The 57,671-nt window shown below is 55.7% G+C and carries 46 protein-coding genes and 4 tRNA genes (1 of these 50 running past the window's edge); 32 read left to right on the forward strand and 18 right to left on the reverse strand.

Features of this window, described 5'->3' with window-relative positions:
- Window positions 1-372: 372 nt before the first annotated feature.
- Window positions 373-1,620 (reverse strand): choice-of-anchor L domain-containing protein, encoded by a 1,248-nt coding sequence (locus PT279_RS06615; RefSeq protein WP_277166631.1) that lies wholly within the window; start codon window positions 1,618-1,620, stop codon window positions 373-375.
- 387 nt (window positions 1,621-2,007) lie between these two features.
- Here PT279_RS06615 and PT279_RS06620 point away from each other — a divergent pair, with 387 nt between their 5' ends.
- Window positions 2,008-2,631: a hypothetical protein gene (locus PT279_RS06620; protein ID WP_277166632.1), complete on the forward strand. Its 624-nt coding sequence runs from the start codon at window positions 2,008-2,010 to the stop codon at window positions 2,629-2,631.
- A 12-nt stretch (window positions 2,632-2,643) separates the two neighbouring features.
- Here PT279_RS06620 and PT279_RS06625 read toward each other — a convergent pair whose 3' ends face one another.
- Window positions 2,644-3,381: a response regulator transcription factor gene (locus PT279_RS06625; protein WP_277166633.1), complete on the reverse strand. Its 738-nt coding sequence runs from the start codon at window positions 3,379-3,381 to the stop codon at window positions 2,644-2,646.
- A gap of 90 nt (window positions 3,382-3,471) precedes the next feature.
- Window positions 3,472-5,073: an ATP-binding protein gene (locus PT279_RS06630; RefSeq protein WP_277166634.1), complete on the reverse strand. Its 1,602-nt coding sequence runs from the start codon at window positions 5,071-5,073 to the stop codon at window positions 3,472-3,474.
- Window positions 5,074-5,185: 112 nt separating this feature from the next.
- Between PT279_RS06630 and PT279_RS06635 the strand changes: the two genes are divergently transcribed.
- Both PT279_RS06635 and PT279_RS06640 read left to right on the forward strand, forming a co-directional pair.
- Entirely contained in the window at window positions 5,186-7,156 is a 1,971-nt protein-coding gene (locus PT279_RS06635; protein ID WP_277166635.1) for a PspC domain-containing protein, read from the forward strand.
- 2 nt (window positions 7,157-7,158) lie between these two features.
- Window positions 7,159-7,902 carry a hypothetical protein gene (locus PT279_RS06640; protein ID WP_277166636.1) on the forward strand — a complete coding sequence of 248 codons (744 nt, stop codon included), beginning with the start codon at window positions 7,159-7,161 and terminating at the stop codon, window positions 7,900-7,902.
- A gap of 172 nt (window positions 7,903-8,074) precedes the next feature.
- Here the strand turns inward: PT279_RS06640 and PT279_RS06645 are convergent, their stop codons facing one another.
- The 3 genes from PT279_RS06645 to PT279_RS06655 form a co-directional block, all read right to left on the reverse strand.
- Complete coding sequence (locus PT279_RS06645; protein ID WP_277166638.1) at window positions 8,075-9,802, reverse strand: acyl-CoA thioester hydrolase/BAAT C-terminal domain-containing protein; 1,728 nt, start codon at window positions 9,800-9,802, stop codon at window positions 8,075-8,077.
- A gap of 327 nt (window positions 9,803-10,129) precedes the next feature.
- Window positions 10,130-10,816: a DUF4125 family protein gene (locus tag PT279_RS06650; RefSeq protein ID WP_277166639.1), complete on the reverse strand. Its 687-nt coding sequence runs from the start codon at window positions 10,814-10,816 to the stop codon at window positions 10,130-10,132.
- 105 nt (window positions 10,817-10,921) lie between these two features.
- The gene (locus PT279_RS06655; RefSeq protein WP_277166640.1) at window positions 10,922-13,144 is read right to left on the reverse strand and encodes a DUF4037 domain-containing protein; all 2,223 of its coding nucleotides are present in this window, start codon (window positions 13,142-13,144) and stop codon (window positions 10,922-10,924) included.
- A gap of 221 nt (window positions 13,145-13,365) precedes the next feature.
- On the opposite strand from PT279_RS06655, the gene PT279_RS06660 reads away from it, so the two are divergent.
- Window positions 13,366-15,375 carry a DUF6020 family protein gene (locus tag PT279_RS06660; protein ID WP_277166641.1) on the forward strand — a complete coding sequence of 670 codons (2,010 nt, stop codon included), beginning with the start codon at window positions 13,366-13,368 and terminating at the stop codon, window positions 15,373-15,375.
- Between the two features lie 110 nt (window positions 15,376-15,485).
- On the opposite strand, the gene PT279_RS06665 is transcribed toward PT279_RS06660, so the two are convergent.
- Window positions 15,486-15,562, reverse strand: a tRNA-Pro gene (locus tag PT279_RS06665).
- A 310-nt stretch (window positions 15,563-15,872) separates the two neighbouring features.
- Here PT279_RS06665 and lysS point away from each other — a divergent pair.
- From lysS to PT279_RS06685, 4 genes are all read left to right on the forward strand, one after another.
- Window positions 15,873-17,537: a lysine--tRNA ligase gene (gene lysS, locus PT279_RS06670; protein ID WP_277166642.1), complete on the forward strand. Its 1,665-nt coding sequence runs from the start codon at window positions 15,873-15,875 to the stop codon at window positions 17,535-17,537.
- 144 nt (window positions 17,538-17,681) lie between these two features.
- Window positions 17,682-18,980 carry an MFS transporter gene (locus tag PT279_RS06675; RefSeq protein ID WP_277166643.1) on the forward strand — a complete coding sequence of 433 codons (1,299 nt, stop codon included), beginning with the start codon at window positions 17,682-17,684 and terminating at the stop codon, window positions 18,978-18,980.
- Window positions 18,981-19,159: 179 nt separating this feature from the next.
- Window positions 19,160-20,197, forward strand: coding sequence for a 1,4-dihydroxy-2-naphthoate octaprenyltransferase (gene menA, locus PT279_RS06680; RefSeq protein WP_277166644.1), 1,038 nt, complete (start codon window positions 19,160-19,162; stop codon window positions 20,195-20,197).
- A gap of 245 nt (window positions 20,198-20,442) precedes the next feature.
- The gene (locus PT279_RS06685) at window positions 20,443-21,189 is read left to right on the forward strand and encodes a phosphoglyceromutase (protein ID WP_277166645.1); all 747 of its coding nucleotides are present in this window, start codon (window positions 20,443-20,445) and stop codon (window positions 21,187-21,189) included.
- A 311-nt stretch (window positions 21,190-21,500) separates the two neighbouring features.
- On the opposite strand, the gene phoU is transcribed toward PT279_RS06685, so the two are convergent.
- Entirely contained in the window at window positions 21,501-22,178 is a 678-nt protein-coding gene (gene phoU, locus PT279_RS06690) for a phosphate signaling complex protein PhoU (RefSeq protein WP_277166646.1), read from the reverse strand.
- Between the two features lie 105 nt (window positions 22,179-22,283).
- Window positions 22,284-22,550: a hypothetical protein gene (locus PT279_RS06695; RefSeq protein WP_277166647.1), complete on the reverse strand. Its 267-nt coding sequence runs from the start codon at window positions 22,548-22,550 to the stop codon at window positions 22,284-22,286.
- Window positions 22,551-22,669: 119 nt separating this feature from the next.
- Between PT279_RS06695 and manA the strand changes: the two genes are divergently transcribed.
- The 4 genes from manA (at window position 22,670) to PT279_RS06715 (ending at window position 27,754) form a co-directional block, all read left to right on the forward strand.
- A complete protein-coding gene (gene manA, locus PT279_RS06700) occupies window positions 22,670-24,355 on the forward strand; it encodes a mannose-6-phosphate isomerase, class I (protein ID WP_277167038.1) in 1,686 nt (561 codons plus the stop codon).
- Between the two features lie 335 nt (window positions 24,356-24,690).
- The gene (locus PT279_RS06705) at window positions 24,691-25,614 is read left to right on the forward strand and encodes a CHAP domain-containing protein (protein WP_277166648.1); all 924 of its coding nucleotides are present in this window, start codon (window positions 24,691-24,693) and stop codon (window positions 25,612-25,614) included.
- Between the two features lie 205 nt (window positions 25,615-25,819).
- On the forward strand, window positions 25,820-26,569 hold the full coding sequence (locus tag PT279_RS06710; protein ID WP_277166649.1) for a C40 family peptidase: 750 nt from the start codon (window positions 25,820-25,822) through the stop codon (window positions 26,567-26,569).
- Window positions 26,570-26,746: 177 nt separating this feature from the next.
- Entirely contained in the window at window positions 26,747-27,754 is a 1,008-nt protein-coding gene (locus tag PT279_RS06715; protein WP_277166650.1) for a universal stress protein, read from the forward strand.
- A gap of 242 nt (window positions 27,755-27,996) precedes the next feature.
- Here the strand turns inward: PT279_RS06715 and PT279_RS06720 are convergent, their stop codons facing one another.
- A complete protein-coding gene (locus tag PT279_RS06720) occupies window positions 27,997-28,413 on the reverse strand; it encodes an OsmC family protein (RefSeq protein WP_277166651.1) in 417 nt (138 codons plus the stop codon).
- A gap of 404 nt (window positions 28,414-28,817) precedes the next feature.
- Between PT279_RS06720 and PT279_RS06725 the strand changes: the two genes are divergently transcribed.
- The 3 genes from PT279_RS06725 to PT279_RS06735 all read left to right on the forward strand — a co-directional run bounded on the left by PT279_RS06725 (window position 28,818) and on the right by PT279_RS06735 (window position 31,303).
- Window positions 28,818-29,687: a thymidylate synthase gene (locus PT279_RS06725; protein WP_277166652.1), complete on the forward strand. Its 870-nt coding sequence runs from the start codon at window positions 28,818-28,820 to the stop codon at window positions 29,685-29,687.
- Between the two features lie 120 nt (window positions 29,688-29,807).
- Window positions 29,808-30,467, forward strand: coding sequence for a dihydrofolate reductase (locus PT279_RS06730; protein WP_277166653.1), 660 nt, complete (start codon window positions 29,808-29,810; stop codon window positions 30,465-30,467).
- Window positions 30,468-30,793: 326 nt separating this feature from the next.
- Window positions 30,794-31,303, forward strand: a complete 510-nt coding sequence (locus tag PT279_RS06735) for a low molecular weight protein-tyrosine-phosphatase (RefSeq protein ID WP_277166654.1) — start codon at window positions 30,794-30,796, stop codon at window positions 31,301-31,303.
- Between the two features lie 274 nt (window positions 31,304-31,577).
- Here the strand turns inward: PT279_RS06735 and PT279_RS06740 are convergent.
- From PT279_RS06740 to PT279_RS06750, 3 genes are all read right to left on the reverse strand, one after another.
- Window positions 31,578-31,653 (reverse strand) — tRNA-Phe (locus PT279_RS06740).
- 45 nt (window positions 31,654-31,698) lie between these two features.
- Window positions 31,699-31,772, reverse strand: a tRNA-Asp gene (locus tag PT279_RS06745).
- Window positions 31,773-31,967: 195 nt separating this feature from the next.
- On the reverse strand, window positions 31,968-32,624 hold the full coding sequence (locus PT279_RS06750) for a DUF4190 domain-containing protein (RefSeq protein ID WP_277166655.1): 657 nt from the start codon (window positions 32,622-32,624) through the stop codon (window positions 31,968-31,970).
- Window positions 32,625-32,678: 54 nt separating this feature from the next.
- On the opposite strand from PT279_RS06750, the gene trmB reads away from it, so the two are divergent.
- From trmB to cydC, 8 genes are all read left to right on the forward strand, one after another.
- Window positions 32,679-33,485, forward strand: coding sequence for a tRNA (guanosine(46)-N7)-methyltransferase TrmB (trmB, locus tag PT279_RS06755; RefSeq protein ID WP_277166656.1), 807 nt, complete (start codon window positions 32,679-32,681; stop codon window positions 33,483-33,485).
- A 206-nt stretch (window positions 33,486-33,691) separates the two neighbouring features.
- Window positions 33,692-33,763 (forward strand) — tRNA-Glu (locus tag PT279_RS06760).
- A gap of 376 nt (window positions 33,764-34,139) precedes the next feature.
- Window positions 34,140-35,315, forward strand: a complete 1,176-nt coding sequence (locus PT279_RS06765; protein WP_277166657.1) for an NAD(P)/FAD-dependent oxidoreductase — start codon at window positions 34,140-34,142, stop codon at window positions 35,313-35,315.
- Between the two features lie 391 nt (window positions 35,316-35,706).
- The gene (locus tag PT279_RS06770; protein WP_277166658.1) at window positions 35,707-36,888 is read left to right on the forward strand and encodes an NAD(P)/FAD-dependent oxidoreductase; all 1,182 of its coding nucleotides are present in this window, start codon (window positions 35,707-35,709) and stop codon (window positions 36,886-36,888) included.
- 46 nt (window positions 36,889-36,934) lie between these two features.
- Window positions 36,935-38,401 (forward strand): cytochrome ubiquinol oxidase subunit I, encoded by a 1,467-nt coding sequence (locus PT279_RS06775; protein WP_277166659.1) that lies wholly within the window; start codon window positions 36,935-36,937, stop codon window positions 38,399-38,401.
- A complete protein-coding gene (gene cydB / locus PT279_RS06780) occupies window positions 38,398-39,468 on the forward strand; it encodes a cytochrome d ubiquinol oxidase subunit II (RefSeq protein ID WP_277166660.1) in 1,071 nt (356 codons plus the stop codon). The genes PT279_RS06775 and cydB overlap by 4 nt, the downstream gene beginning before the upstream one ends.
- 156 nt (window positions 39,469-39,624) lie before the next feature.
- A complete protein-coding gene (locus PT279_RS06785) occupies window positions 39,625-41,610 on the forward strand; it encodes an ABC transporter ATP-binding protein/permease (RefSeq protein WP_277166661.1) in 1,986 nt (661 codons plus the stop codon).
- 58 nt (window positions 41,611-41,668) lie between these two features.
- Window positions 41,669-43,501, forward strand: coding sequence for a thiol reductant ABC exporter subunit CydC (gene cydC / locus PT279_RS06790; RefSeq protein ID WP_277166662.1), 1,833 nt, complete (start codon window positions 41,669-41,671; stop codon window positions 43,499-43,501).
- A gap of 150 nt (window positions 43,502-43,651) precedes the next feature.
- Here cydC and PT279_RS06795 read toward each other — a convergent pair whose 3' ends face one another.
- The 3 genes from PT279_RS06795 to PT279_RS06805 form a co-directional block, all read right to left on the reverse strand.
- Complete coding sequence (locus PT279_RS06795; protein ID WP_277166663.1) at window positions 43,652-44,623, reverse strand: polyprenyl synthetase family protein; 972 nt, start codon at window positions 44,621-44,623, stop codon at window positions 43,652-43,654.
- A 132-nt stretch (window positions 44,624-44,755) separates the two neighbouring features.
- Window positions 44,756-45,469 (reverse strand): MgtC/SapB family protein, encoded by a 714-nt coding sequence (locus PT279_RS06800; protein WP_277166664.1) that lies wholly within the window; start codon window positions 45,467-45,469, stop codon window positions 44,756-44,758.
- Between the two features lie 6 nt (window positions 45,470-45,475).
- Complete coding sequence (locus PT279_RS06805) at window positions 45,476-46,372, reverse strand: glycosyltransferase family A protein (protein ID WP_277166665.1); 897 nt, start codon at window positions 46,370-46,372, stop codon at window positions 45,476-45,478.
- A 56-nt stretch (window positions 46,373-46,428) separates the two neighbouring features.
- On the opposite strand from PT279_RS06805, the gene PT279_RS06810 reads away from it, so the two are divergent.
- The 9 genes from PT279_RS06810 (at window position 46,429) to PT279_RS06850 (ending at window position 56,405) form a co-directional block, all read left to right on the forward strand.
- On the forward strand, window positions 46,429-48,033 hold the full coding sequence (locus PT279_RS06810; protein WP_277166667.1) for an AI-2E family transporter: 1,605 nt from the start codon (window positions 46,429-46,431) through the stop codon (window positions 48,031-48,033).
- Between the two features lies 1 nt (window position 48,034).
- Window positions 48,035-49,258, forward strand: coding sequence for a glycosyltransferase family 2 protein (locus tag PT279_RS06815; RefSeq protein ID WP_277166668.1), 1,224 nt, complete (start codon window positions 48,035-48,037; stop codon window positions 49,256-49,258).
- Window positions 49,259-49,348: 90 nt separating this feature from the next.
- On the forward strand, window positions 49,349-50,776 hold the full coding sequence (locus PT279_RS06820; protein WP_277166669.1) for a D-alanyl-D-alanine carboxypeptidase: 1,428 nt from the start codon (window positions 49,349-49,351) through the stop codon (window positions 50,774-50,776).
- A gap of 9 nt (window positions 50,777-50,785) precedes the next feature.
- Window positions 50,786-51,874, forward strand: a complete 1,089-nt coding sequence (gene tilS / locus PT279_RS06825; RefSeq protein WP_277166670.1) for a tRNA lysidine(34) synthetase TilS — start codon at window positions 50,786-50,788, stop codon at window positions 51,872-51,874.
- A gap of 1 nt (window position 51,875) precedes the next feature.
- The gene (hpt, locus tag PT279_RS06830) at window positions 51,876-52,439 is read left to right on the forward strand and encodes a hypoxanthine phosphoribosyltransferase (RefSeq protein WP_277166671.1); all 564 of its coding nucleotides are present in this window, start codon (window positions 51,876-51,878) and stop codon (window positions 52,437-52,439) included.
- Between the two features lie 26 nt (window positions 52,440-52,465).
- Window positions 52,466-54,589: an ATP-dependent zinc metalloprotease FtsH gene (ftsH, locus tag PT279_RS06835; protein ID WP_277167039.1), complete on the forward strand. Its 2,124-nt coding sequence runs from the start codon at window positions 52,466-52,468 to the stop codon at window positions 54,587-54,589.
- Window positions 54,590-54,634: 45 nt separating this feature from the next.
- On the forward strand, window positions 54,635-55,579 hold the full coding sequence (locus PT279_RS06840) for a hypothetical protein (RefSeq protein WP_277166672.1): 945 nt from the start codon (window positions 54,635-54,637) through the stop codon (window positions 55,577-55,579).
- Window positions 55,576-56,124: a DUF3180 domain-containing protein gene (locus PT279_RS06845; RefSeq protein ID WP_277166673.1), complete on the forward strand. Its 549-nt coding sequence runs from the start codon at window positions 55,576-55,578 to the stop codon at window positions 56,122-56,124. The genes PT279_RS06840 and PT279_RS06845 overlap by 4 nt, the downstream gene beginning before the upstream one ends.
- A gap of 23 nt (window positions 56,125-56,147) precedes the next feature.
- Complete coding sequence (locus PT279_RS06850; protein ID WP_277166674.1) at window positions 56,148-56,405, forward strand: hypothetical protein; 258 nt, start codon at window positions 56,148-56,150, stop codon at window positions 56,403-56,405.
- Between the two features lie 92 nt (window positions 56,406-56,497).
- Here PT279_RS06850 and PT279_RS06855 read toward each other — a convergent pair whose 3' ends face one another.
- Complete coding sequence (locus tag PT279_RS06855; protein ID WP_277166675.1) at window positions 56,498-57,424, reverse strand: acyl-CoA thioesterase domain-containing protein; 927 nt, start codon at window positions 57,422-57,424, stop codon at window positions 56,498-56,500.
- 169 nt (window positions 57,425-57,593) lie between these two features.
- A protein-coding gene (gene ettA, locus PT279_RS06860; RefSeq protein WP_277166676.1) for an energy-dependent translational throttle protein EttA crosses the window boundary here: on the reverse strand, window positions 57,594-57,671 show its 3' portion. 1,599 nt of this gene lie beyond the right edge of the window; the window shows 78 of its 1,677 coding nt (coding positions 1,600-1,677); its start codon lies off the right edge, out of view; it ends in the stop codon at window positions 57,594-57,596.

The following is a 57,671-nucleotide window of genomic DNA, read 5'->3' on the forward strand; positions in this document are numbered from 1 at the left end:
TATCACGCGCGTGAGCGGACGCTGCCGCCTCGCTGCTCCTGATCTCACTCATAACACAAAATGATAACACCAATCACGACATGTTCAGCATAGACATGCATCGCATGGCTGCAGGCAATTCATGGAACAAACCGGAAACTGGGCTGGATAGGACATCTTGGCCTGTTGATGGTTTCCCGCCATTATCTCGCATGCTATGGCGGCGATGAGCATAGGGCTGTCGTCAGAGTTGGGCAGTGTGAGCCCGTCCGTGTGATTGCGTTAGTCGGGCACCGGTGCGCTGGCTAGAGTGGCACAGTTCACCGGTGCCCGAGGAAACGAGCTAATTGTCGAGCGTGGAGCCTTTCCGCAACCCGAACTGAATGGAAGGCATTAGCTGTTGTAGCGTTTGCATACTAGCATTCCGCAGGCGGCTGTCAGCAGAAGAAGCATCAGACTCAGCGCTGGAAGTATCACCGTTCCCGTATCCGCAAGCGTATTGGTTTGGTTCGTTTGGCTCTGGCCCACAGGCGTCGGAACGGCTGAATAGACATATGTCACTTCCTGCGTCTGATTGGCAAAGGTCCCGTGTTCATTGCCCTGCAGTTGTTGGAATACATATCCGTTAAAGCTCTTTTTATCAGTCGTATACGGATCGCCTATATTACCGGTAAGGACAACGTCGTCTGACAAATGCTTCCCTGCTTGGTCTACATAATGAACATTCACGGTACCTAGTGATTTCATGCTGTTCTTTTGAATCGCGACAAATGAATTGTATATATTGTCGTTCGCATCAGCAAGCACGATTTTGATGTGGTTTGTTTTGCCTTTGTTCACTGGAGCTGTTACTGGCAGCACTTTGGTAAGTCCGCCGAATTGGGTTCCCGGAAGAGGTTTTATCGTGGAATTGGAATTATCGATAAAATATCCGCTGTTCGTGTTGGCGTTGACGGTATTGATACTCACAGGGTTATTCGATCCGGGGATCAGCGCAACGTTCGCACCATTTACCAGGAAAGCAAAGGTGTCATTGTATTCACTTCCGACAAATGCCGGATATTCCTCTGACCCAAATACATAGTTGAACGACAGTGTGGAGCCTTTGGGTACAAAATCGAATTCCAATGAGATCGCATCATGAGTCTCTGGGGCGCCAAGAATCGTATCCAAGTCGGAGTCGCCGGGAGTGCCTAGCGCCGAATGTCCTCCAGTGATGTCGCCTGTGGAAAAGAGGAGACCATTATCGATTCCCAATGTGGTTTGTCCGTGGGCAAAGGTTCCAGCCGCAAGAGGGGAACCCGTTAATTTCACATTCGAAGCCGCGAGGGAATCGTCGGCAAGCAAAACCTTCAACAATTCATCGGCGTTTGCCTGTGTCACGCTTACGTCAGACGGTGTGCTGTCTTGAGTATTTACTTGTTGTGGTGCTTCTCGCAGCAGCGAATGCTGTGCCGGATCTCGAGCGACTTCCGCGCTTGATGCAGAATCTTTTGTCTCTTGAGGGGCTGACGTTGCCGGTTCAACGGCCTGAGCGCAAGTTGGAACAAGCAGGAGAGTAGCCAGGATGGCCGCACTTGCACTTGTTATGCCTTGTAAAGTCCGTTTCCCAAGCCGTCTTCTGTGCTGTTCGCGTGTCATCGCCAACCTTTTCTCCCTGAGATGTTGCTGCTAGTAAACAATATTTTTAAGTAATAATAAATATCGCTAGCTGAGGTAAGTATAGGTGCTGTCCAATAATTTACGCAAATTAGGTTTTGAAATTAGGTGAGAGACCTGGTCCCGTTTGGTTTCGATCGACGGCATTCGAATTGGCAATAGGAAATTCTTCGCTGATTGAACCGAGTCCCTATTCAAAAATCAGAACCCAATCTGGACAAACTGTAGAATATTGACTGGTTACGGAATCTGAAAGCATCTACCTGTTTTATGGATCCGTCCGCAAGGTCTATTTTATTTAGCCTGGTCGTGTGAATCGTCTATAAGAATAGAGAAGTTAGGATTTCGATTGACGGTTTGTAAAGAGGTATGACAGTTGTGACAACATCAATAACCGACGTGGTGTTTGGGCTTGATGGGGTGCTTGTTGAGTGGGATGGGCGGTTGCCGATTACAGGGCAATATCCTCAAGGCATCGCAGATATGATGTTTGATCCGCAGGACGTTTGGGGGATGGAGTTTTATCTGGCGATGCTCGAAAGCGGGTGGAGCGAGGAACGGGTGCTTGCTTCGTATGAGTCGCACCATGGACCGGCCATTGCGTGGGTACTTAAGATGTACCTCGACCATGAGCAAGACGGGTTCGTTGGCATGATACCGGGAATGCCTGAGTTGCTGGGAGATTTGGACGCTGCCGGAATCCGTTTATGGGGATTGGCGAATACGACGAGAAAACATCTGAAACTAGCTCAGCAACGTTTCCCGGAACTTGGCCTATTGCGAGATTTTGTCGTTTCTTCTGAGGAAAGGCTTCTGCTGCCTGATCCGGTTCCGGTGCGTCACGCCATCGAGTATTTTGGCATTGATTCAGGAACTACTTTGTTTGTCAACAACGATGAGCAGATTGTCAAGAAGATTGGAAAATTTGGCTTCCAATCGGTCAAATTTAGAGATGCAGACAGCCTGCGAAACGTGATTCTAGCAGTTGCCTGAAGCCCTGCGTTCTCACACAATCCTTCGGTCGGCGGCCCAGCGGGTGAGCTCGGTGCGGTTGGAGAGCTGCAGCTTTTTCAACACCGCGCTGACGTGGGTTTCCACGGTCTTGATGGAGATGAACAGTTCAGCGGCGATTTCCTTGTAAGTGTAGCCGCGGGCGATGAGGCGCATGACCTCCTGCTCGCGGTGGGAGAGCTTGTCGAGTTCGTCGTCGTGTTCGGCCTGGCCCGCGCCTTGGAAGGTGGAGAGCACGAATCCGGCCAGTTTCGGCGAGAAGACGGCGTAGCCTTCGTGGACTTGGATGATCGAGGAAATCAGGTCATCGCCGCTGATGGTTTTGGTGACGTAGCCGCGCGCGCCGGCACGAATCACCGCACCGACATCCTTTGGCGAGTCGGAGACTGAAAGGGCGAGAAAAGCGGAATCGGGGGAGAGCGGATGCGATTTGAGCAGTATTTCCGCGCCGCCTCCGCCTTCTCCGCCAGGAACGTGGACATCGAGCAGCACCACGTCCGGCTTGGTGTCAGCAATCATCGCCACTGATCCTTCGACGTCAGGCGCCTGCCCGACGATAGCGAAATACGGGCTCAGCGTGGCAATGACCCCGGCGCGGAACATCTCATGGTCGTCGACCACAGCCACGCGAATGTCGTGATGGCCTGCGTCTGATTCGTTGCCGTGTTGTGCGTTGTCTCCGTCTGTTTGACGAATGTCGTTCGTGGTCTGATTTGAGCTGTCGCCGTTCATGTTCCCTCGTTGTCGATATTTCCATTGTATTGACGCTGTTGCCAATCATGTCAGCTTGTCTTTGTCAAAAACCTTGATAACCATTCATGATTATTTTTCGTATTTTGTATTTCTTTGTTTTCCTGTTTCCGGTTGCCTGTCTTCTGTTGGTATGCCATCAGCGCTGGCGTTTTCTTTGGGAATTGGCATGGTCATATGTATTTCCGTGCCCCAATTCGGGCGGGATACGATATTGACGCTACCGCCGCGCCGTTCGATGCGACCGATGATGGACTGACGGATGCCAAGACGGTCGGGTGGGATGGCGTCCTGGTCGAAGCCATTGCCGTGGTCGCGCACGAAAACTTCGGCCTGTGCGGCCCCGACTTCGCAATAGACCGAAATCGGTTCCGCGCCGTGCTGGGCGGCGTTCAACATTGCCTGTTCGCTGGCGTTCAACAGGGCGTCGGTCTGAGCGCTGGGTTGCGTGTCGCCGACGGTCACCACGTCGATGGCCTCGCCGAATTCATCCTCGATGTGTGCCGTGATGTCCTTGAGTCCGCTGCTCACCGACCGGTCCGATGGTATCCGTTCCTGATAAAGCCATCGGCGCAGCTCGCGTTCTTGCTTACGAGCCAAGGTAAACACGGTCTTGGGCTCGTCGCTGTGCAGCTGGATGAGTGCGAGCGTTTGCAACACGCCGTCGTGCAGATGGGCGGTCATGTCGGCGCGCTCCTCCTCACGTTCTTTCAGAGCGTGTTCGTGGCTCAGTTCGTGGATGAACCGGTTGGCCAGCGGGATGATGGCCAAGGCCACCCCGATAAGCAGCGCAACACCGGCGATTGCCGCGGAAATCGGCAGATGATGGCTGAATGTGTCGGAATCGGCGCAAATAAAATAGCCTATCGCCATCAGCGCCACGCCGATCAGCAGGTAGCGTATCTGCCCGTCCTCGGCGTTGAAGCGAATCCATGCCACGCCGATACCGCATAAGGCCATGAATATGCCGAAGGTAAGGTCGCTTTGCAGAGGGCTCACCTCAAGGATGACCGCCAGCGCAATCAGCGCAATCCCGATCAGCGCGATAATCGAGGGCTTTGAAGCGTTTTTGAGTGCTTGGGCGATGCTTTCGGGCCCGTTGTTGTTCTCGTCGGTCTTGGCTCCGTTCGTCCTCCCGCTGCCGATTGCGGTTGACGGCGATGAAGAAGGTCGGGTTGCTTGTTGTTGGGCATTGAGGGAGTCTGCATTATTGGCAGAATTGCGGGTATTGTCGGATAGGGAATAATCGTTATTTCCGTAGCGCAACCGTTGACTATTGTCAATATTTCCGTATGACAATGGTGCGCTTGCAACCCTTTGCTCGGCTTCACGTCGATCCTGCTCCGCCGTCAACGGGTCTCCTGCAGGAACGAACGCCCACAAGAAGATATAGGCCACGATACCTGCGCCGAAAAGGAACGTTGCAGCCACAAAAGCCAAGCGGATCCAGACCACGGGCACGTTCAAGTGCAGGCTCAAACCCCGGCATACCCCACAGAAGATGCGCTTCTTTTTCGGACGCAGCAACGGCAGGCGTTGTTTCGGCGTCACGGGGAATCCGCTTGCCGGCGCATATTGCTTCCAGCCGTATGTCGGCTGGTTGCGCGGGGCTTGGCGCTGGTTGCGCGGATCCGGGGTTGCCCGGTTGCTCGGCGCGTTCTTCGATGGCTTCATACCTCCATTGTGCATGATTTTGTGGAATTCAGGGTGCGTTCCGGTGAAAATCAGGGTTAAATCAGGGTGTTCCCTGACCCTTTTGAGAGTTTCGGGATGCTGTAATAGAACCATGAGCAACAACACTTACGGCAACGGCTATCAACAGCCGACCAACATGAGCAATCCCGTTCCGCCCCGGCACGACAAGGTCGACCGCTTCTTCGCATGGATTCGCGGCAGCGGCCTGATGCGCGGCAACAACCGTTGGATCGCGGGCGTATGCGACGGCATCGCGGTGCGTTATGGGCTGAGTCCTGTTTTCGTTCGTGCGATTGTCGCCGCCTCCACTCTGATCTGCGGTTTCGGCGCGGCGTTCTACGCGGCGGCATGGGTGCTGCTGCCGGATTGCCGTGACGGTAGGATTTCGGGTGAGGAGCTGGTTTATGGCAAGTGGCAATGGTCATTGCTGGGGCCGATTATCTTCATGATCATCGCGTTCTGCTTTCCCGGTATCGGCGTATTGCTGGCCATTATCGCGGTGGTGGTATTGCTGGTTATGATCAACAGCCTTGCGAACAAGGCGCAGGAGCAGCGTGGGGCCGCTTATTTCAATAACGCGCGGCAAGGGCAGTATCAAGGTCAAGCGCAGCAGCCGCAAGGCCAATATCAGGCCGGACCGATGCCTTATAATTCAAACGGCAACGCAACCCCGACTTTCTATGGGAGCACGAATTGTGCGCCGTATGCCCCGCAATCTTGGCAGCAAACGCAGGGAAATCCGCAAGACGGAGCCTCGGAAGCCCAAGGAAACAACGAGGCGACGTTTCGCGAACAGGGCGATGTAGACCCGAACACTGACTTTGGCGAGTCTGCTGGGCAGAGCGGCTCCGGTGATAACAGCCGGGTATATTCGGATGCCGCGCAAAACGGACAGCCTGATGGGCGTCAGCGCACTTCCGGTTTCAACGGCCGCGAGTCTTCTGGTCAGTCTTGGGCTTCACCGTTTGCTGATAACGTGTCGCCAAATGCTACCGTTCCTCCCACCTATATGGCCGAACCGGCCCAGCCTTACCGGCAGGGCATGTCGCAAGGCGCCACAAGAACGTGGGGCCCGAGGCGCACGCGACGCAAGCCGGCGGGATTCGTGATTGTCCTGCTCGCGCTCGGTGCCATCCTTCTGTCGGGCGCTCTTGTTGCAATACAATGCTTTGGCAACGGCGGTTATATGGGCACGATTCTCCAATACGGAACGTACTGGACTGGCGGGATTCTGATATTCCTCGGCGTCGTTATCGCCGTGCTTGGCTTGGCTGGACATCGTGCAGGAGGGCTGCATCCTTTGGTGTGGATCGCGGCATTTATAGCGGTGGTCTTTGTTATTAGCGATATCGGTTATTCCGTGGTGTTGACTGGTTTGGAACAGGAGGGCACGTCCTACACCCAGGTCAACGTCAGCGGTTTCAAAGCCATCGACGGCAGCGAAGACCGACAGTTCAAAAAACTCGAACAGGGAACTGCGATTAAAGGTCACCGGCTCGATGACGATGCCATCAACATCGATCTGAGTGATTACGCCAAAACGCATGGCACCCATGATGTCACCTTGAAAGACGGCAGCACAATCCAGTCCGGTTGCCCGACAGGAACAATCAAATTGACCGACAGCAAGGCTACGGTTTTCGTCACGTTGCCGGCGGGTTGCTCCTACGGGTTGAGTCATGAATCCAACGACAAAGTCGATGGCAGCACGGTCAGGGTCGAGACAGAAGACGGAGCGGTTATCGTCGACGGAGTGTATGCGGGCAGCGAAGTGGGCACGAGGTCGCTGGGCAGCGGCTATGTGGCCATCGGTCGTGACATGCAGGTTGGTATCGGAGGTATGAGCTATCAGCGCATCGGTTACGGTAGCGGTTACGACAATGATCAGGACTACCAATGGTTCACCGAGACCAAGAAGATGCCGAAAAGGGGACCCGAACTAATTATCGACGCGCCATACATCGTCGAAGGCCGCGTAACGGTGCAATATCCTGTGGAAAGTACCGTGCCCAGTTACGCGCAATTCGCCAAAGGCGAGACAAACGGGGCATGGAGGCGATGAAAATGAGCAACGAATCGAATGAGGAGAACGAAATGACGAATCCGATTTCGGATAACGACATGGCTGAGACTGCCGCTATGCCAGCTCAAAATGGCAACGGCGATACTACCGAGACCATGCCAATTCAGAATATTGATGCCGGCGATACGACGGATATCGAGGCTGTTGCAGTTCAAAACGGTAATAATGACACTACCGAGACCATTTCGGTCCAAAACGCTGATGTCTTTGCCGATGATGCCGAAGACGATGATCTTGCGCAAAACGGTAATGCTGCAGGTGAGTCGTCAGAAGCGGAAGGAAGCCGAACTGAGACCGAAACGGGGTCCGAGAGCGTGAATCAAACCGAAGTTGGAACCGGCAGAACCACATCGGATGCCCCCAATCAGGCCGGATATGTGCCGCCATCGAGCTTTGCCAATGGGCCTGCCCCTTCCGGAGCCTATGTACGTGTGCCCCGTGACCTGCCGCAACCGATGCCGCAACCGCAACCGCCTGCTGGGCCGAGCAAGGCGACCATCGTGCTGAGCCTGTTGCCGTTGTTCCTGGGAGCGGTGATGCTGTTTGTCGGTTCTGTCTTCCCGATGGTTTTTGGTTCTGTTCCGGGAAGTGTCGACGTGCGCTCGCTGATTGCTTTGTTCATCGTTGTGCTGGGAGCGTTGCTGATTGGACTTGCCGTGTTGCTCGGTCTGGCATCGCTGATTCAGAAGGGCACTGCGAAATGGAAGGCTAGAAGACGGCAATAAGCAGTTTGCGGAATAAATGATAATAAATGGTGGTACTTCAACGATGGCTGCGCGATGATTATGACGTTTCGCAGCCATCGTTTGGTTTGACAAACATAGTATTAAGCGAGTATGGAAACAGTGAGACTTACTGTTTCATTGCTTTGGTTCTTCAAGATTTTGCAAGTACCTTTTAGAGACTGAAGAGCCCGAAAAATGCCATCATCGTCAGTGAAATCACCGCTTCGATGACGCACAGCGCTGCGACGATGAAGTGTGCGGGAGTCCAGAAACCTTGGGATTGTTTGCCTGCTGAGCTCCTGCTGCCGCGTGAGCGCCAAAGTTCCATAATCAGCCAGGTCAGCAACGCGACGTTGATGAGCGCGATGACTTGCAAAAGCACCCAGCCCCAGTTGAGCAGTGTGCCGCGTGGAGTCAGCGTCAATGCGGATTTCGCCGCGGTGATGACGTAGATGAAGAATGCCGCGATGCTGAGTACCGCACAGCAGCCGTTTAGAGTCAAAGCTGTTGTGAGGCGATGTGGGAATCGGTTCTGTGCGGCATCCCCCCAAGAGAGTCGAACCCTTGTGGTCTTTGTCGAAGATTGGCTCACGATATTCTTGTCAATCAAACTTGAGGAATCTTGCTTGTTTTGTTTTCTCAGATGTCCAATTGCGATACAAATTCCGACAATCCCTGCCATCAAAGCACAAAGAACAATCGCAGCCAACAGCGCCAATATCGTACTCAACGATCCGATGAGTCCCGGCTTGACGCTGGCAGGAACGGCGAGTCGTTGGTGCGGTTGGTTTCCGGCAATCTGTGGCGTTGCCCAATCACTGGATTTCGTGCCGGCGGCGATGGCGTTCGTCCAATCCTCGAGGTCATGCGTATAGTGCTTGTCAAGTGGCAGACCTGGCACGGAAGTGTGCGCTCCGACGCGCATCTGGTGATTGGCGTGGTAGTAGCGTACGAGCACGTTCTTGTTTCCGGCAGCAGAGGCACCGTCGATGATATCGGTCGCGCCCTGCTCGATTGGCATGGAAAGGTCGTCGGTGCCAAAGCTGATCAACAGTGGCATCGCGAGGTCTTTCAGATACTGTTCGGCGGGAAAATCGGCATATTGCAACCCCAGCGGGGCGAAATCAAGCCCGATGAATTTGTCGACATCGCGGTTGAGGCCGTTGGGCGCACCAACGGCGGAAACGTAGGTGTTGGCGGCCATCGCCATCTGTCGCCGTCCCGAAACCGCAGGTGGCGAGGTCAGCATCATGAAGGGAATTGCGCCGGGATGTTGATGAGCCATCGCCTCGGCAATCCACGTGCCCTCTGATTCCGCATAGATTCCGGCTTTTCCGGGATCTACATCAGGTTGCGCCCGCAGGGTTTTGAGTGAGGTCATATAGTCTTCGGCCATCGCGTAATAGTCGCGGTGGAACGTGGTGTAAGTGTCAAGCCGCTTGTCTGGCACGAGCGTGACGATGCCCGCCGAACTCATGGCTGAAGCGATGTCGCCGTAGACCTCGCTGGCTTTGCCGGTTCCTGCCCCGTGGATGAACAATGTCGCCGGCCGCAAGCCGTGCGCGCCGACAGGGGAGCGCAGGATCGCGTTGATGGTGACGTTCGGGGCGAGCTTGATGTGCAGGTTGGTGGTCTTTACTTGATAGGTGCCTTCTTGGGCGGTTTTGAGCACGTTTTTGGCGTTAGTGCCATTTCCATTTTTCCCGGTTTGAATACCTGTATTTCCTGCAGTTGCCGTGTCGCGGGCTTGGATAGTGGAATAGTCGGAAGTGACTTCAATATGGTGCGTCAGCGGTTCCACGTCCCATCCTGGCATCATCGCCGCGCTCAACGTCGCCAAAATGGCAATAAGGGCGACGAAGACAGCCATAGACGGCAGGAATCGTTTCAGAAATCGCATGCGTGCCACTCTATCTCATTCTCGATATTTTGCGTTCTCGATAGCAGGAAACGGGAATCTCGGGAAAATTGTGTAATAAAGCTGTAAATACGTAGCAGGGAAGGCGAATAGGGTGGCCTTTCATGTTTCCGTGCTGTAAAACCAACATAAACCAATCGAAAGAATGGCTTGTTTGCGCGATAATGTATTTCAGGTTATCCTTCATTCGCAGCACGGAACACAGGATCTTAGATTTACAATGTTCAGTGCTGCGAATGAAGGATTTCGTGTCAATATTCAGTGGTCTTCGTTATAAAAATCACAGAACATACAACGATGCGCGCGGACTCATTGTTGTAATGTCTCGGCCTCGTCGAGTGATTGGAAACCACCGAGCAGTACGGTGTTGCGGATGGTCTCTTCCGTCAGGTTGCGGTTGGCGGCGGCGAGGCTTTCGATGAAGTCGCGATACAGTCCGAATGTCTTGTCGGAATACGTGCCAAGTTCGCCGCGCAGGTAGGTCTCGAACGACGTGTTTTCGTGGGTGTCCTCGGCGGTACGCAGCACGCGCATCTCGCGTCCGAGCTTGGGGTAGTGGCTGCGGAAGTCATCGGCCCACGCCACTTGCTGGGCGATGACCTTCTCCTGCTCGGCAACGCGTTCGGCGGAGCGCACGGGGATATACGGCTCGATGGTGGCGTGATATTCCTCTGGCCAGGTCGAGATCATCATGCGCCCGTACTTTTCGGTGATGAGGTTGCGCCCGACGCCATCCGCCTCGTCAAGGTCATCGGCGTAACTTTTCAGCAGCGGCATGGGCCAGGTCATAAACTGGCTGGCTCGCATCTGGTGGAAGGTTGGCCAGTTGCCTTGGCAAGCCGCGCGCCCGCCTTCATTGTCCGTCTTCTGAAACTGGTCCCATTCGTGCTTTACCACGCGTTCCAGCAGGTCGAGTCGCTCTTGGTCCGCCGAGGAATTTGTGTTCGTGTCGTTGCTCGTCGGTGTCGTTTGCTTCGTTGCGTTTTCAGTCATCATTGCTCTTTTCTTCGGTATGTCTGCGTCGCATATCCTTATCAATTCAATCGTTGGTATCCTGTTACCGACTCTAGTAGCTTCGGCAGGAATTTTTGTTGTACAGGTTTACAGGCTGTGCAGTACCGGATTGTCGCTGCCGATATGCGCCTCGACGTAAGGTCGTTGCCACTCAAGGAATTCCTCGTCGCTGTTGGTCAGGCCTTCGCTCTTGAGCTCCGCGACGATTTCGCCGCAGATGTGCTCGACGGTGGTTTGAATCTGTTCCTGTGCGGGTGCGGAGCCTTTGCCGCCCTCGCCGAATCCGGCGCCGCCGAAGCAGGCTGCCGAAGAAAGCCGCAGAATCGTTTCGAGCTGTTCGCAGACATCCGGCAGGACCGTTGACATCCGTCCGGAAAGCCGTCGCAGTGCCGCGAACTGCCACTTGTAATACGGCATGTATCCGGCGCGGATCGGCTCGTTGATTAGGAAAACGAACGAGCATACGTTGCTGACAAACTCGCGGATGGAAAGCCATGCCGCCGCCCCGTCGCCACGCTTGAGCATTCGTGGCAGGTTGTATTGCCCGGCTTGTGCGATCATCCCCAGTCGGCGTGAAATCAGCGAAAGCCGCACATCGTCCGGCATCATCTTGAAGCCTTGCCGTGTCTTGGAAACGGCACCGAGCGGGTCGGCAAAGATCTCACCGTTGGTAGCTGCGGCGAGCGTCGGTTCGTCGAGCAGCAGCCATTCATGGGGCTTGTTGTCGCCGGGAGCTTGCGGATATCCGGTGATGCCTGCGAAGAAATCGCCGATACGGAAGACTCCGGTGCGCCTTGAACCGCCTTGAGCTCGAGCTGTGGATTCGCGTGGCCCGAAACCCATGAATTCCTGCGGTAAGGCTTCGTAGTCCGTCTGCAGTCTCTCGCCGATTGCCTCGTAATCCTCGTCGGTGAGCCAAAGGCAAAAGCCGGGCCCGAAATCGTGATCCTGCGAATATTGGTCATCAAACCCGTAACATTCTGAGCCGTGTCCGACCAGACCCGCGGCGATGCGACCTTGATATTCCGGGTATTTCTCAGCAATCATCGGCTTGCCGCACTCTTCCCAGTAGGCGCGGGCGAGCTTGAGTCCAGGGATGGCCGGCTTGTTTTCTAAGGTTATATGGTTGGCCGCAGAATGGTCAGAAGTTGGAGAGACGTCATTTTTGCAATGTTCAGGTGGTACTGGAGATATGGCATTATTGTCGGTTTTTTGAGTGTTTCCAATCTGAGTGGGGTTATTATCCGATTCTGATGTCTTGGAATTTCGGGCCGCTTCCTTGGCCGCGCGTGCGGTCTCCTCGACCTGAGCGAGATTGCCGGCGGTAATCCGGTAATAATCGGTGTCGGTGCCGTAGCATTCCTCGATGACTTTGAGCGCCTGCCGATAGGAATCGATGGCCTTGTCGAACAGCCCGGCCGCAAAGCAGGTCTGCGCGTACCCGGCCAAGGCTGAAGCGAAGTGGGCGCTGTGCTCAAGGTGTCCGTTCCTGTAAATTTCCAGTGTTCTGGAAGAGTGATTCATGGCCTGTTCAAGCAGCGAATCGACGGTTTCGGAAGAATCGGAATTTTCGGAATCTTGAGCTTGTCCGTTCTGCCTATTTTTCGCCGCTTCGGTCGCTCGCTGCAGCAGTACCAGCGCGAGGTTGGTGTGCGTGGAAGCCACGTCGATGTCGGTTTCGGGATCGGTGCTTGACGCTTCAAGAATCGAAAGCGCCTTTTCGAGCTCGGCCTGCGCGGCCTTCAATTTCCCGGTTTCACTATAGAGCATCGAAATGTTGTTGTGCAGTGCTGCCATCCGCCGGTCCGTGGGTTCGAGCGTCTTCTGCGCCGATGCCAACGCCTGCTTGTAGAGGTCTTCGGCCTGGTCGTACTGCTTGGCTGCGCGCATGCCGGTCGCCGCGTTGATAAGCGTGGTCGTCCATGCTTCGGTGCCTTCGATGCCCATCTTTAACCCCAGTTCCAGCGCCCGCTGGATAACCCATTGGTTGTCCTTGTGCCGCCCGTGCGAGCGATAGAAGCCCATGGTCTCGTTCAACACGGTCAAAAGCCCCGCGTCGTCACCGGCGTTCTCCGCGTCAACCATCGCCTGTTTGAGGTAGGGTTCGGCCTTGTCTCTGGCCTCGTGCGCGTCGAACAAGGCATCGAGTCCCTTCAGGAATTCGTCGGTGTCGAATGTTGCACCGGGAGACGGGGCAGCGGCATTGTTCGGGTCGCTGGCATCCTCGGGTTGTCCAGAAAGCGAAGAATGTTCCTCGCTGAAGGCCCGCAAAAGCTCTTCCGGCGTTTTGCCTTGCGCGTTGTCGTCCATGACTGCTCCTTTGTCGTTTTCCGCTTCAAGTCTATTGCCGGTTATGATATTCAGAGGTCTCATTTCCATGTGAGCTATGTCACAGGATTTTGGTTTTCCCAATAAACCTTTGTATCCGGGAAGCTTGTGTTATTTCGACGAACCGGCACGCTAGACTAACCGTAGATATAGGAAACAGGTCTTGTTACGGCGATTGCCGGCAATATGGCAGGGGAGCAGTGGTGGAGGATAAGCGAATTGGCCGGTCCGGCGATACGCCGGTGGCTCGGGAAGTGACCGCCGATATTCCGCTCGAATCGAGAGACACCAGCGTGTGGTTCAAGATTCGAAATTTCCTGCAGCCTTCGAAAGTCGGCTTGCTTATTCCCGCCGTGCTTGGCTTTATGGTCGCCTGCTCGAGTCAGGCCGCGCAGTTCGGATGGGTTCCTTTCGACCACGTTTATCTCTATTTGCAGGCGGTCGGCTATGCAATGCTGTTCGCCGTGCTGTATATGGTCGCATACCGCGGTGTGGAATTCATGAGAACCCGCGTATTCGACGGTTCCAAGGCAATCGCGGGCGGGGAAACTACAACTGCCAATTCTGCCGTTTCGCCCCACAAGCGTTTCGCGTCCATCCGCCGTTATTTTCATTTCCGCTATACGGAATGTCCCTCCGCTATCGCCGCCGACGCCTCGATATTGCTGTGTTGCTGGCTGCCGTATATCGTTCTGCTCTTCCCGGGCGTGATTCATTTCGACACTGGCGATCAGATCGCGGAATACTACGGCATGCCGCTTTACGGGATGAATGCCGGCAAGATCTGGGACCACCACCCCTTTCTTGACACTTATCTGTATGGCTGGTTCGCGACACTGGGCAAGGCGCTTTTCGATAATTACAATATCGGCATGTATATATACGCGCTGTTGCAGGCTGTTGGCTTTGCGTTCGGCATCGCATGGCTGCTGGCCTACTTAGGCCAAACCAATCTCAATCGTAGGATGCTGCACGTTTTTGCCGCGTTCTTCTGTTTCTTCCCGGTGGTTCCGATGTGTGTCATGTCGATTGCAAAGGACACGACCAGCGCGATGCTGTTCGTTCCATGGGCGGTGATGTATTGCAAACTGGTCGACAGCAAACTTGAACTGACGCGCAACCCGTGGTTCGTCGCCGCGTTCGCGCTTGACGGGCTGCTCGTGGCTCTGACCAAAAAACTTGGGCTCTATATCGTCGTGCTCTGCCTGCTTGCCTTGCTTATCGGCAAGTTTGCGGCGAAACTGAAGGTCGCTATGGTGACGCTCGCAGTGGTGTTGTTCGTCATTGTAGACATGGCGCTGCCGAAATTCGTTTACCAGCACATCAACGTCGTTCCGGGGACCCCGGAAGCCGCGCTTGCGTTGCCGATTCAGATGATGGCCCGAGCCGCGTACGATCATCCCGACGATATCAGCGATGAAGATCGCAAGGCCGTTGACGATTATCTTGAATATTCGTGGGATGAAATCAGCCAGAACTATGATCCGTGGCTTGCCGTGCCTGCCATCGGCTGGACGGTAAAGGGCAAGGTCCCGGTTTCGCGCTTCGCCAAAGCCTGGCTCGATGTCGGAGCGCGCCATCCCGATTCATACCTGCAGGGCTTCTTCTGCTTGGAGGCCGGATGGATGACCTTCGATGCCTTCAGCGTCAAGGACCAGAAGATTCCCAAGCCGGTTTCGGTGGTGATGCTGCCGATGACCACCTCCGACACCGCCACCTACACCTATGGCATGCTCCAGCCGCACACCCCACCGACCGAAGCCAGTGAGACCGTCAAGCAGCTCTATCGCACCATCGTTGATACGCCTGGTATCAATATCCCCTTCTTCATGGCGTTGTGGACGGCGGTTTTGCCAGGATTCGTGTTGTATTATCTGTGGCGGCGCAGGAAAGAACAACGGAAAAAGATGCTGGCAATGTCCAAAAGCGATAACGCTGCAAGTCGATCAGACCGGGTTGATGCCGATGGTCGTGGTAACCAGCTTGCTGCAAGTATCAAAGCTCAGACCTTGTCCGCCGGCCGAAGTCTGCTGCTCAAATGTCTGCCGTGGCTCTTGACCGCTGCCAGTCTTTACGTTTGTGCAGAAAGCCTGTCGCGTCCAGGACGTCCTTCGCCCACGCGGTTTGTCTTCCAGCTGGTTTTGCTGACGCCTATGGTGATTGGATTCGTGTGCAGCGGCAGGGAACAGAAACCTCATCAGGCCGAGCAATAACGCCCGTATGCCACGACTGCATCAACGCGTCACCGTGCAAGTACAGTCATAGAGCGGTCATGACTGCTCTAGATATGACGAAACCCCTTGCAAAACAAGGGGTTTTTAGTTGGTCGGGCTGGCGAGATTTGAACTCGCGGCCTCTTCGTCCCGAACGAAGCGCGCTACCAAGCTGCGCTACAGCCCGATGAACAACAGCAATCATGATACAACGACCCCGCGGACGAGTCCAGTTTGCGTGTCGAACGCAGATTCTCCTGTTTGCTGTTGCTGGATTGTCGTGGAGTACGCTGCAGGCGGCTACGATGCTGGCCTATTGGTCTGATTTTGCGTCTTTCCCCGCACTAAGTGGGGTACATGTGCGGGGAATGACGTATTTAGCGCGGCAAAATGCGTTGTTTTCCGCATAAATGTGTGTGGAGTGCGGGAAAAGGCGCAAATGAATCCATAGGAAATACATAATCGTGTGTATCGGCTGCTCGGTACACTCGGAAGTTATGAGCGAAACGAATGAAACCGGCGAAAACCGGAATGAAGAAGAGACAGAAAACCCGGTAATGTCCACCGTAGAGCGTGCGGAGCTGCGCTTAAAGCAGGACGAGGCCATCGCCGAAAACATCAACGAAGGCAAGTCCTTCGACGAGGCCATCGACCCGACCAACAAGGAGTTTGGGCCCGAAGGCCAGCCGGAGCAGGTGCAGATGCGTGTAGCCAAGCGTGCCCAGATGCTTAAAGACGGTGTTGCCCCGTATCCGGTTGTGGTCGAGGTCAGCGATACGATTCCGCAGGTTCGTGCCAAGTATGAAGGCAAGCTCAAGGCGGGCGACGAGACCCAGGATGTGGTCTCCATTGCCGGCCGTGTGCTCTTCCTGCGCAACGGCGGCGGCCTGTGCTTTGTGCAGCTCGCTGCGGGCGACGGCACCAAGATTCAGGGCATGATTTCCAAAAAGGAGATTGGCGCAGACTCGTTGAAGGCGTTCAAGCAGTTCGTCGATCTGGGTGACCACCTTTATTTGAAGGGTCGCGTGATCGCTTCCAAGACCGGTGAGCTCTCCGTTTTTGCCAGCGAGTGGAAGATTGCTTCCAAGGCATTGCAGCCGCTGCCGGCGCTTCACAAGGAACTGACGGAAGACACCCGCACCCGCAAGCCGTATATTGCCATGATCGCCGATGAGAAGATTCGCGATATGGTTCGTAAACGTTCCAAGGTCGTCACCTCACTTCGTAATACGTTTGCCAAGGACGATTTCCTCGAGGTCGAGACTCCGATGTTGCAGACGGTGCACGGGGGAGCGGCCGCCCGCCCGTTCATCACGCACATGAACGCCTTCGATATCGACCTCTACTTGCGCATCGCACCGGAACTCTTCCTCAAGCGCTGCCTGGTCGGCGGCATCGAGCGCGTTTTCGAGATCAACCGCGACTTCCGCAACGAGGGCGTCGACGGCACGCACGCCCCCGAATTCACCATGCTCGAGGCGTATCAGGCCTACGGCAACTACGACACCATCGCAGCGCTCACGAAGAAGCTCATCCAGCAGTCGGCCATCGACGCGTTTGGCTCCACCAAGGTCACCCTGCTCGACGGCAGCGAATACGATTTCGGCGGCGAATGGAAGCAGATTTCCATGTACGAGTCCCTTTCCGAGTCCTTGGGCGAGGAGATCACGCCGGAAACGTCCGTGGAACACTTGGGTGCCATCGCCGACAAACTCGGCGTGGAGCGCGACGAGGTTGAGAACCACGGCAAGCTTGTCGAGCACCTTTGGGAGCACTTCTACGAGGCCGGCTTGGGTGCTGAAGTCCCGACTTTCGTGCGCGACTTCCCTGTCGAGACCAGCCCGCTCGTGAAGGCTCACCGTTCCAAGAAGGGTGTCGTGGAGAAGTGGGATCTCTATGTGCGCGGCTTCGAGCTGGCCACCGGCTACTCCGAGCTCAACGACCCGGTGGTGCAGCGTCAGCGCCTGGTCGACCAGGCCAAGGATGCGCTCGCCGGCGATGTCGAGGCAATGGACATCGACGAGGACTTCCTCGAGGCGCTGGGTGTGGGCATGCCGCCGGCCGGAGGCATGGGCATGGGTATCGACCGCCTGTTGATCGCCCTGACGGGTGCTACCATCCGCGAGACCATCACCTTCCCGCTGGTCAAACCGCTCAACTGAGCACTCAGTAGATAGTAGATACAATAGATAGCGACGAATCGTCCATCTCACGCAATGTGGGGTGGACGATTTTTTTAAAAAAACAGTGAGAGCAGGCGGGTGTTTTAAACCCGGCAAAAAAAGAATCTATTTTATAATATTACAGTGAAACGCAGAAAGATTGACGGCTGGCCCGTCAAGTTGGCGGTGCTCTCCATCTCGACGATACTGGTCAGCGCCCCGTCGGTCAATGGTGCGCTGCCGCAGATGCGTGATTCGTTGCATGTCACCCAGGCTCAGGTCGAGGCGCTAAGCACGATGCCGAATCTCACTGCCGTCGTTTTCATATTGCTTTCAAGCTTTGTGGCGGCCAAAATCGGATTGAAGAAAACCGTCACCATAGGTTTGGTGCTGACCTGCCTGGGTGGATGCATGCCTGTGTTCATATCCGATTACCCGCTTCTCGTTGCCAGCCGTCTTGTGCTGGGGGCCGGTCTCGGGCTGTTCAATTCGCTCGCGGTCAGCGTGATCAGTACGTTGTATCACGGCTATACGCGGGCGGGCATGCTTGGAATCCGTAATTCGACGGAAAATATCGGGCAGGCGGTGCTGACGTTTGTGGCTGGGCTCCTGCTCGATATCGGTTGGCATTTCACCTTTTTGATCTATCTGCTCGCAATCCCGCTGATGTTCGTTTTCGATATCATGGTTCCCGATCCGCAAAAGGTCGAAGAGGGGAAACGAAAACCGCCTGCCAGGATCGAAAAGAAAGCCAAAGACTTTGCCAGAATTGAAGAGGAAACGTGGGCTTCTGACAATAACTCCATACAGGCCGGAACGCAAAGCGAAGGCAAGGATCGCCTTCATCCGATCGTCTATTTTCTGTTTGTGCTTTGCATGATTTTGACGATGAATGGCTTTGCCGTGCTGGTGCGTTTTCCCTCCATCGCCGTGGCCATCAAGGGCAAAACCTACAATCCCAGCACGTTGCTTTCGCTGATGCCGATTCTGGGAATCATCGCGGGCTTTCTTTTCGGTATCGTCCACCAATATCTTAAAAGCAATACAATTTATGTCGGCATGATTCTTTACGCGTTGGTCAATCTGCTGCTGGGGTTCTCCAGCGATAATTTCGCCGTCCTGCTTGTCGGACTCTTCCTCTCCGGCGTACCGAATGCATGGTGTTTCCCCTATATCTACAATCTGCTCGGCGAAGTCTGCAAAACCGGCAAGGCGCTGAATTTCGCGACGGCGCTGATGCTGGTGGGTTGCAACGTGGGTGCCTTTCTTGCCCCGTATGCCATGCAGGTCATTCAGGTGCTGAGCGGGGGAGGGAATCTGCAGGTTCCGTTCCCGATTTTCGCCGTGCTTGACCTTATGCTTTTGGCCGCTTTAGCGCTGATCAACCGTCGTATGCTGGGGTCGGCGGCCAAGGAACCGGAGAATGTCGGCGATGACAATTGATGCTTGTTGATATTATCTGTTTAATGCATCGATTGATGTGACTGGTTTCTCGCTTTCCGACAGCTCGGCAATCTTTGCATAAGCGGGAAATGTAGTCAAATCTGCTATGATTTTACTGGTTAAACAAATTGTGCCGTCGCAATAAAACGCCGGTTTGCTTTTAGGAAGTTGGGATTGCGTTGAAGAATCTGGATTTGTGGGTCAACGGGCTGCGCCCGAAAACATTGCCGGCATCCATCGCCCCCGTATTGGTCGGCATCGCGGCAGGTTATCGTATGCTGAAATCTCAGCCGTGGGGTTGCACTACCAGCAAAGAGCAGATTGAGTCTTGCACAGCGGGGCCGAGCCCCTTGAGTGCTTTGGCTGCGGACACGTCCTGGGGGAAGTTCGCCCTACTTGCCGTCCTATGCGTCGTGGTTGCGTTGTTCATCCAGATTGCGGCAAATTTCGCCAATGATTATTCCGATGGCATCCGTGGCACCGACGTTGGTCGGGGCGACGCTGAAGTCAAAACCGCCAAACCACAACGTCTGACGGTTTCCGGACGCGTCAAGCCGGGCCAGGTACTCGCCGCCGCCGGGGTCAACGCCTTCATCGCCTGTGTTGCCGGCTTGGCGATCACCATCGTCACTGGTCATTGGTGGCTTATCGCTCTCGGTCTCCTTTGCCTGCTCGCCGGCTGGTTCTATGTCGGCGGCAAGCACCCATACGGTTACGCCGGTTTCGGTGAGGTCGGCGTCTTCATCTTCTTCGGGTTGGTTGCCGTGCTCGGCACACAATATGTGCTCATAGGCCGGGTCAATGCTGAAGGCGTTCTGGGAGCGGTGCTTTGCGGGCTCTTCTCCTGTGCCATTCTGATGGTCAACAACCTGCGTGACGTCGATGAGGACAAGATCAGCGGCAAGATGACGCTTGGCGTGCGTCTGGGACGCAAGAACGCGCAGACCGTGCTGTTCGTCACCTACCTTGTTCCGCTGGTGATTACGGTGGTCGGCGCTTTGGTCCCGTTGGCTATGCTTTTCCGTCATTTCAGCGTGGCCGGCATCGTTCTGGCTGTTCTCGCCGTCGTCTTCGCGCTGGTGTGCGTCAAAGCGGCAACCGGCTTGGTGCGTAGCATCAACAGCGGCAACTTTGTGAAGGCTCTGCCGATGTGCAGCATGACGGTTCTCCTGTTTGCCATCATCTTCATCATGGTGGAGATTGCGCTGACGCTGTAAACGAAGGCCCGGCACAAGGTCATGGGCGTCGTCAGGCCGATGGATTCCCATACGGTTCTGCCGTTGGTCGGCGTTGACGCGTTGCTCTGTGCACGTTTGTATTCGTCTTCGCAGCCGATGTGTTTGCTGCTTGACGATTAGTCGGTTTATTTAGTGAGGCAATTAACTTTAGTGTTATATTCGGATGATTGTTAGCGTTAACGATTTCTTATTACATTGTCCTTTTCTTCGACTAATATTGAAATATGTCATATAAATTAGTATTGCTCAGGCACGGCCAGAGCGCATGGAATAAAACAAACCAGTTCACCGGTTGGGTGGACGTTCCGCTCACGGAACAGGGTGTCGAGGAAGCCAAGCATGGTGGCCAGCTCCTCAAAGAGAAGAATGTCCTTCCCGACATTGTCTTCACTTCGCTGCTGCGTCGCGCGATCAACACCGCCAACTATGCCCTGGATGAGGCCGATCGCCTCTGGATTCCGGTGAAGCGTAGCTGGAGGCTCAACGAGCGCCACTATGGCGCCCTGCAAGGCAAGAACAAGTCCGAGATCCGCGAGAAGTACGGCGACGAGAAGTTCATGATCTGGCGTCGTTCCTACGGTACTCCGCCGCCAGAGATCGATCCAAGCGATGAGTTCTCGCAGAACAGTGACCCCCGTTATGCAGGCGATCCGGTGCCTGAGACTGAGGCTTTGGCCAACGTCGTCACCCGCGTGACCCCGTATTGGGAGTCCGACATCGTTCCCGAGCTGAAGAGCGGCAAGACCGTTCTGATTGCCGCGCACGGCAATTCCCTGCGTGCCATCGTCAAGATGCTCGACGGTCTTTCGGAAGAGGAAATCTCCAAGGTCAACATTCCGACGGCCATCCCGCTGGTCTACGAGCTTGACGAGAACATGAAGCCGATCAAGCCCCGTGGCGAGTACCTCGATCCTGAAGCTGCTGCCGCCGGCGCTGCTGCCGTGGCTGCACAAGGTCAGGCCAAGAAGTAAGTCGCTGACTTTTTAAAAAAGGACGGTCCATACGACATCGTGTCGTTGGCCGTCCTTTTGCTTTGCTTAAAACGGCGGCAGTACGACCTATATAAATGGCGTCTTGCCAATTGTTCTGTGAGTAACCCTCAATCCTGTGAGTAACCGGCCAGTCCCGCTAGTTTTCGTATGTTTTTGATGTTCAAAACGTACGTTTTCTCGCAGGATTGACGGTTACTCATACAAGCACGTAACGGTCAAAGATAAAGTGCATGCATCTGGATCCCAATCGAGCCGTTCAGCCCTCACCCCAATCGTGGGATTCGTTGTGCTCAGTCTTCATCGAGGTCGCGCGGTTCCTTACTGGGGTCGAAGCCGGAGACGATATAGACCACCTGACGGGCGGTGGAAACGGCGTGGTCGCCAAGACGTTCCATAAACCGCGCAGTCAGCACCACGTCGATGAGCTGCTGTTTCGTGCCCTTCCATGAACCGTCAAGCACCAGTTCGAAGGATTCCTGATGCAGTGCGTCGAGTTTATTGTCATCGGCGATAACCTGTTGCGCCAGCGTCGTGTCGCGGTCAGCGAGCATTTCCGGGAGCCTGTCGGCAGTGACATCGAGCAGTTCGCGCATGCTTTCGAAAATATGAAGGGTTTTCTCGTCGTCCGGCAGAGCAGAAGCGGGGTAGGCCCGGTAGGCCGTTTGCGCAATATGCTGGGCCAAATCACCCATGCGCTCGATGGTAGAAGCCAGTCGCAGCGTGGCGACGACCACACGCAAATCAGTGGCCACGGGACTTTGCTGGGCCAGTAATTTCACGCACTGGTCGAGAATCTGTTTCTCTAGTGCGTCGATGGCCGCGTCACCGTCAATGACGGATTTGGCTGCATCCATATCTTTGTCCATCAGCGCTTTTCCGGCTCCATGAATCGCGGCGCAAACCCCGTTGGCCATGCTCTCCAGATCGTCGGCGACCGCCTTGAGTTCTTCGTTGTAGATGACGCGCATGTGAGCTTCTTTCATTGTGGTTGGATATGCCGGTTATGCGTTGATCGTTGAATTAAGTGGATAGGAAAGCTGAAAGTATGCGAAACGTAAAATAATCAGGAATGATTACTTTGAATCGGCCGCACCGAGACGGCGGTAATCCCAACGGTCGAAATGCTCCCAAACCAGCATCAACACGCCGATGATGACTCCAGCCGAGCACAAGACAATCGCTTCAATGACATGGAATCCGCATGCCATCAATATGGCGCTGACCGCAAGGGCGATAAGCCACCAGCTGGTGATGATCAGAAACGTCTTGCGCAAATCGACCTGGACAGCCTTCGGGGCTGGCTTACAGACATCAGGGTTGATGATCGGGGCAAACTTCATACCTTTGATTTTAGTATCCGGGGCTAACCTTAAGTTGGCTATGCGCTGATTGTGTTGGTGAATCGGTATGAGAGCCATGAGAGCATAGAGAAAGCGTTACGTACAAGGAGCCTTTGCAAGTGTATTCGATCCACCCGGTCACTAAGCGGTATGCCTGGGGTTCCTATACCCATTTGCAGGTGATGTTCGCTTCGCAGCTGACCGCCCGGGACGCGTCTTCGGGCCTTGCTGAAGGAGCAGGGAAGAGCGGCGAAGGGGAGTGGCGATTCTCCTCGGGCGAAATTCAGAAGCCGCAAACCGAAACCTCAACGAATAGGGGTGAGAGCACCTTTGCGGATATGCCGAGTACGCGTGGTCCCGTCGCCAGTGCCGCTGATGATCCCATCGCGGAGATGTGGTTCAGTGGCCATGCCCAATGGCCTTCACAAGTAGATTTGGATTTGCGACAGGCCGGCGAAGAGCTCTCGAAAGATAAACGGCATAAATGGAACAGGTCGTTGGCAAGGTTGCACCATCCGCGTGTTCCTGGCCATGCAGAGTCCGGGAATCTCGATGTTTCGATGGCCCTGACCGACCTTATCCGCGCCGACCCCGAAGACATGCTTGGCGCTCGCTGTTCCGATAAATTCGGTCCGGTCCTGCCATACCTCCTGAAAGTGATTTCCGCGCGTATCCCGCTTTCCCTGCAGGTCCATCCCATCGATTTTCAGGCACGTGCAGGCTTCAACGCCGAAAATGCATACCATATACCGATGGATGCGCCCGAGCGCTCATTCAAGGACGCGGTGGCGAAAAACGAGATGGTGGTCGCATTGGAACCCTTTGAGGCTTCCGTCGGCTTTGCGACGCCTGCTTTCATGCTTTCCAACCTGACCTTGGTGGACCATCCTCTCGCCGGACGCATGGTGGAGGCGCTGACGCCGCAGGCCCATCACGGCATGCACGTTGTCGACGGCATGTACGGGATGTTCAATGTATTGGCGCAGAACCAAGAACCGGCAGACGAGGATTTCGCCGAGGCCGATGCGCTGATGCCGATAGCCTCTGCCGTCTGGCAGCCTTCCCATAAACGGATCTTCCGCGCTTTTTATACAGCAATCGCGGCTGGTCATGTTGAGGGCCTGCGCAAGGCTCTGCAAAAAGCGGCATCCGAGGTTTCCGACGAACGCTCTCAGCTCGCTTTTCACCACGCTCTGGCCGCGGAAAAGGCTTTTCCCGGTGATCCGAGTGTGCTGGCGTTGTTGATGATGAATCCCCTGGCCTTGCAGGAAGGCGAGTCCGTCTTCATTCCCGCAGGTACCCCGCATGCCTATATTCATGGCACCGGCGTTGAGATCATGACCAATTCCGACAACGTCCTGAGAGCCGGTATGACCGTCAAGCACAAGGACATTGCCGACTTTCTGCAAAGTCTCGATTGCAGCTCTTCCTCACCTATCGATCCCAGTGTCAGCTGGATGGCCGATTGGGGTGGCATGTTCGGCAATCGGGTCATCTACAGGCCGAAAATCGATGAGTTCATGTTGAGTTTTGGCAGGGTCGGGACCCAGCAGCGTCCCTGGCCGATGATGGAACGGTTGTCTCGTCGTTACGGGAGACTCATGACCAAAGTTTCCCTGTCCAACCGGCATTTCGGCCCGCGAATCGTGGTGTGCATCGAAGGATCCGTAAAGGTTGTCAGTTCCCGCGAATCCAGGATTTTGCAGCAAGGTGACGCCGTTTTTATCTCTGCTCGTGATGGGCGGGTGCAGCTGGACTCGGACAGCGAAGTCGGCACGTTCATCATGGCCTCCACGCAGGTGTGAGCTTTCAGGATAGGTCTGCCGTTTGAGCGAGGCGTCAAAGACTCGTCGGGGCCTGTGCAGCCCAGTGCGGCACCTTGTCGGGATTTGGCTTTGAGCCGGTAAAATTGACGTATTTATTGTGAAGGAAGTGTGACACGCCGATAGACCGATTGGATTCTGCGGTTTTTAAAAGCAACACCTTGATCGTGCCTTAAAAAAATCAGGGCTTGAAGTATTCTGGTAGCAGAAAACAAGAAGCGGTGGATGCATTTTCCGATGGCTTATTGATACGGTGTTGTACCGGTAAGTTCGTCAAGGTATTTTCCGCAGAAACACTGTCCGCAAGGAGTTGATCTATGGTTCAGGGTGCGCACAAGGCACGGAGAGGCGCAAAACGGTCTAATACCGTCTCCTCCCTCTTCTCTCCTGCAAAGGGGACGCATTCGCTGAAGGCGGTGCGGCAGGCGCAGGCTGTTGCCACCAACGGTGCCATGATTGGCTTGAATCCCGAGGTCGTCGACAAGCTCAACGAGATCGTGCCGGAAACCCGCCGTTCCATTCGCTTGGCCCGGGAGTCCGAGAACCGTCGCCATACCGCAGTCGTTTCAGCTTCGCTGGCTGCATTAGTCGGTGCCACAGCCACCGCCGCGATGGCGGGCAACCCTACTAAGCCGACTTTTAATGCGGCCGGAGAGACCACCACTACTTCAACCTTGAGGCCGGTCAATGCCGCATCGCGCTCGGAGGATCGTGTTCCTCTGCAGTCCAACGGCACGCAAGGTACGTGGAGCCTGGGGGAGTCGAACACTGCTCTGGACGTTTCCGCGATGTCGAAGTCGATTGCCAACAATCCCCAGATCGCGAATCTGATGGATCAGGACTATAAGGTGTTGCCCGCTGGCTTCAACCCGAATCATCCCACAGGCGATTCCGGCAACAATTATGAATTTAGCCAGTGCACATGGTGGGCATACGTGCGTAGGCACCAGCTCGGACTTCCTGCAGGTTCGCAGATGGGTAACGGTGCCCAGTGGGCGGATTCAGCTCGTTCCCTGGGCTATTGGGTTGATCGCACGGCACGTCACGTCGGTGACATCATGGTCTTCGCTCCCGGTCAGGATGGTTCCAACCCGACCTGTGGTCATGTAGCCATCATCGAACAGATCAATCCCGATGGCTCCGTTGTCACTTCGGAGTGTGGTGCCGCCTATCAGGGCAAGACCTTTTCGAAGACCTATACCGCCGATCAGGTCGCAGCTCACCAGATTATTCATTACTGAGTCTGCGTTTTCTTTTCGTCATTTTTGCTTTCACAGAAATTTGTGAAGGTTATATTTGGCGATGAACGTATTTCGGTTATCCATATTTGGCCTGAAATGCAAGGAATCCTGCGTCTGAAAACCAGAACGTGGTCCACTTGAAGTTATCTTTCCGGCACCTCGTCGCCGGCGGATTATGTTGCAGCTCTATGATAGCCTGAATGACATGATGAAAGCTTCGAAGATCTGTGCATCCTTGGCCGCGCTTGCACTGAGCGCCTCAGCCCTCATTGCATTCTCTCCTACCGCCTCTGCTGCCAATGAGGACAACGATCCGGTCACTTCCTCCCGTTCGTTCCGCAAGGTCAGTACCGTACGTAAAGACCTGCTTAAGGAATCCACTTCCACCGACGTTGATGCCAAATCGAATTGGGGAGGCATCGAGTCCCTCGATGTTCCTCAGACCCAGTCACAGGCCGAAAAGGACGCTGCTGCAGCAAAGCAGCGTGCCGATGCCGCTGCTGCCGCAAGTGCGGCCGCTGCTTCTCGTTCCGCTGCAAGGGATTCGTTGAGTTCAGCTTCGCCGCAGCCTCAGAATTTCACCGTCACGCCTCCTAACGGGCAGTCGGTTTCGAGTCTGCTGGCTTTCGCCAACCAGTTCGTCGGCGTGGTTCCTTACAAGTACGGCGGTAACACTCCCGCAGGTTGGGATTGCTCCGGTTTTGTGCAGTATGTGTTCGGTAACTTTGGCATTGCCCTTCCGCATGGTTCTGGCGCCCAGATGAGTGCAGGCAGGCCCGTTGCGGACATTTCCCAGGCGATGCCTGGTGATTTGCTTGCAGGTCCCGGCCATGCCGCCATTTATGTCGGTAATGGTCAGGTGGTCAATGCGCTTAATCCTACCGCCGGTACCACGTATAGCCCTATAGGCTATGCCTTCTCTTCAGGTAATTATGTTATTCGCAGGCTTCTTTGAATTTCAATGGGCAAAGCCAGATAAAAGAAATTCTGTTGCCTAGATAAACGTTGAAACGTGTCTCGAAAACGGGGCACGTTTTCTTATATAACGAAGAATTTAGTGCTTGGCTCTCAAGGCTGGTATTCTTGAAGTAGAGCCGTTATGAGCGGTGTCACGTATGTCAAGGAGGTAGTCATGGTAAACGACAAGGCTGTTCTGGTAGGTGTGGATGGTTCGCAAGCCAGCTACAAGGCAACCTGGTGGGCGGCGAATTACGCCAAGCACGCAGGATTGACGCTGCAGATCGTTTGCGCGTACTCTCTGCCCAGTTATGCAGCGGTTTCATTCGATTCCACATACACTTCCATGGGCGACGACAACGCGGCCCATATCGACGCGCAGGAGATTCTTTCCAAGGCCAAGGCCATTGCCGACGAGCAGGGAGTGGAGGCACAGACGCTGATTGTCACCGGAGATCCTTCTTCGGTCTTCGTCGAGCTATCGCGCAACTACAACCTGATCGTTATCGGCAACCGTGGCAAGGGCGGATTGGCCGAGCGTCTGCTTGGGACCACCAGCTCGTCGCTGCCGGCGTACGCTTACTGCCCGATTATCGTGGTGCCTTATACCGATGACGACGGTAAGACGATGCATCTGAACAATACCATCAAGCGAGTGGCTGTCGGCATTGACGCCAGCGCGTGGGGTTTGAAGGCTCTGCAGATCGCAGCCGACCTTTCCGCCGACCGTGGCGCAGAACTTGACGTCATCGATGCTGTGGCAGGCCTGCAAGGGGTCAGCGACGAGGATGGCGTTTACGATTCCTATATGGAAGATCTCGAAACTCAGATTGCTCCGGTTCGCAAGGCTCATCCGGATCTGAAGATCACCAAGACCATCGTTCCCGAATCCGCAGTCAGCGCTCTGACCAAGGCCAGCTATGACCATGACATCGTGGTTGTCGGCTCCCGCGGCAAGGGAGGATTCACCGGTCTCCTGGTCGGTTCCACCAGCCAGGGGCTTATCCAGCATGCTGCCGGCCCGGTCTATGTGGTGCCGCGCAAGTATGTGGAGGCTGAGAAGTCGCGTTCCGACGGTGCCATCGAAGGCATCGAGGGCGTCGAACAGGTCTCCGTGAAGACAGCCGATAGCTCCGCAGCCGAGGCCATCGAATCCTCCATCGACCCGGAGCACAAGGGCTGATTGCAGGTTTCGCCTTTAGACGCTAAGGGCGGCGCCGATTCCCGTAAAGGATATCGGCACCGCCCTTTTGTTGAGTTGGAATAGATTACCGGCCAGAAAGTCTGTTCGGAATAAGCTTAAAAAAACATTCTTTCGTATAGCGCGAGACCGGAGAGGCTCCAGAACCATTCCGCCGGTCTCGCAATGCCTCAAGGTTGGCCTCCGGCACATTTCCAGCAATTACCCTATTGTGACAGGAACCACTACTTGGTGAGTACCTTGACGTCCATCGTCACTGGCGTGGCGACTTCGTAGGTATGCATCACCGTGCAGGACTTCTCGATGTGCTTTTCGACGCGGTCCTTGAGCTTTTCGACGTCCTCGCCGTGGATGCCGGCGCTTTGGGCGTCAACGACCACCTGTTCGCGAAATGCGGTGTAACCGTCAGCCTCCGGGTCGTAATCACCGTCGACGGTGATCTTCGCACCCTTGCCTTCGCCAAGGCTGTTCTCGATGGTCATCTGGCTGGAAAGCGCGCCGCAGCCCGCCAGAGCCACCTTCATCAGGTCACCGGGGTTGAACAGGCCTTTGCCGTGCCCGAACTTGATGTGTGCGCCATCATCGCTGAACGCGTCCCAGGAACCATCCTTGTTGCGCTCCACCCACAGTTTCTTTGCCATTGCGTACCTCCTCGCGGTTATGCCTCGCTCTTCGCAGAGGCGTTTCTCTACCAATCTAACCCCAAGCCCCGCCGTTATATGTATCTGGCGCAGGAGTTGGTGGACGAACAGGATACATCCAGATATGTCCCTTTTCTGTCAGTGAAATAAAAGCGGCGTGGCCGGTTGCGTAATTCGTCGGTTTATTTGTGCCTTTTTACTTGCTTGCCGGGCATATCTTAAGTAAAAAGACACAAATAGCGGCTCTAAATATTGCTTTTTACTTAATCGGTGTGAGCAAGCATGTAAAAAAGCGCAAATTCCGCTTTCTCGGGCCATTCTCATGGATTCGGTGTCTTACGATAGGCGGATGCTCATCGTTTCGGTATCGACGTGGCCGATGCTGCTTGCTAGAATGGTTAGTTATGTTGACCCAAGAACAGCTTGAAGAAATTCGTCAGAGGATTCCCGCACGTCCAAAAACCGACATTCCCATGCCTTACGAGGATTTGGTACGGGATATCCTTACACAAGGGACGCTCAAGACCGACCGTACCGGCACAGGCACGATTTCCCTGTTCGGCCGCCAGATGCGCTTCGACCTTTCCAAAGGTTTCCCGCTTTTGACCACCAAGACGGTCTATTTCAAGGGCATCGCCTACGAGCTGCTGTGGTTCCTCAAGGGTTCGAGCAACGTGCGCTGGCTGCAGGAAAACAATGTGCACATCTGGGACGAGTGGGCCGATGAGAACGGCGACTTGGGACCGGTTTACGGGGTGCAGTGGCGCAGTTGGCCGGCACCGAGCAAAGATGATCCGAATCGGACCATCGACCAGATTTCCAACGTATTGAATCTCATCAAAACGCATCCCGATTCCCGTCGCATGATCGTGACGGCCTGGAACCCGGCCGAGGTCGAGCAGATGGCGTTGCCGCCTTGCCACGCGCTTTTCCAGTTCTATGTGGCCGATGGCAAGCTTTCCTGCCAGCTTTATCAGCGTTCTTGCGACATGTTCCTGGGGGTTCCGTTCAATATCGCTTCCTACTCGCTGCTCACGTTGATGATGGCGCAGCAGACCGGGCTGAAACCGGGGGAGTTCGTCTGGACCGGCGGTGATTGCCATGTCTACGACAATCACATTGATCAGGTTCTGACCCAGCTGAGGCGCGATCCCTACCCATATCCTCAAATCGAGATCCGTAAGGCCGATTCGATTTTCGATTACCAATACGAAGACTTCAAGATCGTCAATTACCAGCATCATCCCGCCATCAAGGCTCCGGTCGCGGTCTGAGGCAGAGACCATACCGAACCGGACGAAATCACGGGGTCGAAGCAGGTTTTAATCGAAGTGAAATCGCGTCTGAGGTGTTGGTTAGACTAACAATACTGCCTAATTCAAGGAGTACATGAAATGGAGCATGACAGTAGCCGAACTGGCTATCACGAACCCGAGCCCGGGCTTGCCGGGCAAAAAGTCACCGAGGACTGGGGAGACGATGTCGTCAAGACGTTCTCGGTCAATCTCATCTGGGCGTGCGGTGAGGATATGCAAGGCCGTCCCGATGCGATGGGGTTCAAAGGCGGGATGCCTTGGCATCTTGCCGAAGACATGAAGCGTTTCAAAGAATTGACCGTTTCGCACCCGGTGATTATGGGTCGCAAAACATGGGATTCGCTTGATCCGAAATATCGTCCGTTGCCGAACCGCGACAATATCGTGGTCTCTCACGACCCGAACTGGCGCGCTGCTGGGGCCACCACGGCCAATGACATTGATGCGGCTCTTGATTTCGCCCGTCAGGAAGCCATTCCCGATGATGGTTTGGATCGCAGCGAGATCTGGGTGATTGGGGGAGCGCAGCTGTTCCGTTCCGTCATGCCGTTCGCCAACAAGGCGTACGTCACCTATATCCGTGGCCGTTTTGACGCAGACACCTACGCGCCCGATATGGACGAGCTGGTGCGGGCCGGGGCTTGGAACGTGCAGGACGATGGACCGTGGGAGACTCCGCGCAAGCCGGAAGGTGCCGTCGAAGCGTATCGTTTCGTCACGTATCACAAAAATCGGTAAGATTTTTTAATTTTTTCAATATTGACACAGATACGATTGCTTTCGTGGTTGTATCTGCGTCGTTTGTTATTCGCGCCGACGTCGTCAATTGGTTTGATATATTGTGCTAAACCCTCGTAAGGCTGAGTCTGCCTTGCTTACTTTCTGGCGATGTCGGTATTGACTTTGCGAAATTGCTCTCAAGATCTGTCTGTTATATTTGCGGTATGTTTATCCGGATACGTTATCGATACCTGGTCTGTTGCGTGAGAGCCTATTACGGTCGAGTCGTTATGATGGCAGTATCGATGTCATCCGTACTTTGATAACAGAAAGATACTTCTACTATGTCCAATCATCCTTACACCGTCATGACCGTCTGCACCGGAAACATCTGCCGTTCCCCGATGGCCGAAATCATCCTGCGCGCCAACTTCGAAGAGCGCGGGTTGGGGGACAAGGTACGGGTGATGTCCAGCGGCGTCAGCGACGAGGAATATAGCCATCCCATCGACCCACGTGCCGTACGCGTGCTGCGCCAGCGCGGTTATGAGATTCCCAAGCACCATTTCGCGCATCGCATCACCCCCGAGGAAATTGACGAAAGCGACCTTTTCCTGCCGATGACCGCTTCGCACGAGAAGGGGTTGCTGCGCCTCCTGCCGGCCGATAAGAAGCCGGAAGTGCATCTCTACCGCAGCTTCGATCCGAACCTGCCCAAGCCCGCTCCCGGCCACGAAAGCGATATCGACCTGGTCGACCCGTGGTACGGTGGACCGCGCGATTTCGACATCGCCATCGATCAAATCGACGGCGTCGCCCCCTATATCGTCGATTGGGTAGCCAAGCAGCTCTGAGAGAGCAGATATGCCTCGGCCCCGATGTTCGTTTTTGGGCATCGGGGCCGAGGCATGTATTGAAAGTTAGGCTTATTCCTAGTGTTTAGTTACGGCCTCATCAGATAAAGCTTTATTCGCAGGCTAGATTCCATTGAGTCACCTTCACAACAAACATAACCAGTACACCATCCGAATCTGCTGGGTAAATGCTGGGTTTTGACTAGAATCTATGCGATTGCAAGAAATGGAAAAGCCCCGAAACCATTGTGATTGCTTGGTTTCGAGACCTGAGTGGTGGCTCCGAGCGGCATCGATCCGCTGACCTAACGATTTTCAGTCGTTCGCTCTACCAACTGAGCTACAGAGCCATGAATAATCAAAAACCCGGCGAACCGGGCTTAAGACCATTCGAGCGACTCCGGCCAGACTTGAACTGGTGACCTCCGCCGTGACAGGGCGGCGCTCTAACCAACTGAGCTACGGAGCCGTGGCTTGCTTTCATCAAGCAGCCGAGTGTTAATTTTACTCAGATCGGAATCAAATGCAACCCGGGAGCCATTTCAGCGTGTCGCCTATGATGCCAAGGATTAGGAACGCCGCGAATCATTTGTAATTCAAAATAGCTGACGTCCGCTGAACCCAGCGGAGAAAATCATTGTAGGCAGGGCTTTCTGAGTATCGTTCAGGCTGCGGTCGGCAACGTGCTCATATTCGTGACGGTGCTTCCCTGGTTGAAATCATAAAGATAATAGGCATAGTCTGTGTCTTCATTGTCATCGTCGGGATCGTCGCCGTCGTCATCGTAAGGGTCGGAGCTGCAGTCCGAACCATGGCAGCTTTGATCGTCGGTATCCGAATGGTTGATTGCATAGCCGAATGCCGAAACGAACACAATGACGATAATGATGTTCAGGACTGTCCTGACTGCGCCGATGACGATTCCGGCTATGGACATTCCCTTGCTTTTTTCGCCGCTGCGATTGATCTGAACGAGTGCGACCACGGAAAGCACTAAGCCGATAACCGGCATAAGGAAAGAAAGAACGAAGCCGACGATACACAGCGTGTTCCACTTCTGGTTCGGGGCCGGGGCATAGTAAATCTGAGGGCCCACAGGCGGCATTGAACCAGGAGCTGCAGAAGAAGGCACTGGGCCGGGGCCAGAAGGCGGCACCGACCCTGCATACGGCTGGTAGCGGTAGCCCGGTGTCTGCTGCCCCGCACTTGGGTCTTGGAAGGAGGTTTGCCCCGACTGCTGCCCAGGTTGCGAGGCTGGGTCGCCATATTGGTAGGAAGGCTGTCCCTGTGGCGGGGTCGCGTTGAAATCGTTCTCGTTCATAGCCAACAGTGTACGCGCGTACGGTGAAGTTTCCGGGTCCGCCTTCCGTTAAACTTGGGATTCGTGCAGAAAAACGACAAAAGAATCCATCAGGTGCTATCATACGTGCGACGGACGGGACGCCTCGACGACCGGCTCAAACGAGCCTGGCAGCGCTATTCACCGGTTTTTCTGCTCGATATCAGCGCGGGGGAGGGCCTGCTCGATTTGAAGCCGGGCTTCGTGCTCGATCATGGTTTCGTGAGCAAGATTTGGGGCAACGAAAATCCGCTCATCATGGAAATCGGTACGGGACAGGGCGAGAACATCATCGCTGCGGCGCAGGCGCATCCCGACATCAATTTCCTGGCTGTGGAGGTCTATGATCCCGGCGTGGCCCATACGATGCTGCGTGCCGGCAAGCTTGCCCTCGCCAATCTGCGTATCGCCCAGATTAACGCCCCGGAGCTGTTCACGGTGTGCGAGCCGGGTGTGGCCCGCGAAGTGTGGACGTTCTTCCCCGACCCGTGGCCCAAAATGCGCCATCACAAGCGCCGTATCGTCCAGCCGGCGCTTGCTGCGGATATTCGCAAGGCGCTGGAGGAAAGGGGCGTTTGGAGACTTGCCACGGACATCGAGGATTATGCCCTGCACATCCACGAGGTGATGGACGGTCGTACCGATTTCGCCAACAGCGGCACGCTGACCGTTTCTCTGCCCACCGAGCATGTCGGCAAAGGGACGGCGGAAAAGGCAGCGACTCTGCCTCACGCCGATTTCAAGGAATCGGAGCGCTACGGAGGCCGGGTGCTTACCAATTTCGAGAAAAAGGGTCTGGCTGCCGGCCGGGTCATTCACGACCTTACCTATCGAGCCATTTGAGGTTGTGTATAGTCCAATTGAGGCCGGTACGTTGTGCCATATGGCTTTTGCTTGTTTCTCAGTTGTGCGGCGAGATATATCGGCAAGGTGATGGTATTGCGTAATGGCGATGCATGTGTTTGTCAAAGCATTGCGGTCAATCGGCGATGGTCAACACGCCGGACTTGCTCGAGTCGAGCTCGTATTTTAAGATGAGTAGGTTGTTAGCCCCCCTCGTCTAACGGTTAGGACACCAGACTTTCAATCTGACAACAAGAGTTCGACTCTCTTGGGGGGTACTTCTTCCAGAGTTTTTCAAACATTCCTCTTTCAGCTGTTGCAGGATATATGCGATTGATATTTTCCTTCGGGATTGGATTTGTTTCCGATTGCATTCATCTTTCTTGAAAAGTAGCACATTATGTTCGCTGCGATGCAGGGCTGATTGTTTTGCCTGATTGTTGCAAACGTTTTTCTTTGGGTTTGGATTTCGGTATGCATTTGTGAAATGCGTCATATTGGGTAGTCGATTCGTGCAGAAGTGCATCTGATTGTGCAAATTAAATCGTTTTTCTTAATTAAAGAAGATATTTTAAAACTGTAAGCATTAGGTGAGAGCGATACAGAGTTGGATTGGTACCTGCTCTTATACAATTCCCAACGGAGGGGGTCAAGATGGCGAAAATCGTTATTCTCGGTGCGGGTTATGGCGGCATGCGCACCGCCAAGCAGCTGGCCAAGGTCAACAATCTCGATGTCGAAATCGTCCTGGTCAACAAGAATCCGTATCACTATCAGTCCACCGAATTGCACGAGGTCGCGGCCGGCACCAAGGAGCCCGACCAGATCACCTTCGACGTGCGCAAGGCCGTCGATCCGAAAGTCAAGGTCATCATCGACGAGGTCACCAAGGTTGATCAGGACGCCAAAAAGGTCGAGCTGAAGAACGGCGAACCCCTTACCTATGATTATTTGGTCAATGCACTGGGCTTCGAGTCCGAGACCTTCGGCATCAAGGGCGCCGACGAAAACGGCTGGCCGATTCTCGACATCAACACCGCCGTCGCGGCCCGTAAGCATCTCGAAGACACCCTGAAGAACTACAAGACCAGCCATGATGAGAATGATTTGCGTATTGTGGTCTGTGGCGCCGGCTTCACCTCCATCGAGTACTTGGGCGAGCTGGTCTATCGCATGTCCGAGATGGCCAAGGAATTTGACTTCCCGCTTGATAAAGTCAAGATCGACTGCATCGAGGCGACGCCGAAGATTCTGCCGATGTTCGATCCGAAGCTGGCCGATTGGGGAGTGAAGTTCCTCGAGGACCACGGCGTCACCTTCCACGCCGGCACTCCGATCACCGAAGTCAAGCCCAATGCCGTCATGAGCAACGACACCGCATTCCCGGCCAACACCATTATCTGGACCACCGGTGTGCACGGCAGCCATGTCATTGCCGATTCCGGTTATGACCAGAAGCGCAACCGCGTGGTCGTCGAAGACGACCTGTCGGTCAACGGCCATCCCGAGGAGTTCCTCGTCGGGGATGTCTCCGCCGTCCCCAATCCGAGCAACGGCCGTCTTTATCCGACAACCGCCCAGATTTCCATCGCCGAGGCCGACACCGCCGCGGACAACATCGTCGCGCGCATCAACGGCAAGGAGACAAAGAAGTTCGTCTTCAAGTCCTTGGGCACGCTTTGCTCGCTTGGGCCCAAGACCGGCATCGCCGAAGTCGACATGGGTGGCCACTGGAAGCTCAAGGGCGCCAAGGCGTCGGTCGCCAAGAAGCTCGTCGCCGACCGTTCCGTCACCGAGCTGACGGATGTCTCCGGAATCATGAAGGAGTAGCCGGTCGTCTCTGCTTGCCTGTAAAGCGCCAAACAATCATTAAAAGCCGGAGGGTGGTTCGGGAAGTGTCAATCTTCCCGAACCACCCTCTTTTTGTTTTATATTTTAGTTACAATTATCGATTGATGTTTGCAGGTCTTTCAAAACTACTTGCGTGTGGTCCTTTGTCGTAAAAACCTAGTCATACAAAGGCTTTTGTGGCATAAAAGAATGACGTAAACGTGATACGCGCCATAAAAAAATCGTTATTTGAATTTTTGCGGTTTTAGGCCTGATTTTAATCGTTTTTTGTTCAGCTTTTCATATATTGTTGGAGAATGTTGGCAGTGATGGTGCCCGTTTTTTTGATATGCCCATCGTTCGTGATTAAGCTATAAGGAAAGTGATTGGAATGCAGAGAATTGTTGTTCTCGGAGCAGGTTACGCCGGTATGCGAACCGTGAAGAAATTGACCGGTTTGGGTGTGGATGCCCAGATAGTCCTGGTCAACAAGAATCCGTATCATTACCAGACCACCGAGCTGCACGAAGTGGCTGCCGGTACCAAGGAACCCGCGGATATTACCTTTGATGTTGCCCGGACTTTCGCGAACAAGAAAAACGTCCAGGTGCTTATCGACGAGGTCATCCGCATCGATCAGGACGCCAAAAGCGTCGAACTGAAAAACAATGCGCCTCTTCAATACGACTATCTGGTCAATAGCCTGGGCTTTGAGTCCGAGACCTTCGGTATCAAGGGTGCCAACGAGAACGGCTGGCCGATTGTCGACATCGACACCGCGCTTGCCGCCCGCAAACATCTTGAAGATACGTTGAAACGCTACAAGAGCAGCCATGATCCCAATGATCTCAGGATCATCGTGTGCGGCGCGGGTTTCACCAGCATCGAATACATCGGCGAGCTGGTTTATCGCATGCCCAAGCTTGCCAAGCAATACGGCTTCCCGCTCGATGAGGTCAAGATTGAGTGCATTGAGGCAGGGCCGAGGATTCTCGGCATGTTCGACCAGAATCTGTCTCAATGGGGCGTCGAATACCTTGAGAAAAAGGGCGTGAATTTCCATGTCTCCACCCCGATCACCGAGGTCAAGTCGAATGCCGTGATGAGCAACGACCAGGAGTTCACCGCAAACACCATCATTTGGACGACGGGTGTGCGTGGCAGCCACGTGATCGCGGATTCCGGATATGACCAGAAACGTAACCGTGTGGTGGTCGCGGATGACCTGCGCGTCAACGGGCAGCCGGACCAATTCCTTATCGGCGATGTCTCCGGCGTTGCAAACCCGGGCAATGGCCGTCTCTATCCGACCACGGCGCAGATCTCGATCGCCGAGGCCGATTGCGCGGCGCAGAACCTCGCGGCGTTGCTCAAAGGGCAACCGACCAAGAAGTTCGTCTTCAACGCTCTCGGCACGGTTTGCTCGCTGGGACCGAAAGTGGGGATTGCATCGATTGACATGTTCGGGCATTGGAATCTCAAAGGTTGGATTGCCGGCGTTGCAAAGAAGCTCATAGCAGATCGTTCCACTTTGGAGTTGACCAATATTCGTACTATGCTAGGAAACGATTGATTCTGTGCTTTTCTAGGTACGGAATAGTTGGGAAGAAAGGATAAAAATGACTGTTTTAGGGTTGTCGCGATTCCAGTTCGCGATGACGACGGTCTTCCACTTCTTCTTCGTGCCGTTATCCATTGGCTTGGCGTTTACCGTCGCTGTAATGGAAACGATATACGTAGTGAAGAGGAAATATATTTATAAGCGCATGGCGCAGTTCTGGGGGAAGATCTTCCTCTTGAGCTTTGCCGTCGGCGTAGTGACCGGCATCATTCAGGAGTTCCAGTTCGGCATGAACTGGTCGAACTACTCGCGTTTCATGGGCGACATCTTCGGGGCGCCGCTGGCTATCGAGGCCCTTCTGGCGTTCTTCATGGAGTCCACATTCATCGGTGTTTGGATGTTCACTTGGAAGCGCTTCAAGCCGGGTGTCCATGTCATCTTCATCTGGCTGACCTGGTTGGGTTCAACCTGTTCTGCCATTTGGATTCTCGCTGCGAACAGCTTCATGCAGAATCCTGTCGGCTATGGCATCAACAAGAAGACCGGTCACGCCGAAATGACGAATTTCGCTGCGGTTATCGGTAATCCTCAGCTCTGGCGCTCGTTCCCACACGTGGCCACCGGCGCATTGATGCTCGGCGGCATGATTGTGGTCGGCATGAGCGCTTTCGGATTCATGCGCAAGAACGCCGATCGGGCCTTCTTCACCCGTTCGATCCGCGTCGGTGCCATCATCGCGTTGGTCGGTTCCATTCTCGTCATCATCACCGGTGATTTGCAGACCCTCGAGATCATCAAGGATCAGCCGATGAAGTTCGCGGCAACTGAAGGTATTTACGAGGACCTCAAGAGCCCGGCGCCATGGATGGTCGTCGGCTTCATGAACGAAAGCAGCCACAAGGCCGCTGGTTTTGAGATTCCCGGCATGCTTTCCCTGCTTGCGTTCCACAAGCTTTACGGCGGAACCATTCAAGGCATGAACACTTTGAACCAGCAGTTCCTCGGCGAGCGTGGCAAGATCATCAAGAACGGCATCGCCCATCCTGAGATCTCCAACTACTACGTTCCTGCAAACGTGCTGTTCTGGAGCTTCCGCTTCATGGCCGCGGTTGCCTTCGCCGTGTTGATTCTCACCATCTGCACGCTGTGGTTCACCCGCAAGTCCAAGAACACTTTGGCGGACAGCCGCTGGAAGCTTTGGATTCTGGGTATCTGCACCTATCTGCCGTTCGTCGGTACCACCGGTGGCTGGCTCATCACCGAGCTCGGCCGTTATCCGTGGATCGTCTACGGCCTGCAGACCATCGCCGATGCCGTCTCGCCGACGGCTACCGTGGGCAGCCTGCTGTTCACCAATATCGTGTACTTCCTGCTCTTCTGCCTCATGGGCGGCGTGATGATCTTCTACTCTCGTCGCGTGCTCCATCAGGGACCGGAGCCGGATCCGGAAGGCGCTACGCAGCCGGTTACCGTAGGTTCTCATGTCGGTGCCCATGCGGCCAGTAGAAAGGTGGCGTTGGCATGACCGAGTTTCTCGCTAAGCCTTTGATCGATGGCAATAATTTCCTGCAATTGCTGTGGTTCTTTGTGATTGCTTTGGTATTCGCCATCTTCCTCTTCCTTGACGGCATCGATTTCGGTGTCGGCATGGCCACCCGAGTTCTGGCCCACAACGGCGACGAGCGTGCGCTCTACATGCGTGCGGTCGGCCCCCACTGGGACGGCAACGAGGTCTGGCTCATCACCGGTGGCGGCGCCATGTTCGCGTCCTTCCCGCTGTGGTATGCAAGCCTCTTCTCCGGCTACTACCTGCTGCTCTTCATCGTGCTGGTCGGCCTCATCCTGCGTGGCGTCTCCTTCGAGTTCGCTGCCCATGCGATTACCGACCGCGAACGCAGCGTCTGGCAGTGGGCCAACTTCGCCGGCAGCGTCATCGCGCCGTTCGGCCTAGGCATGATGCTTACCAGCGTCATTCAGGGCGTCCCGATGGATGCGCAGGGCAACGTCCACGCCGGATTCTTCGACGTGGTCAACTGGCTCTCCATCGTCGGCGGCGTGGCTGTGGTGTTCTTCAGCTTCCTGCACGGTCTTCACTTCCTGAGCCTGAAGCTCGATGCGAAGACGTCCGAGCGGATGCTCAACACCTCCAAGAAGGTCTACTGGATTGCCTACCCGGCATTGGTGGTCTTCGTAATCCTGGCGTTCATCTTCACTGATTTCTATCAGCGTCGCACCAAGTCCACGCTTCTGATCACTGTGGTCATCCTGGCCGCGACGATCTGTGGCCACCTTTCCGCCTACAAGAAGCGCGGCGGACTCGCCTTCATCTCCTCTGGTGTCACCCTTGCCGGCATCATCGCCTTCATCTTCAACGGGCTTTTCCCGAACGTGATGATCGCGACCGACCCGTCCAAGAGCCTGGCTGTGTCTGCGGCTTCGTCGTCGCAGTACACGCTGGAGATCATGACCATCGTGCTCTGCTGCTTGCTGCCGATTGTCCTGATCTACTTCATCTGGTCGTATTTCATCATGAGGAAGCGTCTGCTCACGGACAATACGCCGGAAGCCATCAAGGCGGCTTTGGCGCAATAACGAACGCAGGTTCGTCTTTGATGATTGAACAATGAAATCAATACCCGATGTTCTTTTTGCAAACCGGTGAATGTGCAATAATGTTCACTGATACAGCGGAGAGCATCGGGTTTTCTTTTGTCTTAAAAAAATATCCGTTAGTAGTTGGGACTGGCCGTGATCGATAAAAGTCTATTCAGGTTCGACGGGGTGCGTCAACGTATGGGGCTTCTCGCCCTGCTTTCGCTGCTTCAGGCGCTGTGCATTGTCGGGCAGGCGCACGGCTTGGCCCGTGGGTTGGTGGAGATCTGGAAACAACATGCGGTTTCCGCTTTGGCCGGCCCGATTGTGGAATTCCTTGTTTTTTATGCAATGCGGCATTTGTGCGATGTTGCCAAGCAAAGAATCTCCAGCAAATACGGCAAATACGTGGCTGGACAGATTCGCCCGCAACTGCAGGAAAAGATTTTCCGCTTGGGCCCCCAGGCGCTGGCCTCGCGCGGCACCGGTTCGACGGTGACGATGCTGATCGACGGCCTCGACCAGGTCAAGAGCTATATCGAAATCCTCCTGCCGAAGATGACCGACATGATGCTGATCTCTTTGGTCATCCTCATTGCCGTATGGTGGCAGGATTGGGTCAGTGGCCTGATTTTGCTGCTGATGTACCCGCTGATCATCTTCTTCATGGTCATTCTGGGGCTTGCGGCCCGCGACCGCTCCAACGCGCAATACGCCCAATTCAATGTTCTCAATACCAAATTCGTCGACAGCATCCTGGGACTGCCGACCCTGAAGATGCTTGGCGTCGACAAGGAATACGAAGGCGAGATCTACAGCGTCAGCGAACGCTTCCGCAAGCGCACCATTGACGTGCTCAAGGTTGCCATGACCTCGACCTTCGCCCTCGACTGGTTCACCACGCTCGGCATTGCCATCATGGCCGTGTTCCTCGGCCTGCGCCTGGTCAACGGCACCATGCCGCTCTTCCCGGCCATGTTTGCGCTGATCATGGCACCCGACTACTTCCTGCCGGTGCGCCAGTTCGGCGACAACTACCACGCCACGCTTGACGGCAAGAACGCGCTGCACGACATCATGAGCTTCATCGACAGCCCGGAGACGCCGGAGGATACCGAGACCGAGTGGGACGGCTGGAAGGCCGACAGCGAGCTCAAGCTCGAAGACGTCGACTTCGCCTATCCCGCCGGCAGCAGACCGGAGGGCGAAGATGAAGGCCAAACTGTGGCGAGCCATAGCGTCGCCATGAACGCTGTGGAACAGCAGCGTGAAGGTAAGGACGACACCAAGCCGGGTTCCGACAGTCTGAAGACCAAGAGCCATCGTGGACACACCAAGAAGGGTTCGGCAAAGGACCAGCAGGCCGGCAACGAAATCGTTGCCGATGCAACTGGCAATGGTGGCAATAAGGCCGGTGCGGTTGAAATACCGACGCAGCCCGATGCCCTGCATCATATATCCATGAGTTTCAAGGGTTACGGCAAGATCGCCGTCATCGGCAAATCCGGTGCCGGCAAATCCACGCTGGTCAACCTGCTTGCCGGATTCAACATCCCGTATGCCGGTTCCATCGAACTTGATGGCAAACCACTGAAGAATTTCAACGTCGAGGCATGGCAGCGTCACATCAGCTATATTCCCCAGACCCCTTATATTTTCAGCGGTTCCATCGCCGACAACATCCGTTTCTATGTAAGCGATGCCAGCGAAGACGACGTCAAGGCCGCCGCCCACGAAGCCGGCCTGGACGAGTGGCTTGCCGAACTTTCCGATGGGCTCGACACCCTGATAGGGGAAGGCAACCGCGGCATCAGCGGCGGTCAGGCCCAGCGCATCGCCCTTGCGCGCGTCCTGCTTGACAAGTCTCGTGAAGTGCTGCTCTTCGATGAACCGACCGCACACCTCGATATCGAAACCGAATACGATCTCAAAAAGACGCTGCTGCCGATCATGGAGAACCATCTGGTCATCCTGGCCACGCATCGCCTCCATTGGCTGGCGAACGTCGACCAGGTGCTGGTGCTCGACGAAGGCAACGTGGTTGAATCGGGCGCACCCAAGGAACTGATTGGGGCAGGCGGCCCGCTTGACCACCTCATCGGCGAGATGGGAGGTAACCAGATTGACCAGTACCTTAACTGATACGCAGACAGCATCAACCATGAATACCCCTCAGACCAACAGCATGAATGGCGACTCGATGAATGATAACGGTGAAACTGCAGCGCCCGTGACTTCGGCGAGTGCGCAAGGCGGCAAGGCCAGACTGCGCGATTATCTCAAAATCTGGCACAGCGACCACTGGTTCTGGCCGTATCTCAAAGAAAACAAGCGCACACTCGCCTTGATTTTCTTCCTGGGATCCATGACCTTCGTCTGCGCCGCGGCCCTCATGTTCACCGCCGGTTACTTGATCAACCGATCGGCGCGCATGCCCTACAACATCCTTATGGTCTACGTGCCCATCGTACTGACCCGTGCCTTCGGCATCGGCCGACCCGTCTTCAAATACGTCGAACAACTCAAAAGCCACGACTGGGTGCTTCACGTCATCTCCAAGCTGCGCGTGCAGCTTTACCGCACCCTCTCCAAAGACGCCGCGTTCCTCAACGAACACGAGCGCACAGGCAGTGTGCTGAGCCTTCTCGCGGATGATCTGGACCATCTCGAGAACTTCTACCTGCGCACCATCTTCCCGACCGTCGTGGCCTATATCCTCTGGATTGTCGTCACCATCGCCATGGGCGTCTTCTCATGGGCTTCCTCGCTGCTGCTCTTCCTGATGCTGGCGCTGGTGCTGATTCTCATCCCGCTTGTCTCGCTGAGCTTCTCGACCGGTCATTTTGCGCTGGAAAAGCAACAGCAGGCCCAGGAATACACCAAGGTCACCGAAAGCTACCTCGGCCTGAGCGACTGGGTCATCACCCACAAGGACAAGGATTTCGTCTCCATCGGGGCTGACGAATACCGTCGCATCCAGGAGAGCAAGGACCAGCAGAAGACCTTCGAGCGCTGGCGCAACTTCGCCATTCAGGTCGTCTTCGGTGTCATCGCCATCGGTCTGATGGTCGGGGCGTGTCTGACCATGACCGGCTCCAAGTCCATTGCCGACTGGTCCGCCTCCATCGTCCTCGCGGTTTTCCCGCTGGTCGACTGCTTCATCAATGTGGCCCAGGCCACCGCCGAGATACCGCTTTACAGCGATTCGCTGGAACACCTGAACGACCTGACCAATCGCGTCGAGAGCCGCCAACAGGCCCCTGTGACGCAGCAAAAGCTCAATGGCCCAATCGAAACGATCGATTTCGACCATGTCACCTTCGCCTATGGCCCGGGCCAGCCGGTGCTGCTCGACGATTTCACCCTGCATATCAAGGCGGGGGAGAAGGTCGCGCTGCTCGGCCCAAGCGGCGAAGGCAAGACCACTATTCTCCAACTTCTGCTTGGCGACCTGGTCCCGCAAAAGGGCAGCATTACCATCAACGGCATCCCTGTGGCGGCCCTGCAGAACGAGCGTGCACGCCTCTTTGGCTACCTCAATCAGCAGGCGTTCCTCTTCAACTCAACCATCGCCGAAAACGTGCGTCTGGGGGCCCCGGACGCCACGGATGACGACGTGTGGGCCGCGCTGAAGGCTGTACAGCTTGACGAGACGGTTGACGCGCTTCCCGACGGTATCGATACATCCGTGGACGAGGCCGGCCAACGCTTCTCCGGTGGCCAGCGTCAGCGCATCGCTTTGGCACGTATCGTTTTGAAGGACACCCCGGTAATCTTGCTTGACGAACCGACCATCGGTCTTGACCCGATCACCGAACGCGAACTGATGTCGATGATCTTCTTTGCAGCCGGAGACCGTACGATGCTTTGGGTCACCCACCATCTGCAGGGCTTGGAGCAGTCGGACAAGGTCATCTTCCTTGACAGCGGCAAAATCGCCATGCAAGGTGCACCTACCGAGCTTTACCGCACCAACGAGCGTTTCCGTGAGCTCTACCGTCTCGATGTCGGCGAGCTGGAAACCGCGGGCTGAGGATAATAAAACCGAATTTCAGTAATATGGATTGACGGGTGGATGGCTCAACTTGAGCATCCACCCGTCAACGATTTCGATATGGCTGAAGCGACAACCAATGCGATGTCGGAATAACCGGTTCGATATCGGCCGTAACGTGCCTAAAAGTCAGAGTGTCCTGATGTATTTGTCGATGATGGCGACCAAGGCCTTGACTGTGCCGGCGTTGATCGACGGGTACTGGGCGTCGGTGATGACGCCTTTGGCAGCTTCAAGATGCTGCAATGCCTCGTCTTTGGCAGCTTTGATGAACTGGGGGTTGGCCTTGAAGTAGTCGAGCACCTTGAGCGGGTCTTCAAGCTTGACGATATCGACGAACGAGGGGTCGGCCTTGATTGCCAGAATGACTGGCAGGGTGTAGATGCCGTCGCGGATGTCTTCGAGTTTCGGCTTGCCGGTGTCGTGCGCGACATTGAAATCCTCCACGTCGTCAAGGATCTGGAACGCGATGCCCAGGTGTTCGCCGAATCTTGACCCCTGCTCAAGCGTTTTGGCAGCGGGGGAGTCGGTGGTCAGCTTGATGCCGGTGATGGCGGCCAGTCGGAAGAGCGCCGCTGTTTTGCCGGTGATGGCGCGTTCGTAATATTCCTTGCTGGTCTCGGTATTGTGCCGGGCGGATTCCTGCAGCAGGTCGCCGGAGACGATTTCGTTGACGGTATGCGCCTGTTCAGCGATGAAATCCGTGCTGGGGGCGATGGTCGCGATGATTTCCATATAGCGCGAAAGAATGAGATCGCCCAGATAGATCGCCGCCTTGTTGCCGCGGACGGTCTGGATGGTGGGCTGGTTGCGGCGTACCGAGGCATTGTCGAGAACATCGTCATGTACCAGGGTCGCCAGATGCAACATCTCTATGGCAGCGGCGCCGGTGATTATTTTATCGCTGACGTGATGAGGTTCATCGTTTTGAACAACATAAGAGAAAAGCAGTACCAGTGAAGCACGAACCATTTTGCCATGGTTGTCGAGCAGGTGGCGGTAATCCTCCCGATAGGGGGTGACATTGTCCTCTTCTGAGTGCATCGTTTGCACCACACGCTTCAAATCATCGCGCAACAGGAGTTCCTGTTGATTTGACATGCCTACCCGACCTCTCGAAAATCTTCAGTACTCAGAAACCGTACCCAATATAGCATGACTGACGATATTAGGTACGCTCACAGGCTTGAAGCCGTCCATTTGGCAGGTAATTTGACCGATATTTGTATTACGTCAATCGTTATTATTGATTCTTGTGACGGAAATCACTCCGTCGATGTCGCTCAAGTCCCCGATAAGCTCCTTGCTGTCGCGCCCGCGTACCTCAAGATCAGCGGAAACGATGTGACCTCGGCTGCCGGGTTCCTCGTCATCGTGATTTTTGGATTTCCTGGTCGAAAAGCCTTCGACGGAAACCCCGTGCTGGGCACAGACCGAAAGGATTGAACGCAGGATGCCATGCCCGTCACGATACTTCAGCCGCAGCATGTCGTCGTTGCTGATGCCGGGAGCGATGAGCTTGGTGATGAACGGAAGCAGCGTGACGGCCAGGAAGTAGAAGACCGTGCAGGCCAACGCCGGTACGAACAGGCCAGCTCCGCAAGCCGAACCTATGGCGGCAGTCATCCAGATGGAGGCTGCGGTGGTAAGTCCGCGGACATGCGAACGCTGAGTGAAGACGACGCCTGCGCCGATGAAACCGATACCGGAGACGATCTGAGCGGCCACACGCGAGGGGTCGACCCGTACGTTGGCGGCGAGCACATCCATGAACCCGTATTTGCCGATGATGACGAACAACGCCGAGCCGACGCCCACCAAGGCGTGCGTGCGCGTGCCCGCATCCTTGTGCCTGGCCTGACGTTCAAGACCGATGAGGGTAGAGAAAACCAATGCCTCGAAAAGGTAAAGGGCCTGCCAGCCCCACGCCACCAGCTGTGCTTCCATTTCCCGCTACTTTTCCTTTCCTGCCGAGGTCGGCGTTTGGTCTGTTTTTATATTGTGCTGTTCCTTGCTCCAGATGCGTCGGGCCGGGTTGACGCATCGGTGGACCAGATAGTTCTGATAGATGGGGTAGAAAGCGCGTAGCACGGGGTAAAGCGCATAAAGCGTGTATTCGGTATCGTGCGCCCGCGTATGGTTCGGATGGGCGTCGAAGGTGTTCTGGAAGCGTTGCATGTACTTGCGGAACGAGGAGAAAGGGGTGTCCATGCGACGGGCCGAGACCCCTGTGATCATCTTTTCGCAATACACGGTTTTCAGGCCCTGATCAAGCAGATGCAGAGAGATGTCGATGTCCTCGTGCATGATGTCGGCCTTGTCGCGGCACACCTTGCCCTTGATCTTCTCCCACGCGTTGGCCCGCACCGCCATGTTGGAACCGAAGAGCAGCACTTTGTCGTTGTCGGCCCGATAGGTGACCTTGCGTACTTTGTTGTCACCTTGAAGCCCGAGGTGTTTCGCCGGCATATCGTAATAGACCGCAGGGCCGGTGGCTCCCATGGCGCTTGGGTCGCGCTCGAAGATCTTGGTAACGACTTCCACCCAGTCCGGTTTGAGCATGCAGTCCGCGTCGATGCGGCCGTACACGTCGCCCTTCGCTACGGAAAAACCGAAATTGCGGGTGGGAATGAGTCCCTGTTCTTTATCCTGATGGACTAATTTGACGCAGGAGGAATCGGAACAACGATCGATGAATCGCTGGACAAGTTCGCAGGTTCGATCGTTCGACTTGTTGTCGACAACGATGATTTCGTAGGGCGCAACGGACTGGCAGACGGCGTTCGTCAGACAGCTGACGATGCGGTCCTGCTCGTTGTACGCGGGTATCACGATAGAAACTTTGACCATGATATATGAGGATATTCCTAGTTGTCTACACATGGGGCGGGGTAGGATTGGAAATCATGAAACAACGTGGACAAGAAAATGACGAGCGTGAGAGTCCTAAAATCGATTTCGCCTCGGTTTTCCCCCAGAAAGGGGATTCCCGCAGGCCGCCAGATTGGTGGGGGAGGGCCCTGCTCTATGCCGCAATAGCGGTTTTCGTCTGCATTTTCATTTTCAGATCGTGGAGCAAGGTCTCTTTCATAGTCCTTGACATCGTCATCTCGATCTTTGTGGCGCTCGCCATGGAGCCCTTGGTGGTCCGTCTGGTGCGTCATGGCTGGAAGCGTGGCGCGGCCGCGGCCGCCACTCTGGTCGGCCTCATCATCCTTGTGCTGGCATTGCTTGGCTTGTTTGGCAACATGTTTGTGCAGCAGATGATTTCCATGATCAGGGGAATCCCCGATCTTTACCAACAGGCGCAGCACCTTGTCGCGCAATATACCGATTTCAAACTCCCGGAAATATCCAATCTCGGCAGCGAGATCGCCAAAAACGTACAGACCTCATGGGTCACCAATTTCGCCGGGCAGGCATTGAGCACCACCATGGGCCTCTTGAGCGCTCTGCTCAATGTGCTGACCATTGTGATGGTCACCTATTACGTCTCCGCCGCCGGACCCAAGATGCGTAGGAGCCTGTGCCAGTGGCTCGGCCCGGTGACGCAGCGTCGCTTCCTGCTGGCTTGGACCATCGTGCAGGACCAGATTTCCGGTTTCCTTTTCTCGCGTACGATTCTCGCCGCGTTCAATGCCTTCTTCACCTCGATATTCCTGATGATCATCAAGGTGCCCAACTGGCTGCCCCTGGCTCTTTTCTGCGGCATCGTCTCGCAGTTCATACCGACGGTCGGCACCTACATCGGCGGGGCATTGCCGGTCATCTTTGCCTGGTCGTCGCGCGGCTTGCTCTATGGGGTGGCCGTGGTCGTCTTCATCGTCATCTACCAGCAGATCGAGAACCTCATCATCTCACCGAAGGTCTCGGAGCGCACCATGGATCTGAACCCCGCCATCGCCTTCCTTTCGGTGCTGGTCCTGGGAGCCGTGTTCGGTGCCCTTGGCGCGTTCCTCGCGCTGCCCATCACCGCCAGTCTGCAGGCCCTCTTCAAGGTGTATACCAAGCGCTATGAACTGGTTGAGTCGCCGTTGATGAGCGACCCGGTGCCGGTCAAGAAATCCAAGGTGGTCGCCGGGGCCGAGGCGTTCAACGAGCATGTGGTGCAGCCTGTCGCCCAGCGTATGCCGCGTGCCGCCAAAGGCTCGAGCGCAAGGGTCCCCGCCGATGACGACCTGCGTAACCTGCGCGACGAGGTCTATCGCCTCTCCACCGAATTCAATGCCAAATCGACGGCCCATGACCTTGACGAATCCGAGACCATCGCCATTCCCAAGGGAGTGCTTTCGAACTCCGAATCGACCTCACGCAAACCCCTTAAGGGTAGCGAGGAGAAGGATTCCGATGGTTTCGACACCCAGGAGTTGCGGCAAGAGGGAGCCAAAAGCGCGCATGGTGCAAAAGGCGGGGAAACGTCTGGCAAAGCCAAGGGCGCTGCTCAAGGTACAGTGGTCAATGACAACGCAGAGGACGTAAAAACCGACAACCCGAGGAGCAGGTGGCACTGACATGGTATTTCTGAATATCCTAGATATCCTGATGTTTATTATGGGTGCAGTAAGCCTCGGTTACCAGGCGATCTGCATTGTGGCTTCTTTATTCCATCATCGTATCACATTTCCCGAGGCGCCGATGGACAAGCGTTATGCCGTGCTGATTTCGGCACGCAACGAGGAAACCGTCGTACCTAATCTGATCAATTCCATCAGAAATCAGACTTACCCCTCACGTCTTGTCGACATCTGGCTGGTGGCCGACAATTGCACCGACAAAACCGCCGAGGTGGTGCGCTCGATGGGGTGCAATGTCGTCGAGCGTCACAATCTGCAGCAGGTTGGCAAAGGCTATGCGCTGACTTACCTGCTCGACGCGATGATCGACAAAGGCGTGGCCAATGATTATGACGCCTTCTTCGTCTTCGATGCCGACAACCGCCTCGACAAGCACTATATCGAGGAAATGAACAAGGCCTTCCAATCAGGCTTCAAGATCCTCACCAGCTACCGCAACTCCACCAACCTTTCCGACAACTGGGTGTCCTCCGGTTCGGCACTGTGGTTCATCCGTGAATCTCGTTTCCTCAACAATTCGCGTATGCTTTTCGGCTCCAGCTGCCACGTGGGCGGCACCGGCTTCATGTTCTCGCGTGAGGTGATGCAGCGCAACAACGGCTGGAAATTCCATCTGTTGACCGAAGACCTCGAATTCACGATGGACTCCGTCTTGCACGGCGATCGCATCGGCTACTGCGGCACGGCCATCCTCTACGACGAGCAGCCCGATTCCTTCGGCCAGAGCTGGCGGCAGAGGCTGCGTTGGAGCAAGGGATTCCTGCAGGTGTTCCGTTATTACGGTCCGCAGCTGATCAACCGAGCCGTGCGCGAGCGCGATTTCTCCGCCGTCGATTTCACCATGCTGATCTGCCCATTCACCGTGCTTGGCGTTCTGCGTGTGGTATTTGGCCTTCTTTTTGCGGCTTTCGGCTTCGTCTCATGGTCGAGCCAGCTCGGTTCGTTGTCCGGATGGCTGGTCGGCGGTTGCACGGGTCTCTTGGGCATGATGTTCCTGGCAGCGCTCACCGTCTTTGCCGAACGCGGCCAGATCGGCGCTTCCAACAAGGAGCTTCTGGCCTATGTGCTGAGCTTCCCGATCTATATGGCCAGCTACGTGCCGATTTCCTTCCAGGCCATTTTCTCGAAGGCCCAGTGGAAGCCCATCGAGCACAAGGGCTAGGCAGGCTTTGTCAAGCGTAGGAGAGCGGTTTTGAATACAGTGGGACCATCGTATTGCGGTCATGGGGCGCACGCACGCAAGGCGAATCATGTGGCACGCAATCGTGCATGGCGCATCGTCGTCTCCACATTGGTGACCCTGCTGCTTGCCGCAGGCTATTTCATGGCCGATATCAACGGGATGATGCCCGGTCCGCTGACGATACTTCCAGCAGGAAAAACGACGCCCGCTCTTGCGGGTTCGATTCGCGCCGCCGAATCCGTTGCGGACTCGGCTGATCTGAACAAGCCGATTGACAAGAACGGCACGGAATCGGCGATCAACGCCTTTGCTGCCACGCCTGGGCTGGGAGGGGATTTTTCGTTGGCCATCGCCGATGCCGACGGCAAAATCGTCGATTCCCGCAATCCCGATACGCCCCGGGAACCGGCCTCGACCATGAAGACCCTGACCGCGCTGGCCGTTTCCTCGACGCTGGACATGGGCTCGAGTTTCCATACCGACGCATTGCTTGACCCTTCGCCTTCCGGCGTAAGTCAGCCCCGGCAGGCGACGTTGACGCTCAAATCGGACGGGGACATGCTGCTCGGGGCGGGGGCGAGCGACCCCAACCATATCAACGGCAGAGCGGGGCTTGCCACGCTTGCCGACGAGAGTGCAGCGCAGCTCAAAAAGCGCAATATCAGCCAAATCCATCTCAATTACGACGATACGCTTTTCGGCGCCGTGCGTTCCCCTGCCGCCATTGCCTCCAACAACGAGGGCAATACCAATTTCACCGGCATCTCTTCGATGGCCGTCGATGGGGGAAGGCAATGGAAAGGCGTGGAACACGACCCTGATCTCTACTCCGCCTATCCTGCAATGTCGACGACACCGGCGCACGATGCGGCGGCGGTGTTCGGCTCCCTGCTTGCCCAGCGCGGCATCGGCGTGGATGCTGAAATTGCTTCGGGCAAAGTCGCAAGCGGCGCCAAACGCGTGGCAACGATTACATCGGCTACATTGGCCGAGGTGATGGCCTTCACGCTGCGTCATTCCGACAACACCCTGATCGAGGAGTTCGGCAGGCTTCTGGCGCTCAAAACCGGGGCTGCCAACAGTCCGGAAGGAGCGACCCGGGCCGTCAAGGCCAAACTCGACAAACTCGGCGTCGATACGGCGAACCTGCACATGGCCGATTGCTCCGGTCTTTCTGAAGGCTCCCAGCTTGAGGTCAAGACGTTGGTCGAAGTGCAGAGCCACAATCTTAAACCCGGTCCGGGCGCGGCCGCAGGTGAGGGCCTTTCCGTTCCCGGTTTCGTCGGCACCGCCAAGAACCGTCTGGAGGATCCGAGTGCGGCCGGGCTGTTGCGCGTGAAAACCGGCTCCCTGGACCAAGTGACCTCGATGGCCGGCAATGTCTCGCGCAAGAACGGCGGTGTGCTCGCTTTCGCGGTCATCGTCAACAAGCCGCAGGACTATCTCGCTGCCAGAAAAGCGGTCGATGCCTTCATTTCGGCGCTGGCCGGGCTGTGAGTGCAGGCGATGGCATATTCGTCGACGATAAAAAAGGCTGTCGGGGACGTTCGCAACACGCTGGCTGAAGCAGGCATTGAGCGGCAGGACGCCCGTTTCGCCGAACATGGCGAGCATGACCCCGAGATCGATGCCCCCACGCTTCTCGTGGCATGCTCGGGTGGGCGCGACTCGATGGCGCTTTCGGCCGTGAGCCATATCGTCTCCGGAATGCTTGGTATCCATTGCGGCGCCGTCGTCATCGACCATAGGCTTCAGGCAGGTTCCGACGAGGTCGCGCGCCAGGCGGCGGCACGTTGCAAAGGGTTGGGGCTGGAGCCGGTCATCGTGCGTGCCATCAATGTCGAGGGAATCGGAAGCGGTCGCAGCACCGAGGACGCCGCACGGCAGGCGCGTTATGAAGCCATCGGTGAAGCTGCACGCGATGTGGGCGCCACTGCGGTTTTGCTGGCCCACACCCGCGATGACCAGGCGGAGACGGTCCTGATGGATGTGCTGACCCGTTCCTCCGGCGTCGATGGGTTGGCGGGTATGCCGACTACGTTCAAGCGTGACGGCATGCTCTTTCTTCGCCCCTTCCTTGGCCTTACCCGCGTCCAGACCACTACCGTTTGCCGCGAATTGAACCTTCCTTGGTGGGACGATCCGACCAATGGCGACAGCGTTGCGATGGACCGGCCCTTGCCGGCAAGCTATCCGTTGCGCTCCCGCGTGCGACATACCCTGATGCCTTATCTCTCGGGCTTTTTCGACGGCGATGTTTCCGGTCATCTGGCCAAAGGGACGGTGATCGCTCGTGAAGATAGTGATTTTCTTGACATTTCGACTGACGATTTGTATCGCAAAGCCGTGCGTGGAAAGAGCGACGAGGGTACAGTCATCATGCTTGTCAAGCCGCTTGGCGACGCCCATCCCGCGATTCGTCGCCGTGTCATCGCCCGCGTTCTCGCCGAACTGAACATAGGGGTGACTTCAGGGCATGTGCTCTCGATAGAGGCGTTGGTAACCGACTGGCACGGCCAGGGCACACTTTCGCTTCCCAGCGGATATTCAGCAAATCGGCAGAAACACGTCATTCGCGTGTGTAAAAATGGATAACATGAAAATTGCGGATGTTGAAGACCAAATTGACCATGAATTGGTGTCAAAAGAACAAATAGAACGCAAGATCAAAGAAGTGGCGGCGCAGGTGAGCCAAGATTACAAGGGCAAGGATCTGCTGCTGGTGGCCGTACTCAAAGGGGCCGTCAACACGCTTGCCGCGTTTTCACAGGCGTTGAGCATCAATGCGCAGATGGATTTCATGAGCTTGTCCAGCTACGGCGATGGCTTCGAAAGTAGCGGCAAGATTACCGTCCGGCAGGATCTTTCCTGTGATGTCAGGGGACGCAATGTTCTGATTGTCGAAGACATCATCGATTCCGGATATACGCTTGACTGGTTGGTTCGCGAGCTCAAAGGGCGCGGAGCGGCAAGCGTTGAGGTGTTTGCGCTGCTGGAGAAACCTTCCCGGCGTGAGGTCGAGGTGCCACTGAAATATAAGGGCTACGAAGTTCCCGATGAATTCGTGGTCGGTTTCGGCCTTGATTATCAGGAGCATTTCCGCAATCTTGATTCCATCGCAGTCTTAAAGCCGTCAGTCTATCAAGGAGAAGCAGCATGAGCTATCCTCAGAATCCTCGTAATCCCATGGGACCGATGGGCAATCCTAACGGATCAAACAATAATAACAACAACAATCCGTTCAACCCCTTCAACAACGGCAATAATCCCAATAACCGCAATGGTAACAACAACGGCAACCGTCGCAATAACAACAGCAACAAAGGTGACGGTGACCCCAATGGGAAGCGCCCGTTCTGGCAGTCGCCGGTGCTCTGGATTGTCGTACTGGCTCTGCTGGTGTTCGCAGGCTTCGAGCTGTTCAGCTCCAACGGAGTGCAGACCATCGATACTCAGGACGGCATATCGCTGGTTGATAATAATGGTGCCAGCCGTGTCCAGATTATCGACAACAAACAGATGGTCAAGCTCAAGCTCTATAAGAACTTCAATAAGATCGACCCGAATACGAAGAAGAACCACGATTATGGTCGGGAGGTCCAGTTCTACTACACCCAGGCCGAAGGACCGGAACTGCTCAAAGCCGTGAAGAAGGCCAAACCGAAAGACGGCTGGACCGCGGACATACAGTCCGATTCCGGGGCTTACCTGCTTTCCACGCTGTTGCCGTTGGTTGTTTTGGTGCTGCTGTTCTGGTGGCTTCTCCGCAGCATGAGCGGCGGCATGAACGGTATGCTCGGCATGGGCGGCAAGAAGGACAACGGTAAGTTGCTCGGCGGGCAGACCCCGACCACCAAGTTCTCCGACGTGGCTGGCGAGGAAGCAGCCGTGGCCGAAGTCGAGGAGATCAAGGACTTCCTGAAGGATCCCTCGAAGTACAAGGCGCTTGGCGCCCGCATCCCGCGCGGCGTGCTGCTCTATGGCCCTCCCGGAACCGGTAAGACGCTGCTCGCGCGAGCCGTCGCCGGCGAAGCGGGAGTACCGTTCTACTCCATGGCTGGTTCCGATTTCGTCGAGATGTTCGTCGGCCTCGGTGCCTCGCGTGTGCGTGACCTCTTCGAGGAGGCCAAGAAGAACGCACCGGCCATCATCTTCATCGACGAGATCGACGCCGTCGGACGCAAGCGTGGCTCCGGAATGAGCGGCGGGCACGACGAACGTGAACAGACGCTGAACCAGCTGCTGGTCGAGATGGATGGTTTCGACAACGACACCAACCTCATCATCATCGCCGCCACCAACCGTCCTGACGTCCTGGACGAGGCGCTGCTGCGTCCCGGCCGTTTCGACCGCCAGGTGGCCGTCGAGGCCCCGGATCTGGAAGGCCGTGAGGCAATCCTCAAGGTGCACGCCAAGGGCAAGCCGTTCGTCCCCGACGTTGATTTGCACACCGTGGCCGTGCGCACGCCAGGTTTCACTGGCGCCGATCTGGCCAACGTCCTGAACGAAGCTGCGTTGCTCTGCGCCCGCGTTGGCGCCCAGCTGATCGACAACCGCGCCATCGACGAGGCCATCGACCGCGTCCAGTCCGGCCCGAAGCGCCAGTCGCGTGGCATGGCCCTGGATGAGATGCGCAACACCGCCTATCACGAAGGTGGTCACGCACTGGTCGCCGCCGCGCTTCACAACACCGACCCGGTGACCAAGGTGACGATTCTGCCGCGAGGCCGCGCCTTGGGCTATACCGCCGTCATGCCTACACAGGACCGCTATTCCCAGTCCCGAAACGAACTGCTCGACCAGATGGCCTACGCGATGGGTGGCCGCACCGCCGAGGAGGTCGTCTTCCATGACCCCACCACCGGTGCCTCCAACGACATCGAGAAGGCCACGCAGATCGCCCGAAAGATGGTCGTTGAATTCGGTCTGTCCTCCAAGCTGGGAGCCGTCAAGTGGGGCGATTCAGAGCACGGCGAGGATTCCGCCAACAACTTCATCCATGACTACTCCGAGCGTACGCAGGATGTCATCGACGAAGAGGTGCACGACATGATCGAGACCGCGCACACCGAGGCTTGGCAGATCATTACCGAAAACCGCGATGTGCTCGATGAGCTGGTGCGTCAGCTGCTCGTCAAGGAGACCCTGAACGAGAAGGAATTGAAAGTCATCTTCGCCAACCTCAGGATGGCGCCGGAACGCAAGCTCTGGCTCTCCGATTCGGCTCGTCCGGATTCCGACATCCCGCCGGTGCCGATTCCCGAATCGCTCAAGCGTTCGGTCGGCATGAAGCCGGAAGGGTCCGAGTGAGACATGTCGAATCCATTGATTGATGATTCGCGAAGATCGAGGGGCGTGACAGCTGATGGCACGCCCCTCGGCGTTGAGGCGTGTCTTTCGCTCTCGTTCGATGAGACGAGAAGCGAGGATGTCGCCGCCGGGGCCGAGGTGTGGCAAAGGGTGCTTCAAGCCGTTAAAAGCGGCAGGGTGCATGCCGAAGTCAGACTGAAGCTCGATGATGCTGCCAACATTCAAAATAGTGGCGGCGAGAGTGCGGACGGCTCAGATGAATCGGGCAGCAATACGATAGAAAATATTGTATTCGACGATGTTCCAGTAACTCTTGGTACAGGCCAAACCACTGGTGAAAATGGTGCCGGAATGCCAGGCGTGAGTGTAGCGCCTACCAAGGCTTCTCTGGCCGGCGCAACGATAGCCGAGCAACAACGTCAGGATGAGGCTCAAAAGGCGCAGGATCGGCAGCAGGACAATGTCGATGACGTCTATGTCGTGCCGCGCCGCGCCATCATCGCCATGCGCAGCAAAACCAGCGATGCCGCGAAGCGTTTCCGTTCCGTCATCGTTTCGCTGGATGCGGTGCCAGGCAATCAGGTCGAAGGGATTTCGCCGCTCTACCACGTCATGGGCATTGACAGCTCGGATGCCAGCGCCGCCGTCATCCAATTGACCACCAAACTGAAGCCTCAGGCCATCGTCTCGTTGCTTGATTCCCTTTCGGGTTCACATGAAGGCGCCGTTACGTTGCGGTTGGTCGACGTCGAGGGCGAGGCTATGAGCCCCGATCAAGCGGCTCAGGAGATGGCCGAAGATGTCGCCTATGCCATCGAGTTGCCGTTGGACGCGGCGAAAAAACAGGCCGAAATCCTTGCGCCATGGCTCGATATGGATCCCGACGCACGGCTTGACGGCGATCCGGTCTCCTTCCTGCTCGCGATGGCACCAGATGCCGCCCGCGTCGGCAAGGTTGACGACCGCTGGATACTGGGGGATACGCAATGAGTGCACGAAGGACCCCATGGTGGTATTACGCAATCGCAGCGCTGATTGGCTTGCTCCTCGGCGCGATATTGGTCAAATCCGATGAGATGAGCGGTCTTTCGCTGATCGGAGCCCCTTGGTTCGTCGCGTTTATTTTGGTTTTGCTGGGTGCGGCGGTTTTGATATTGGCGTTGCAGGTCCATCAATACGCCATCACTGACCCGAAAAAACGCAAAAGCTGGATCGACCCCACCAAAGCCGTCTACACGCTGGTGCTGTGCAAGGCGCTGGGCCTTGCCGGTGCCGGGCTTGCCGGCTGGTATATGGTACAGGTGCTGCTGACCTTGCCGCATTGGGGTATTCCGTATTATCAGAATGTGATTATCCAATGCGGAGTGACCACTGTCATCTGCATCGGTGACATGGCGGTGGGCATCATCGGCGAATGGCTTTGTCAGCTTCCGCCGAGCGAAGGTGCCGAGAATCCGAAAATGAAGGCTGCCAAGCGCCGCGAACGTCAGCGCAAGCTTGCAGCGGGCTCCATGGGCAAGAAAAGCGATATCTGATTCAACCGAAAGGACACAACGAAGTGCTTAAACGGACGTTTGAAAAGAACGGTGAACCCTACGACTTGTTGGTTTCCGAACCGCAACAGGCGGATTCCGGGGAATTTTGGACGAAAGTGACGTTGGAGCATGACAGCGATATCGTATGGTCGCATCAAATCGGGGGTATCGACGGTGTTCAATCGACGTTGCTGGCTTTGGGGCTTGCGCGTAGGTTGCTCGAAAGCGATGGTGGCTTCACGTTCCTTGACAATGAAGACCTGATGCTTCCTGATTTTTAGAGTAAAAGGGTTATAACATATAAAATTCGACGGATGGATTAGCCTGAACCTTTCCATCCGTCGAATTATTTGGTTCCAATAAGCGACGAGATCTACTTTTTCTTTTCGTCTTTCTTTTCCGGGACTCGGATGGTGGCTTCCTGTGTCATCGCCGCCAGAAGCCTACCGTCAGCCGAATAGACCTTGGCGATGCCCAATGCGCGGCCGTGGCCGGCGACCGGAGCATCCTGCACGTAAAGATGCCATTCGTTCATGTCGATATTGTCATACCACCACATCGAGTGATCGATTGAAGCATAGAAAATGCCCGGCGTGGAAATGCTCAGACCTGCGCGGCGCAGATCCGGCTCCATCATCACCTGGTCGCACTCGAGCGCCAGCAGCGCGCGGTAGACGTTTTGCGACGCCTTGACCGGGCTGGCCATGCGCATCCAGACCATCTGCTTGCCAGAATCCTTGTTGGCACTTTCCTTGTCGGGCTCGAGCATCACGGTCGGGCCGATGTGGCGGATGTCGAACGGCGACTGAGAGGCATAGTATTTGGCGAACCCGGATTTTTCGGCGTAAGGTTCCATCAGGTCCTTGGCACTGGTGAGCGTTTCCGGGTCCGGCAGATTTTTAGGCATATCGTCGTTGAACTCCACACCGGCTTGCCCGGCTTTCTGCAGGCTCACCGTGGCAGTGAAGAGTAGCTGATTGCCCTGCTTGGCGTCCACGCGGCGAGTGGAGAAGGAACGGCCGTCGCGCAGCGATTCGACCTCGTAGCGGGTCTCCTCGTCGAGCTTGCCGACCTTGATGAACGTGGCATGGACGGAATTGGCCACCTTGTCATCGTCGGCGGTGTCGGCCGCGGCGATGATGGCCTGAGCCGTCATCTGGCCGCCGTAGATGCGTTCGGTGGGGTAGTAGAGGTTCGTGGCGTCATGGAAGACGGTGCGTCCGCCTTGCTCCTGCCCGGCCTTCAGCTTGAGCGCCTCAACCGCTTCCTGCGCTGCGTCGCCTGCCTTGACTTTCGCCATGTCACTCCTCGATTCTGTCGAATTAACGCTTATGTGAGTCTATCCGCGCCGCCCAACTTTTAGCCCGAATTTCGCCAGTATCTGAACCTGTTGGATTTTCATAGAGCTGTGATAAAAACGGTGCCCCGACCATAGAATCGGGGCACCGTCAATGTTTCTGTTATTCAGCTCAACGCGTCAATTTGCGATGGATGCGATGAGGGCGGGAGGCCTCCTCGCCAAGACGCTTGACCTTGTCTTCCTGATA

This window comes from Bifidobacterium sp. ESL0784, from assembly GCF_029433295.1.
In the GTDB taxonomy this organism is placed as follows: domain Bacteria; phylum Actinomycetota; class Actinomycetes; order Actinomycetales; family Bifidobacteriaceae; genus Bifidobacterium.

Coding starts and splice junctions, on each gene's coding strand:
- PT279_RS06795 (WP_277166663.1), bottom strand. CDS start 44,623: ATGTCAAATCAACAGGAACTCCTGTTGCGCGATGATTTGAAGCGTGTG.
- PT279_RS06855 (WP_277166675.1), bottom strand. CDS start 57,424: ATGGCGAAAGTCAAGGCAGGCGACGCAGCGCAGGAAGCGGTTGAGGCG.
- cydB (WP_277166660.1), top strand. CDS start 38,398: ATGACCGAGTTTCTCGCTAAGCCTTTGATCGATGGCAATAATTTCCTG.
- PT279_RS06845 (WP_277166673.1), top strand. CDS start 55,576: ATGAGTGCACGAAGGACCCCATGGTGGTATTACGCAATCGCAGCGCTG.
- PT279_RS06715 (WP_277166650.1), top strand. CDS start 26,747: ATGGTAAACGACAAGGCTGTTCTGGTAGGTGTGGATGGTTCGCAAGCC.
- PT279_RS06800 (WP_277166664.1), bottom strand. CDS start 45,469: ATGGAAGCACAGCTGGTGGCGTGGGGCTGGCAGGCCCTTTACCTTTTC.
- PT279_RS06620 (WP_277166632.1), top strand. CDS start 2,008: ATGACAGTTGTGACAACATCAATAACCGACGTGGTGTTTGGGCTTGAT.
- PT279_RS06735 (WP_277166654.1), top strand. CDS start 30,794: ATGTCCAATCATCCTTACACCGTCATGACCGTCTGCACCGGAAACATC.
- hpt (WP_277166671.1), top strand. CDS start 51,876: ATGAAAATTGCGGATGTTGAAGACCAAATTGACCATGAATTGGTGTCA.
- tilS (WP_277166670.1), top strand. CDS start 50,786: ATGGCATATTCGTCGACGATAAAAAAGGCTGTCGGGGACGTTCGCAAC.
- PT279_RS06630 (WP_277166634.1), bottom strand. CDS start 5,073: ATGAAGCCATCGAAGAACGCGCCGAGCAACCGGGCAACCCCGGATCCG.
- PT279_RS06720 (WP_277166651.1), bottom strand. CDS start 28,413: ATGGCAAAGAAACTGTGGGTGGAGCGCAACAAGGATGGTTCCTGGGAC.
- PT279_RS06635 (WP_277166635.1), top strand. CDS start 5,186: ATGAGCAACAACACTTACGGCAACGGCTATCAACAGCCGACCAACATG.
- PT279_RS06615 (WP_277166631.1), bottom strand. CDS start 1,620: ATGACACGCGAACAGCACAGAAGACGGCTTGGGAAACGGACTTTACAA.
- PT279_RS06705 (WP_277166648.1), top strand. CDS start 24,691: ATGGTTCAGGGTGCGCACAAGGCACGGAGAGGCGCAAAACGGTCTAAT.
- PT279_RS06650 (WP_277166639.1), bottom strand. CDS start 10,816: ATGATGACTGAAAACGCAACGAAGCAAACGACACCGACGAGCAACGAC.
- PT279_RS06750 (WP_277166655.1), bottom strand. CDS start 32,624: ATGAACGAGAACGATTTCAACGCGACCCCGCCACAGGGACAGCCTTCC.
- PT279_RS06775 (WP_277166659.1), top strand. CDS start 36,935: ATGACTGTTTTAGGGTTGTCGCGATTCCAGTTCGCGATGACGACGGTC.
- lysS (WP_277166642.1), top strand. CDS start 15,873: ATGAGCGAAACGAATGAAACCGGCGAAAACCGGAATGAAGAAGAGACA.
- PT279_RS06810 (WP_277166667.1), top strand. CDS start 46,429: ATGAAACAACGTGGACAAGAAAATGACGAGCGTGAGAGTCCTAAAATC.
- PT279_RS06725 (WP_277166652.1), top strand. CDS start 28,818: ATGTTGACCCAAGAACAGCTTGAAGAAATTCGTCAGAGGATTCCCGCA.
- PT279_RS06640 (WP_277166636.1), top strand. CDS start 7,159: ATGAGCAACGAATCGAATGAGGAGAACGAAATGACGAATCCGATTTCG.
- PT279_RS06625 (WP_277166633.1), bottom strand. CDS start 3,381: ATGAACGGCGACAGCTCAAATCAGACCACGAACGACATTCGTCAAACA.
- PT279_RS06765 (WP_277166657.1), top strand. CDS start 34,140: ATGGCGAAAATCGTTATTCTCGGTGCGGGTTATGGCGGCATGCGCACC.
- PT279_RS06730 (WP_277166653.1), top strand. CDS start 29,808: ATGGAGCATGACAGTAGCCGAACTGGCTATCACGAACCCGAGCCCGGG.
- PT279_RS06695 (WP_277166647.1), bottom strand. CDS start 22,550: ATGAAGTTTGCCCCGATCATCAACCCTGATGTCTGTAAGCCAGCCCCG.
- PT279_RS06805 (WP_277166665.1), bottom strand. CDS start 46,372: ATGGTCAAAGTTTCTATCGTGATACCCGCGTACAACGAGCAGGACCGC.
- PT279_RS06710 (WP_277166649.1), top strand. CDS start 25,820: ATGATGAAAGCTTCGAAGATCTGTGCATCCTTGGCCGCGCTTGCACTG.
- PT279_RS06645 (WP_277166638.1), bottom strand. CDS start 9,802: ATGCGATTTCTGAAACGATTCCTGCCGTCTATGGCTGTCTTCGTCGCC.
- ftsH (WP_277167039.1), top strand. CDS start 52,466: ATGGGACCGATGGGCAATCCTAACGGATCAAACAATAATAACAACAAC.
- phoU (WP_277166646.1), bottom strand. CDS start 22,178: ATGCGCGTCATCTACAACGAAGAACTCAAGGCGGTCGCCGACGATCTG.
- PT279_RS06685 (WP_277166645.1), top strand. CDS start 20,443: ATGTCATATAAATTAGTATTGCTCAGGCACGGCCAGAGCGCATGGAAT.
- PT279_RS06815 (WP_277166668.1), top strand. CDS start 48,035: ATGGTATTTCTGAATATCCTAGATATCCTGATGTTTATTATGGGTGCA.
- PT279_RS06655 (WP_277166640.1), bottom strand. CDS start 13,144: ATGGACGACAACGCGCAAGGCAAAACGCCGGAAGAGCTTTTGCGGGCC.
- PT279_RS06770 (WP_277166658.1), top strand. CDS start 35,707: ATGCAGAGAATTGTTGTTCTCGGAGCAGGTTACGCCGGTATGCGAACC.
- cydC (WP_277166662.1), top strand. CDS start 41,669: ATGAATGATAACGGTGAAACTGCAGCGCCCGTGACTTCGGCGAGTGCG.